Below are 44,896 nucleotides of genomic sequence, written 5' to 3' on the forward strand. Positions count from 1 at the left end.
TTTTTTGTCGTGTACAGAGGTTGGTTCAACATTCCAAGACTATGCGGATGCATGGATATTAAATTTGCAAATTATTCCCCAAGCTGAGAATTAAGTTATAAGCCTCTGCTTAGTCATCGTAGGAGCTTGGTAGTTAACGCCGCGAATCGATTCAAGAGAAGCTTGTGTGAGCAAGCTAACTACCAAGACCCGGCACCAATCAAGCAGCTGCAAACTCCGCCACAATCGGCCCCATATACGCATCAATATCGTTATCCGTCAGCTCTCGCTCACCCTCATGCCACCAAGCCGCAATTGCTGTGACTTCACCTAACGTCACCTTCATCGCAGCGCTAAATAGCTGCATAATATCCACCTGATCCGTCATGCCTAATTCTACGGTCATAAACTTCAATAACTCAGATGGCTGCTGTCCGCTTTTCGCCATGCTGCGTAAATGCTCGATAATCTCGTTGTGTTCCATAAGGTAAGTTCTCTATAAATCAGGGTGAAAAATAATTGGTGGATTCTATTATCTAAATGCAGTGCTTGTCAGCTACACTGGCTCAATCACATTCGAATAGCAGGTATTCTCATGACAACAAAACGACTCACCCTTCAGCAAATCCATGACCTAAGCTACGATGCTCTCAGGCGATGTGGTGCGAGTGAATTACAAGCTGGCGTGGTGGCGCAAGAGCTGATGGATGCTGAGGCTGAAGGGATTCGTAATGTGGGTCTGGGCTATATTCATCTGTATTTAAACCACCTGAAATGCGGCAAAGTCGTGGGCGATGCCATCCCTGAAATCGTCAAAGAGTCTGCTGCGGCAACTATTGTTAATGCGAAACATGGCTTTTGTCACACTGCTTATATGCATGCAGAAGAACGCCTCATTGAGACCACGATGGCGCAAGGCATTGGCATGATGGCGATTCATAATTCCTACTCTGCAGGTGTGTTGGGTTGGTTTGTGCGTCGTTTGGCACAGCGTGGTTTGGTGTCATTGATGTTTGCAAACTCATCCAAGGCCGTGGCAGCGCACGGTGGCAAAGTGCCATTTTTTGGTACTAACCCATTTGCATTTGGTTCACCACGCCAAAACGACGAGCCTTTGATAATTGATATGGCAACGGCGTCAACCGCTCGCGTCAATATCTTACGTGCCGCGAATGAAGGCCGTTCTATAGACCCGGGGCATGCGATCGATGCGGATGGCAACCCAACAACAGACCCCGCAGCAGCACTCAAAGGTGCCCAACTACCGGTGGGTGGCCCTAAGGGCTTTGGTCTCGGCTTGATTGTGGATTTAATGGGCGGTGCGTTAACGGGCAGTAATTGCTCTTATGAAGCATCGATGTTCAGTACCAATGATGGTGGTCCACCGAATGTAGGACAGAGCATTATCGCGTTTAATCCTGACTTTTATAGCGAAGGTTATCTGGCACATTTAGAAACCATGTTTACCGCGATGACAGATGATAATGAGGTGAGGATTCCGGGCGCACGACGTCATGAACTGCGTGCTAAACATGAGGCTGAAGGGGTTGACGTACCGCAGGCGTTATTGGATAAGATTGCTGAGTTAAGTCAGTAAAACTACATCTAAGATATTTACGACAGAGGAATCACATGCAATACAAAACACTTGGGAACGCACTGGAAGTGCCACTGCTTTGCCTCGGTTCAATGACCTGGGGCTCTCAAAACACAGAAGCAGAAGGTCATGAGCAAATCAGCATGTCGATGGCTAACGGTGTGAACTTTATCGATACCGCTGAGATGTATCCGGTTGCTCCAATAAGATCAGAAACTGTCGGTGATAGTGAGAAAACGATTGGTAGTTGGATTGCTAAAAATGGCCAACGAGATCGTATGCTAATCGCAACGAAGGTGAGCGGTGAAGGCTTGAAGTTCGTCCGTAATGGCGCTCGTATTACACCCGATACCATTGATGAGGCGCTTGAGAACTCACTCAGAAACTTAAATACAGATTACGTCGACCTTTATCAACTGCATTGGCCAAATCGTGGTTCGTATCACTTCCGCCAGTATTGGAACTACAAAGCGCCTAAGCATCAAGCGCAGGATACCGATGAGCATTTCGCGGCGATATCTTCACATTTGGATACTCTGGTAAAGGCCGGAAAAATTCGCCACTGGGGTTTATCAAATGAAAGCGCCTGGGGCATGGGCAAGTGGTTATCTCATAGCGAGGGGAAAACTCGTCCCATTTCAATTCAAAATGAATACTCCCTGCTATGTCGACTGTTTGATACTGACCTCGGTGAATTGTGTGTGAATGAGGATGTCGGGTTGTTGTCGTATTCTCCTTTAGCCACCGGCTTGCTGACGGGTAAATATCAGAATGGCGCAGTGCCGGAAAAATCACGTATGTCGATTGAGCGAAACCTGAGTGGTCGTGCCACGGAGAAGGTTTGGCCTGCGGTGGATGCGTATTTGGCTTTGGCTAAGGAGAATGGGCTTGATCCGGTACAGATGTCATTGGCGTGGGCAATGCAACGTCCCTTTATGGGCTCGGTGATCTTTGGTGCGACGAATTTACAGCAGCTCGAAGTGGCGCTTGGTGCGCAGGATTTGGTGTTGTCAGATGAAGTGATGGCAGAGATTGATCGGGTGAATATGGCGCATCCTATGCCGTTCTGATTAGTGGGTTGATGTATTAATTGGAAAACTACAGGTGAATACAATAGAATACCTTGTATTCACCTGCAGTTTCGGAGCCTAATATGCCATCTTCTATTACACCAGTTACTGTTCGTTTTAGCGAAGAGACACGCAATAATCTTTCACAGTTTGCGAAACTAACAAACCGTTCCCGCTCTTATGTTATCAATCAGGCTGTTGAAGCTTTTTTATCAACTCGCATGGCTTACTTGCAAGAGTTGAATGAAGCCGTAGAGTCTGTTGATTCTCAGCCTACGCATGCTGCTAAAGATGTTTTTGATTGGATGCAAACTTGGGGAACAGAGGAAGAAAAGCCACTGACTGAAACCAAGTTAAACGATGCTGGTGATATTTGATGGAAGTGCGCTTCACGACTCCAGCGCTTACTGACTTGGAGGAGTTAAGGTCATACCTCTCAACGCGGTCTCCATCAGGATTGGCGAATGTTATTCGTGATATTGAAGCAACGGTAAAAGAAATCCCGGGCAGTATTAATAAAGGTCTTCGCACACCTCGGGACGATGTGTGGGAGAAAATTAGTCCGAAATACCAATATCGTATTCCTTATTATGTGCGGGAAAACATAGTGTATGTGCTGCGGGTTTATCATCCGAGACGCGAACCATTGAACTATGAAGATATTGTAAATTTGACTTAGTACACATGAGATACCATGACACTCTTGTAAGTGGGCTGCGTAAATCAGCCCACCTCTTTAAGGTAATCCGATAAGTTTAGCTCTGAGCTAAGTAGCTTCTTTTGAATCGTTTTCAGCATTAAGGTTGTGCTCGCTGTCGTCTTGATCCGGAATAAACCGCTTCTCCAACGAAATACACCCCAGCGGAATCACGATCAGCGTAAACAACGTCGCAACCCCAGCCCCAAACAACAACGACACCGCCATCCCCTGAAATATCGGATCAGAGATAATTGCAAAAGCACCCGCCATTAGCGTTAACGACGTAATCAGAATAGGGCGCAAGCGCGTCTGTGCGGCATTAATCGCGGCTTCACGAATGTCTTTGCCAGCTTCGGTTTCGATTTTCACGAACTCCACCAGCAGGATCGACACCCGCACGACTATTCCCCCGAGCGCAATCATTCCGATCATTGAAGTTGCTGTGAACTCGGCCCCCATAATCCAGTGACCAGGAATAATACCGATCAGCGTTAACGGGATGGGTGACATAATCAAACCAGCGATAGCGTAGTCTTTAAACTCCAATACGATCAGGGTGTAGATCAGCAGTAGCGCGACCATAAATGCACCACCCATATCGCGGAAAGTTTCATAGGTAACCGTCCACTCACCAGCCCACTCAAAGCCTGAAACTTTGTCGGTATCTGGCGCGCCAAGCAGTCCCATTGGCATACCTTTCATGGTGACGCCATCCGGTGTGGTGTAGTTTTTCAATTCATCTTCCACGCCAAACATACCGTAGATAGGTGCACCCAAACGACCTTCCATTTCACCAGCCACATACTCCACGCGGCGCAGATCTTTGTGGTAAATAATCGGATCTTCGTCAGCTTTCACAAAGCGACCAAGCTCCGATAACGGAATGCTTTCACCTTGTGGATTGACAATTGGCAGTGTGCCCATACGCTCCAGTTGTGAACGAGCCGCAAGAGGCGCTTGTAGTACGATATAGGTTGGTTCCAGTGGCGCACCACGCTTTACATCGCCCAACTTAAAACCCCCCATCGCCATGGCCAGATTACGGTTAATGGTTTCAACCGTGATACCGGTACGTACCGCTTTTTCATTGTTGATTTCAAAGCGCCAGTACTGGTGTGGTTCGGTCATGTAGTTATCAACGTCTACAATACCTTCGACTTTCTCAAACATCTTGGTCATGTCTTTGGCAACCTGACGGCTGGTTTCAGCATTCGGGCCATAGATCTCAGCAACCACCGTTTGCAATACCGGCGGGCCGGGTGGCATTTCAACCACCTGAATCTTCGCACCCATTGAGCGAGCGATTGGCGTGAGTAACTTACGCGCTTCTACTGAGATTTCATGACTGCTGCGTTCGCGGTCATCTTTGTCCAACAGTATGACCTGAATATCCGCCTGATTCGATTCCTGACGCAGGTAATAGTGTCGCACCAATCCATTAAAGTTAAACGGTGAGGCAGTTGCCACATAAGGCTGCAGATTAATCACTTCAGGAATACTACGAATGGTTTCAGCCAGTGTATTGGCAACGTTTGCTGTTTCTGCCAGTGCAGTACCTTCCGGCATATTAATAACAACGTTAAACTCAGACTTATTGTCGAAAGGCAGCATTTTAACCGCGACGTGTTGGGTGTAAAACAGCCCGCAGACCATTGCCGTGAGTGCGATAACACCGACTAAAAATAAGATGCCTTTTTTACGACTTTCCACCAGTGGCGTAATAACCGGGCGGAAGATTTTACCCATAAAGGCTTGCGAGCGTTGTTCACGCGCCGCCGCTTTTTCAAAGGCTTTAATACTGCTGGGGCGAACCCGCATGGCGAACCACGGCGTGAATACAAAGGCGGCTAATAATGAAAAGAACATGGCCGCAGCACCAAGTACCGGAATCGGCAACATGTATGGCCCCATCATGCCACGCACCACACCCATTGGTAGCAGGGCAGCGATAATGGTGAGGGTTGCCAATATGGTTGGATTACCTACTTCCCGCACCGCATCCACGGCGATTGCGAGGGTGGTTTCACCGGCTTCCATCCAGCGCCGGAAGATGTTTTCCACAACGACCGTTGCATCATCTACCAGAATGCCGATGGAGAAAATCAGGGCAAATAAGCTGACCCGGTCGATGGTGTAATCCATTTGCCAGGTCGCAAACACAGTCACCAAGATAACGATAGGGATAACCGTAATGACCACGAAAGCAGCCCGGAAACCCAAACCAATCAAACACAGTACAGCAACAATCGCAGCAGCTTCAAACAGTGCCTGAAGTAATTCGTTAACCTTGTCATTTGCTGATTTACCGTAATCACGGGTAACGACAATATTCACATTATCCGGAACTAACGTGCCTTTCATTTCCTCGATTTTCTTGAGAATTTTCTTAGACACGGTAACGCCATTGGTGCCACTTTCTTTAGCGATAGCAATGGTGACGGCCGGTGAGCCGTTGGCGGTTTTGGTTGGATCAGTATTAGCAGGGCCGGTGTAATGGCTGACTAAATGCGTAGTCTCAGACGGCTGATGGGAGATCTTGGCGACGTCTCGTAAATAAACCGGTGCACCATCGCGCACTGCAATCACCAGCTTAGAAACATCCTGTGCATTCTCTAAGAATGACCCGCTATATACGGTGAATTGACGACCTGCAGATTCTACCGTGCCGGACTTAGTTTCCTGATTGGTGCTTTGTACGGCATTGGCGATTTCATCCAGTGAAATATTGTAACCACTGAGTCGCTCAGGTAGCACTTCCACCAGAATTTCTTCAGCGCGGCCACCGATCACAAAGCCTTGGCCGGTTTCCGGTATTTGCTGTAATTCCTGTAACACGTCCAGTGACAAAGTGCGCAGCGTGCCGTCATCTAAGCTGTCAGACCATAGCGTCAGTGCAACGACGGGCACATCATCAATGCCTTTTGGTTTTACCAGTGGCTGCGAGACCCCCGGTGGTACCAAGTCCATATTGGAGGAGAGTTTGTCGTGTACTTTTACCAGTGACGGACCGGGATCTTCACCGACTTTAAATTGTACGGTGATCATAGTTTCACCGCGACGCGTAGCAGAATACACGTGGCGAATGCCCGGTATCTCGCTCATGATGCGTTCCAGCGGACGACTCACAAGACTGGTAACCTGTGCCGAGCTTGCGCCAGGGTAGGCCACAAAAATGTCGATCATCGGCACGGAGATTTGTGGATCTTCCTGGCGTGGTGTGAAGATCAGTCCCATTACCCCAATAAACAGCATGGCTGCCATAAACATTGGGGTGATTGGTGAATCGATAAATACTTTGGTAATACGGCCAGCGATGCCCAAGGGTGGGGTATGTGGCGTTGTCGTGTTGTCATGCGACATGCGTTGTTTCCTCCATCCGTGGGGTTATGGGCGACTTAAAATGCGCTCGCCAATGCGTAGTCCGGAAATCACAGCGACCCGGTTATTTGCCATGCGCTCACCAAGGCGGATCATGCGCAATTGTAGTTGATTATCTTCACCGACCACTCGCACGGTTGGAAGGCTGCCGTTAAACATCACAGATGCAAGCGGCACTACTGGTACCGCTTCCTGCAAGGCACGGTTGCCGGGGAGGAATAACTCGACATACATACCGGGTATGGCACGGCTATTATTTGGTAAGTCAAACTTTACGGTGACCGTGCGACGACGCGCATCCGCAGTCGGGAAGATCTGCTCGACACGTGCGTTTGTTTCAAATTCGGCATCCCCCAGTCTGACAGGGATTATCATATTCTGTGATAAGCGCGATACGATACTAGCGGGCACTTGTGCTTCGATTTGCAGTTGGCTGAGGTCGGCATAACGCAATAACGGGGTACCAATTTGAATGATATCGCCGGTTTCTACCATTCTCTCTAAAATGATACCGGGGAAGGGAGTGTTAACGCGTGAGTCAGCGATCTGCGCATCAATTTCATCAATCTGCGACTTGGCCTGCATGTAGCGACCTTGTGCCTGATTCAGTCGGGTGCTGACGGCGTGTAAATCCGCATTACGATCTAAGGCGGTGTCACCGCCAATACCACCAGGCATGATGTCTGAAAACGGTCGGGTAAACATTTGATCGAACATGAGTGGCAAGCCCATGCCGCCGCTGCGACTAAGACTTTGTGATTTTGGTGATAATATTTCGCGCTGGTATTCGACTTGGGCGTTGTTTATTTCAGCTTGTGCATTTTGCAGCATTGCGACTGCCGCTTGGCGCTTTGCCTGAAGCTGGTCGGCGTTAATGCCTACCAGTAGTGTGTTCTGTGTGAATCCGTCACCTTCGCGTCCGGCGAGGAATCGAACCTGTCCCGAGAGTTGAGCAGTGAGAGTGACATCACGTGCCGGAATAACGGTACCGCCAACAATCGTTTGAGGGCTAACTTGGTTGCCTTCGACAGTGATGATATTACCCGGTGTAACTGCAGGCTCTGCAGCTTTGTCAGAGGCAGAAGCGGTAGCAATCAGTTGCTTATTGGTATCCCCACTGATACGCGCTTCATGCTTGCCTGCCTGAAATAGAATCCAACCTAGCAAACAGGCGAGTGCCAGTAGTATTAGTGCTAGTTTTACCGGTAATGTCTTGATCACTTCGAACATGTTTCCTCCGCCTGCGCTGGTTATCAGCGAATCTTATCTCATCAAATACATCTAATCGACAAGTAACAAAGCCCGCACCGAAGTGCAGGCCATGTTAGCTACTTCCTAACAAGCCGGAAGTTATTCTGCTTTTTTCTCAACGTCAGCAGCAACTTCGGCCGCTTTTTCAGCGGCTGCTTCCGCATTGGCTTTAGCGTCTGCAGCAGCTTTCGTATTGAATTCCTTACGCTTTTCCATCATACGCTGTTGGAATTCGGCAAACGCTTTTTGCTGTTGTTGGATAAAGGCACGGCGCTCTTTTTCCATGCTTTCCATTAGCTCACGCGCTTCAGGTGTCATGTTTGAGTTGTTGTAAGAGTAGGTGCTGCCGTAGCTGTTAGTGCTGCTTGAGCCATTGCCTTGTGCAGAACCGTTACCCTGCGCATTACCAGAGAAGCCCATATTGAATCCGCCATTGCCTGACATGTTGCCAGAGCCGTTCGCCGAACCGTTGCCGTTAGTTGAACCGTTGTTGTTGCTGTTTCCGTAAGTAGAGCCGTTGCCGCTACCCTGAGCATTACCATTGAAGCCCATGTTGAAACCGCCATTACCCTGCATATTGCCAGAGCCATTAGCATTGCCAGAACCGTTATTATTCCAGTTATTATTGCCATTCCAACCGTTGTTACCATTAGCAGAGCCATTGCCACGAGCATTGCCGTTGAAGCCCATATTGAATCCGCCGTTGCCCTGCATATTGCCGGAACCGTTAGCGTTTCCTGAGCCATTACCGTTGTTGTTCCAGTTATTATTGCTATTCCAACCGTTGTTGCTGTTAGCTGAGCCGTTACCCTGAGCATTGCCATTAAAGCCCATATTGAAACCGCCGTTACCGTTCATATTGCCTGAACCGTTCGCATTGCCGTTGTTGTTCCAGTTGTTATTGCCATTCCAACCGTTATTACCGTTCCAGCCATTGCTGCCGTTTCCGTTACCTTGCATGTTTCCGTTGAAGTTCATGCCGAAGTTGCCAGAGGCATTACCTGAACCGTTTCCAAAGCCCCAACCGTTGTTGTTCCAGCCATTGTTATAGCCGTTATTGTTGTTGCCCCAGTTCCAAGGCATCCAGTTGTTGTTATTGTTGTAGCCGTTGTTATTGTTCCAGGGCCAAGGACCGTCAGCGTGTACAGCAGCAGAACCTGCTAAAGTGGTTACTAATAAAGCGGCTTTTAATGTGGTTAAAGACTTCATAATGCTCTCCTGATCCTCTTCGAGGGTTACGTTCTCACAATGTCAAAATTAAAATGTAGCGGTATCATATCTGAATATCATAATATTAACTATTACTAATATTCTTAAATAGTAGAATTCTGACCGAGAAAGGGGAATACCCCCGTTTAGGTAGGTGTTTTTGTTTTGGTATGAAGAAATGAGGGACTAACGTAAGGCCGGGGTACTACAAAACACATCCTGCATCATACTAATTAACTTAAGGGTGCGTGAGTCACCGACACGATAAAAAACACGGTTCGCATCACGACGTGAAGTCAGTACATCCTTATCGCGCAGTAGTGTCAGGTGTTGAGAGATATTGCTTTGTGATGTGCCAACCATAGAAACAATATCCTGAACACTCGCTTCATCTTCACCTAGCATGCAGAGAATTTTCAGGCGCAGGGGATGAGATATCGCCTTTAGTGCACGTGAGGCACGTTCAATATCCTGATCTCTGGCCAGTAATTCATTGATTGGTTCAGCGCTAACGCTAGTATTTGATGATGACATGATAGGTTCCGCCAGTTGTTGGTTTTTATAAGTAGTTATAAAACCTAAATTATTAGTATTTGTTTATATAGTAATATAGTTCTAATCTAATGTCACACGGCATTAATCGGATGATTTGCCCCGTCCACTGTGACTCCGGGTGTTTGTGTTCTATCATAGCGCCCAACAATCACAGACACCGGATACACCAATTGCATACCATCGCTGACCTCAAAGACGGCCTACTAAACAATGCCACTCGCCTGCAGATTTCAGAAGACCTGACTGAATTCCCGGAGGAGGTCTATGACTTAGCCGGGACGCTTGAAGTATTGGACCTGTCGAATAATCAGATGAGTGATCTTCCAGCCGATTTTGCACGCTTGTCAGAGCTGAAAATACTCTTCCTATCCAATAACCAATTTAAAGCATTGCCCGCCGTATTAGCTAACTGTCCAAAGCTGGAGATGATTGGCTTCAAAGCAAATCAGATTGTGGATGTGCCGGAAAATGCGCTACCACAGAGTACGCGTTGGTTAATTCTGACGGATAACAAAATCCAGACATTACCAGAATCAATGGGCGACCTCAGCAATTTGCAAAAGCTAATGTTGGCGGGTAATGAACTGACGACACTGCCTGACTCAATGGCTAAATGTCGTGCCTTACAGTTGGTCCGTTTATCGGCTAACAAACTCAATGTGTTACCTGAATTTTTATTGGAATTACCAAAGTTGTCATGGTTGGCTTTCTCGGGTAATCCGTTTTGTGTGGCGTTTTCTGATGATTCATCCGCCGCAATCCCCGCGGTAGGTTTTGAGGATGTTGAACAACACGAGGTGTTAGGACAGGGTGCATCCGGCGTTATTTCGCGTGCTAACTGGATCAATCCTATCGTCCCGGTGACTGACGCAACACAGGCGATTGCAGTGAAGCAGTTCAAAGGGCAAGTGACTAGCGATGGTTATCCTGAAGATGAGTTACACGCCTGTCTGGCTGCAGGGAAACACGCCAACTTAGTGCCGGTTATTGCCAAAATAGAGCAGGGTGAACAGCTTGGTTTGGTGATGGGCTTGATAGACCCGGATTACACCAATCTTGGCGAGCCACCGACGTTCCAAAGTTGCACGCGAGATCACTTCGATGATGATTTTATGGTGACCGTTGCAGCGGTGTTAAAAATATCCCGCAGTATTATGGATACACTGCTGCACCTCCGGGAACGCAATATTAGTCATGGTGATCTTTACGCACACAATATTCTGACTAACTCCGATGCTGATGTGCTGTTTGGTGACTTTGGTGCAGCGTCTAATTACGCCTCATTGTCTGCCTCGCAAGCCGCTGGTTTAGAGAAAATAGAAGTCCGTGCTTTTGGTTGCTTACTGGAAGATTTGATCGGTAGTAGTTGCGATAGTGATGACTGCCCCGATATGTTTGAGTCATTAGTCTTACTAAAAAATCGCTGCATGCACCCTAAAGGTCATGCGCGCCCAACCCTTGCAGAAATTAAGTCTGATTTAGACGCAATTGAAGGATAAATACATGGAAAAGTTTGAATTAGACGAGCACGATTTTATTGAGTTGAATAACTTGCTGAAAGTTACTGGCTTAGTGGATAGCGGTGGTTTGGCGAAAAGCCTGATCGGCGATGGACAAGTAAAAGTCAATGGCGAAGTCGAGCTGCGCAAACGCTGCAAGATTTACCGTGGCATGGTGGTTGAGTTTGGTGGCCAGCAGGTTGAGGTGGTTTAGATTTTTTGGGCTTCGGGGCAAAGCGCACTTTTAGCGATTTCCCCAGCGTGAGTGAATGTGTTTACCTCACCGCTGTCATAAATAACCCAAACTTCCAGAGCACCTTTCGCCAGATATAACTCAACCTTTTGCGCTATTTCAGCCTTAGAGTTAGACGGTGAGACGATTTCAATGCAGATCTCAGGTGCTTTTGGATAGGGTGTTTTATAAGCATAAGTCTGAATGAATTCATTGGAAGCCCAAACAACGTCTGCCACTCTTACACCTTCTGAGGTTTGGATAGAACACTCCGCAATCACCTCACCCTCAGGGCTGTTATTAGCGAGCTGGTTTCCCACACGCATTTGAATGCGTCCATGCTGATTTGATGCAGGACTCATCAGTATCTGGCCGAATTTATTGAGCTCAATTTTGAAGGGAAGATCTTTAAGCAGTGGGTTTCCAATGACTTCTGCCCATTCCATGATTTGTCTCCTGTCTGGTCATCATGTTCTTTTGATACTACATTAAGGGGAAGGTTTAGAGAAGGTTAGGCTAACTTCTGGTTACACCACCTGCGAGTTCACTAAGTCCGGCAATTACCAAGTCAGGCTCAATACCCCAAGGATCAAATACCATATCTTTAGAACGCTGCACCCAAGCAGTTTTTAAACCTGCAGAAGCAGCCCCAATCACATCAAACGGATTACTGGACACCAGCCAAGTATCAGAAGCTGCTGCGCCGCCCGTTTTTACCATATGAGCATACACATCAGGGTTAGGCTTAAAAGTATGCAAGCCATCTACACTAACCACGCCATCGAATAAATCACGAATCCCTGCATTTGTCAGCAAGCCTTCCACTGCATCCGCTGTGCCGTTTGAGAAACCATACATCTTATGACCGGCAGCTTTGAGTGTTGTTAGGGAGTCTGTGACATCATCAAATGCCGGCAGAATACGATACTCAGCTAATAAATCTGCTTTTTGCTGATCACTCAGTTCTGTCTTTAGCAGCTGGTCAGTGTAGTCCAATGCTTGGCTGGTGCAGACACCAAAATGCTGATATTGCCTCATCAGGCCGCGGCGGAAGGAATATTCCAGTTGCTTATCTCGCCAGATATTGGAAAAGGTCGGTGCCTCGTCTCCGATAAATTCTTGTAAACGTGTGACAACACCGTGGGTATTGATGAGCGTTCCGTAGATATCAAAGGCGAGTGTCACTGACATAAATGTTCCTTTTGCAGAGGGCGGGAGCTGGAAATGACATCATGCACCAGATGTAACTTTGGTGACAACTTTCTGTGAATAACAGGATAAAAATAGTATTAGTAATAATATGCTTATTTAAAATACTTAATAGTGCTATTGTGGAGATGATTTTCAGCCCCCTTATTCTGAATAATTCACCAAGGAACCCCTATGCTGACCCAGCGCACCCACGAAGTAGACGTAATCCGTCTTGTTGCCTTACTCGGTATTTGTATAGTCAATATTCCGACCATGGGGGTGTCAGATGGCCTATCTGGTGAGGTCATAATTGGCTTGGAGGACGAACTGTTCACTGCTGAGGCTAATGACGTGGCGGGAGCAGTCTCAGCAGAACTTAATCAGTACGCAAAGTTTTTCACCGGACTATTTATCGATGGCAAGTTTCTTATGTTGTTTTCGTTTGTGTTTGGTTGGGGAATCGCTGTTCAGGAAAAACGCATAAGCAGTGTGGGTGGGGATTTTAAAGCCTATTACTTTCGCCGTTCCTTTGGCTTAATCCTGCTGGGTATGATTCATATGAGCTTTATTTTTGCGGGTGATATTTTAATAACCTATGGCATCACCTGTTTGATTTTCTGGTACCTGCGAGATTATGTATTACGAATACCGCTTAAGAAATTTCTGTGGCAAATGATTCGCTACCAATATCTGGCCGCTATTTTGGTTGGCCTGATAATGGCCAGTACTGTGATGATGGATATCGCTAGCCCCTCGTTTCTCGATTTAGGCAATGATGCATTGGGTGGCTCCTTTAGTGAGGCGACTCACTATCGCTTTGTGGATGGTGGCAGTTTTCAAATCCTGTCGGTGTTTTTATTTACCTTCCAAGGCTTGATGGCGTTTGGCTTGGGATATCTGGCAGAGCACCTTGGCTTTTTTCGTGAAGGTAGTGATAGCTTCCAGAAACTGCGATCCATGCTGCCGAGGTTATTCATCTTTGGATTCATTAGTAATGTGCTTTATGCGCTAGGTATGATCGAAGTAGGTGGTGGGTTAACCATGGGTGTAGGTGTTTTGCTTTGGCTGGTCGGCGCACCGGCACTTGCAGCGGTTTATCTTTATTACATCGTTATTGTTGCAAGGCGTATTCGCATACCGGAGCTGTTGCTTCTGGCGGGTCGCAACTCATTGTCGGTTTATGTGCTACAAGGCCTTATTGCCAGCTTGATGTTTGGCGGCTATGGCTTAGGGTGGTTTGATGAATTTGGTGAGCTGGCGCTGATTCCGGTGAGCATTGGGATTTATATCGTGACGGTGCTGATTGTCGGCTTGTATGCGAAACGCTTTGGGCGTGGCTTTTTGGAGCCGGTGTTGCGAGAGATTGGTGGGCGGTAACAGTCCTAAAACAGCCATATTGTAAACCCAAAAAGCATATTCCAACCGTTAATCGCTGGTTAAGCTTCGTTTATCGGCTTATACTTCGTTGGAAAATAGATCACTTTGGGCCATTATAATGATTCCACGCCGTATTTTTCTTTTTTTTCTGACGGGGCTGCTGCTCACGCTTTTCACTGTGTCACCAAGCTTTGCTGCACCAGACCCTATGCCTATTTTAACGCTGGAGCCAGGTAGGCATGTTGCTCAAATACAACGTATGGCGGTAGACCGTCCAGAACGTTATGCGGTGACAGCATCTGATGATAAAACGCTACGGGTGTGGGATATTCGTAATCAGGGGAAGTTACTGCGGACTATTCGACCGCCTATTGGTAAAGGAAATGAGGGTAAGCTATATGCTGTGGCGATATCACCGGATGGGGAGGTGATTGCAGCGGGTGGGTGGACAGCGGATGACAGTTTCTATCTTTTTAAGCGCAGCAATGGTCATATGATACGGCGGATTCGTGGTTTGCCCAATGTAATTAATGATTTGGTATTTTCATATGATGGACGCAAGTTGGCTGTGGCTTTGGGAGGCAGTAATGGTATTCGTGTGTTTGACTCTGCAACGGGGCGGGCGCTATCAAGCGATACTCAATACTCTGGAATAAGTTTGAGCGTTGACTTTGACAAGCAAGGTCGCTTGGTGAGTGCCAGTTATGATGGTGTTATTCGTTTATATGATCCCTCATTTCGCTTGCTTAAGCGCTATCGCGCACAGGGAGGAAATCGACCATATTCGGCGCGCTTTTCACCTGATGGTAGAAAAATAGCAGTTGGGTTTGAAAATAGCACCCAGGTAGAGGTGTTAGCAGCGCATGATTTATCACCTCTGCCATCACCAAATACCTCAGGAATCAGTAAGGGCTCCTTGGGTACTATTGCTTGGTCCAATAATGGCCGTTGGATATATGCGGGAGGCACTTATACAAATGGACGTGGTATTCCCGTGCTGATGTTACCACAGGCAGGTGGCCAGCGACGTGTGATTAAGGCTTCTGATAGTTCGATTAGAGCAATTCACCCGATGCGAGATGGCGGTGTGTTATACGCTAGTGGCGATCCAACCATAGGTCGCTTAAATGCAGCGGGTCAAACCCTTTGGCGTCGCACTTCAGGCAAGTTGGATTTAAGAGGCTATCAAGCGCGCCGAAATTTTAAACTGAGCGCCGATGGTAGTCGTGTTTGGTTTCATTATGAGCACGAACGTGAACCTAATGGTCAAATTATTAAAGGAACGGTTGGCAGGGACCTGAATACCCAAACACTCTTTAAATCGGCTTCTCCGGATATGCAAATCCCCCGTCTGCAGGCTAACGGGCTACAGATTCGTAATTGGGAGAATGAAACCAATCCCACACTCAATGGCCGAGCACTCAACTTGAAGCAATATGAAACATCCCGCTCACTGGCAATTGCACCGGGCAATCGAGGTTTTGCTCTAGGTGCCAGTTGGTACTTACGTTATTTCGAAGCCAATGGTCAGCAACGTTGGCAAGAGCCAGTTTCGCTAGCTTGGGCTGTCAACGTCAGCCAAAGCGGTCGCTGGGTCGTTGCGGCGCTTGGTGATGGTGCGATTCGTTGGTATGAAGCAAATACGGGTAATGAGCGGTTAGCGTTTTATTTGCATCCTGATCAAAAGCGCTGGATCGCTTGGACGCCTGATGGCTTCTATTCAGCCTCCTCTGAGAATGCAGAGCGCCTGATGGGATATCACTTAAATAATGGCGCGGACAAAGAAGCGCAGTTTGTGCGGGTGGATCAACTTAAGAAGGTGTATGCGCGGAAGGATTTGGTGGCGCGAGCCTTACAGCCTGATTATCCTCGGGTTGCTCAGCAGACTTTACAACACGCAGGCGACGTTAGACGGCTGTTACGTGCGGATCGATTACCGCCCACAATCACCATTACTGGATCACGTAATAATCAGTTTAATCAGCAAGGTGAACACTTCGCGCTACCGTTTGAAATAAAAAACCGCGGGGGTGGTATTGGTCGTGTTGAATATCGAATAGCCGGTAAAGTGTATGATGATCCTGCTTCTCGTGGAACGGGGGCGCACTCAGCAGGTGGGCGCGGTATCGTGCGTAAAAAACGCTCTTTCACGTTACCGCATGGACGAACTGTTATGGAAGTAGTCGCTTATGACGCGCGCAATAAAGTCGCTTCCGAGCCGGTGAAGGTTGTTATCAATATGAACAACCCGGTTCGTAAGCGCCCATCTCTGTACGTGCTTAGTATTGGTGTGACGGATTATGATGATGACAGTCTAGATCTTCGATACGCAGCCAGTGATGCCAAAGCCTTTGCAGAAACACTGGAGCAACATACAGGGCCAGCGATATACCAGCAAATTCATACTACATTACTTCAGGATAGGGATGTAAATCTGCATCGTATTCGCCAAGAGTTAACCCGCTTAGCAACAGTAGTACAACCTCAAGATGTATTCGTGCTTTACCTAGCAGGTCATGGGAAGTCTTTGGATGGTCGTTATCACTTCCTCCCTCAAAACTTGCGTTTCACTGGTAATCAGGCAATACGTCAGCATGGCTTGAGTGATGAAAAGCTTAGAGATTGGTTAACGCCGATTAAAGCGCGTAAGAACTTGATGGTGCTGGATACTTGTAATGCTGGAAAGTCGATACAGCAGTTGGCGATGGCGCGAGGGATTCTTGAGGATAAAGTGGCTATTGCTAATTTAATGGATTCTACAGGCTTTGCAGTATTGGCAGCTAGTACGGCCAAACAGCAAGCTTTTGCAGGTATTGTCGATCACAATACGAATCGAGGTAATGGCTTGTTTACTTATGTCTTGCTTGATGGATTACGAGGCTCCGCTGATAAGCAAAGGGTTGATCGTAGAGTCTCTATCCGTGAGCTTCGGGCACACATTGACAGTGAATTACCACGTTTATCACAGTTGAAGTGGGGCTTTAAGCAAGTACCTATGTCGCAAGTGACCGGCGATGATTTTATCGTTTCACGACGCCTTCAATAGTTTGCTATGACAATGACAAATCAAACTGGTAAGGCGACAGCCCCACTGAAGGTCTTTTGTTCTTACTCTCATAGGGACGAAGAGGCGCTAGACACATTACGTAAGCATCTTAGTTCGTTGCGCTTGTCAGGCTTAATAGAAGACTGGCACGACCGGAACATTCCTGCGGGCGGTGACTGGGACGCTGAAATTCGTAGTAGTTTAGATGCTGCGGACCTAATTTTATTACTGATTTCAGCCGACTTCCTACACTCCGAATACTGTATGCAGAAGGAAACAGCCCGTGCACTTCAATGGCATCATGCGGGTAAGGCAACAGTGATTCCGGTTTTTCTGAGGGAGTGTGTAATCGCTGGGTTACCTTTTGAAGGGATTCAGGGGACGCCTCGTGACGTGAGGTGGATTAACCAGCAACCGTTTACCGATAAGGCTTGGACTGAGGTAACCCAAGCAGTTGAGGCGGCAGGCTTGCGGCGTTTGGGCGTCAGTCGTTGGCCTGTTAAAGCACCTCAAGAGGATGCTTGGTCAATACCTATCACAGATACTCAAACGCCACCCATACAGCCGGCATTTGGTGGTGCTACCTCAATGGGGCAAACCTTACCACATGCGCAATCCGGTCATGCTTATGTGGCGGTTGATGAAAGTGGAAACACTCGTTTTATTCGTTCTGGTTTAATAGCCCTCATCGGTTTGATTAGTGTTCTTGCCTTAGCGTGGTTTATTTGGAATGAGTGGCTTAATGAGGAGTCGGCACCTGACACAGTTGAAGTAGAAACTATTGCGACGCCAGAAAATAATACGAAATTAAAAGTTGCGAAAAGCTATTTAGAACAGGGCGAGTATAAAAAAGCTCAGTCTGTCTGCCAGTCAGCACCAGAATCACCATTCAGGAAAGAATGCCTTGGAATAACGGGATTGGCATTTCAAGACGTTAGTGATAAGCAAGTGTATTTAGCGGAAGTTGAAGCAGTTAACTCCGCATTCTCTGAAGCGCTGTTGGGTGAGTTCAATTTGGCAGAGTTTGATGGGGAAAATAATCACGGCACTTTAGCGCAGGCTGAGCAGCACTTTGCTAAGGCGCTGCAACAGAATGCGGCTTTGGCTTCTGTCTATTTTGGTAGAGGCCAAATTCAGCACTTTACTGGCAATGCGGAAGCTGCTCTGCCGCTTTACCAACAAGCACTTGATATAGCCCCAAGTAATGGGCGCTATGCGCTAAACCGCGCCACGGCGACCGCAGATGCAGGACAACTTAAGTCAGCAGAGAAGTTACTGCGAGAGGTTCTATCGGTTAATGGTGAGGTGCTACTTGCACATGCTGAGCTGGTTGAGGTTCTGGCTAATCAATCAAAGCCAATCGAGGCTCAGAAAGAAGCAAGTGCTCTGCAAGTATTGCTTATGCAACGCGGTCAGCAAGTGATTTGTCAGCCAGTGAATATGGCGGAGTGGGTGGTTTTTCAGGGTGGTTTACCGACGTTTCTCTCAAGTTGGGCTGACGCTGGAACACACAGCTGGAGCGAAAAAGGCATGTATCTGAATTATATTATTGGATTAGCGGGTGTGCCTCTGATTGAGCTACCCACTGTTGATTGTGGTGCATAGAGTTATCAATTGGTAGTGTTTGTTTTTTGGTGTGGCACTATGCCGAAGGCGGCACCAAAACAAATTTTCCAACATGTGCTTTTTTCTCGAATTCCTGCTGAGCCAGCGCGATGTCTTTCAGCTCGAACGTCTGCGCCACCAGTGGTTTGATTTCACCACGCTCGATATAGCCTATCAGGTTGGGAAACACCGGCTCATCCCACGAAGTACAGCCGATTAATCGCAAATCTTTGAGGTAAAAGTCACGCGCATCCAGTGTCACCATTGGCCCGGCAATTGCACCGGATGAAGCATAGCGACCGCCTCTGGAAAGTAGCTTCATCATTGCGCCAAAGTTGTCTCCCGCGACATTATCAATCACCACATCCACAGAGGATTCACCCAGTGCTTCGATCAAATCAGCATTACGGGAAATCACCTGATCTGCCCCCAGTGCTTTGACCGCGTCGAGCTTGCTGTCACCAGCCACGGCAATCACCGTTGCACCTCGACGCTTGACCAGTTGTACAAGTGCCGAACCAACCCCACCAGATGCGCCGGTAACTAACACTCGATCATTTGCCGTGACTTCACAACGGTGAACCATGTTTTCTGCCGTGCCATAAGCACAGGGGATGGTCGCTAGCTCCACGTCACTCCAGTCGCTATCAACAACAAATACTTCGCTGGCAGGTACCCTCACGTATTGGGCAAATGCACCGTCAAAGTCAGACGCCATCCAGATATTTTCCAGAGAATCATAACCGATGAGGCGCATGCAGGAACGCACCAGCACGCGCTTGCCAATGCTCAGGTGGTTCACATCATCGGTGTACTCCACCACTTCACCGCAGCAGTCGGTGCCTTGGATAAACGGGAAAGGTGTTTTTTCATTCCAGCCACCATCGGCTAGGGTTTCCTTTTCATCGCTGCCGGAAAGTGCTTCGGTACTGTCAGTGACTGAGGAGGAATACCAGCCCAGTCGCGTATTGATTTCCGTGTTATTAACACCCGCACCCAGTACCTTGAGCAAGACTTCGCCAGACCTAAGGGTAGGCACTGGCACGTCGCGATACTCCAGTTTGTCGTAACCGCCATTGCCGGTCGTGATAATCGCTTTCATGGTGGCACGACTGGGGTCGGCCTCGAAGCGATTGGGGGCAGTATCCAGCAGATAACTCAGATCGGTCATGATTTTGATTCCTTTTACAGATGCATTGTTAGCGACTTAAGCCTGTCGGGATGACTTCATAACCCGGCTCTTCCGGCTCATCATCAGTCATTTCAGCGGGGAAGCCCGGTGCACGAATATCCAGTCCGGTAGCTTCTTCTAAACGTTTGATAATATTCGGAGAAAGTTCGCGTTCACCAAAACGTGCGATGCCATCTTTAAAGATATCGATCATTAGCGGGGAGATTTCCAGTGGGACATTATGACGATCGGCGATTTCCTGAAACAGGCCAATATCTTTAAGCACTAAGTCCATCGTGAAGCTGATATCACGTGAGCCGTTGAGAATCACCTGCGACTCGGTTTCATGAACAAAAGAGGTGCCTGAGGAAATTTTCATGGCTTCATAAGCCGTATTCATATCCATGCCTGCTGCTTTTGCAGTGACCAGTGCTTCACAGCAGGTGAGCAAATTAGCCGTCGCCAGATAGTTGGTAAGTACTTTTAGCGTAGAAGCGGTGCCCAACTCGCCAGTGTGTAATACGCGACGGCCTAAGGTGGTCAGCAGCGGTAAAATGCGTTCGAATGTCGGGCGGTCACAACCGGCAAAAATCGAGATATTACCCGTGTCAGCACGATGACAGCCACCAGAGACCGGGCATTCCACCGCAGAGCCACCGGCTGCATTCACCATAGCGCCTAAGCGTTTGATTTCTTCGGCATCGGTGGTGGACATTTCCATCCAGATTTTGCCTTCGCTGACCCCATTAATAAGGCCGTTTTCACCTTCGACCACGGCAGCGCAGGCAGCCGGAGAGGGCAGACAAGTGACCACCGCTTCACAATCTCGCATCAATTGTTCGGGCGTTTCACCGGCCGTTGCGCCGCGCTCGACAAAGCTCTGCATCAAGTCTTCATTTAAATCCAGCACAGTGACATCGTGCCCGTTACGTACCAAACTTCCCGCCAGCTTGCCGCCGACATTGCCCAGACCAATAAATCCTACTTTCATTGCCGCACCTCAGTGATTGATATCCGTTTCTGCGATAGTAATTGAAGCGTGCAAAACAACACAGTGTTTTTCGTTTAAGTCTTGGCGATTATTTCATGCTGCTTTGGGGCGGTGGAATTTGCAGCATGAGCAGGCTGCCGATTAAGCCCACTGTTAAGAAATAAGCACTTGCCCAGCGCCAATCTCCCGCGACCCAATCGATTAAATGACCGAACAGGATTGGGCCAAAGAATTGCCCTGTTGCTGCCCCCTGAAATACAAATCCCACCATTAAACTGACCTGTGCCGGCGTGCTGACATAGCGGGGAATGGTCGCGAATACAGTGCCGGGAACTAAACCTGCGATCAGCATAAAACCAAGGGTACAAGCAATTTGTCCCCACAATGGCATACCCTCAATAAAGACACAGGCCATCAACACCGTGGCGGGAGCAAAAGAGTAGAACATTAGCTTTTTAGCGGGAATACCCGCTGCGACTAACCAGCCACTAGCGACATTTCCGATGATATGGCTGAGGATAATTCCCACCATCCAGTAGGATGTGATGGTGGTTGGGACCTGTGCTGTTTCCAGCCAGAAAATGGGCGTAAAGCTAACCACCACAATAAACAGGCAGGCAAAAGTGAAAAAGCTGGTGGCGATGAAAAATGTGGCACGGTTGAATAGCGGTCGAATTAACTTGCTGACCGGTGTTTCATTGGGCGGCAGTCGATTTCGGTGAGGCCAGAAACTGACTGCCATAACTAGCAACCAAAGGATCACAAAGCCTGCCGCAAAGTGCCAGACACTGTGCCAGCTTTTGAGTTGAATTAGGGTGGGGGAAATCAATAGCATCAGACTAATGCCAGCCGGTAACCAAGTCGACCATAGCGCCATGGCTACCGGTCGGTGGCGTGGTTCGGTGACTGATGTGATCAGGGCAGGCGCTGACACCGCAATCCCAACAAAACCAATGGCTTCGAGCAAACGAAAGCCCAATAAACTTGCATAGCTGTCGGCTAAACTACTGCCAATTGCGCCTAGTCCCAGCAATGTTAAGGCAGTCACAGTAACGCGATATGCGCCGTATTTCATGCACACTACTGCCATGAGTAATCCAAAGAACATCGCGAGGATGCTTAGGCTGGAGACAATCCATCCGCTTTGACCCAGCGTGAGGCTCAGCTCACTTTGAATCAGTGGCAGAGTAGGGGCGACTTTGCCAACATTGAAGGCGGTTGCATATCCGGCAATCACGACAATCATGACCAGTAGCCAGGCAGTTTGACGGGTGGGGCTGGATTGTGTCATCTCAGAGTTACTCGGTTGGCTAAGTCGGCTATCAGAACGGTCGGATTATCTTGGTGTATAAGAACACAATGGGCCGCTTAATTCACTGTTTATAAGGTGCTAAATTATTGAACAAAGAGGTGCGCCTGAGATTCATGTTGCGCTCATGAAGGGTGTTATATCATCGCGAGAGCATGTGGTTGAAAGTCAGCGTAACGAGAGAAAAAATGAATAATTATAATAAAAAAACAATCCTTTGTGGGCTTGCTAGCGGGTCTGTTTATTTTCCTTTGTTCCTTGTCCGTTATGGCTGAAGATATTGAGATCTTTGCTGACGAAGTTCCACCGGCAAAACCGAATATCCTGATGGTGTTAGATCATTCAGGTAGTATGAACATGACAATATCGGGCAGCTCACAAACTCGCTTGGATGGTTTGCGATCTGCCTTTAATACGATTATGGCTGATGAGGATTTTAAAGGCGTCAAAGTGGGGCTTATGGGGTTCAGTAATGGGAACACAGTCCCATTTCCTCACGGCGTATCGTTTCCGGTGTCTGATATAGACGACCCGGCAAGTCCAATTATGCTGTCGAACCTTATCCCCTACTCCCCGGTAAGTACAAATTCTGTAGGGTATTTCACACTAGCCGATGATGTATTGCCCGACCCAGTTGCAGGAGAACGCGTGCGTGAATTCTTGCCACGTATATTATAAGTGGTTGGAATGCCTGGGGATCAACACCTATGGTAGATGCCTATTATGAAGCTGCGCTTTATTTTCGGGGTGATAAACCTAAGTGGGGGCTGGCTACACCTGAACAAAACCATGCAGCCCACCCATCAACATATAAAGGATCTTCAGAGGGTACTATCACTGAAGTGCTGACCGGTGGAACGCGGACTTGTGATGCGCCTGATTGTGGTATCAATTGCACACCCATCACACAAACTGGTCTGTGTAATGTCGGAGAAACCAGCTGTGGCTTGGGCACTAACTGCGTCTCGTCAACAGAAACATGGACTTCCCAATGTTCTCTAGGGAGTGAAGTTGACTGTCTGGCTTCTGATCCGCGCTTCACAAGTTGTGTAGTATCAGGGGGCGAGTAGCTGTTCAACCAGCTGTATTAGCGGTGTTTACCACCCTGAAACCGGGGCGTGTATTTCAGATGCTTCAAACAGTTTTACGATTAAAACACACGCTCCGAACATGTGTCTTGAGGTTAATGGGAATTTTCTTACACAAGAGTTATGTGATGGCTCACCGGAACAGCTGTTTTACACTAGTCTTATTGGTACACAAACCAGAATACACGCTAGCAATGATACCTGCCTTGATATAATGGGTAACTTGAGTGATATGGGCCAAATAGCCTCACATGTGTGTACCAGTGGCAATGAACACAATCAGGGATTTATTCTGAATGGCGAAACGATTGTGTCAGGTGCAAGTGGCAAATGTCTTGATGTGCCCATGTATTCAACCGATGCGGGAGAGATTATTGTTCAGTACACTTGTGAAAATCGAGATAATCAAAAATTTACGACTAGCAACGAGGCGACATCGTGTACTGTTAATAATAACTATCTGTGTCAGTACCCTCAGGATGTGACGTATTGCGATCATCAAAAATACACCTGTGATGAAACGCGTGAAGAAGTTTCTTTGAATAGCTTCGACATTGTTTATAACTCACCTATTTCAGATCAGTGTGAAAACAATGCCATTGTGTTGCTATCTGACGGCCAACCATATGTGCCAGACCGTATTCAGTTTGATGAAACCATGGTGAGTGTAAAAGCCTTAACAGGTGCAACCACTGATTGTGTCGATTCAAGTGATGGGCGTTGTGGTGTTGAGCTTGCAAGTTTTCTTGCTGGGCAGGATCAAAGTGATGATGTTGAGGGTGACAATGTCATTAACACCTATACCATTGGTTTTGATGTGGGTGCTGGTTCTATGGCCGAGGTGTTCTTGAAAAGTGTGGCAGAGGCTGGTGAAGGTGAATACTTCCCCGCGTCAGATGCGGCGGCGCTCGCCGCGGTATTTAAGAACATCGTTGCAGATGTCTCAAAAACTGCTCGTAGTTACTCTGCACCGACCTATACGGTAGATCAGTCTTCTTTACTGTCGCACAGTCGCGATGTTTATATTCCGTTATTTGAAAATGCTGCGACGCCTCGCTGGTCGGGCAATCTCAAGAAGTTTAAGCTGAATGATACCGGACAGATAATCGATAAGACCGGTAAAGTAGCGGTTTCAGATTATGGTGTGTTGGATGCAGAAGCCGTTGATTTTTGGAGTGCCACACCCCCCACGGATGACCCTGACCCCATTACAACCGGAGGGGCCGCGAGTCAGTTAGTACCTGCCAGCAGAAAGTTGCTCACTGACAATGGTAGCGCACTGGTGACCCTTGATGCGACGTCAGTCACTAAGGCGGCTATGTCTGGTGGCGTTACCACGATTACGGATGCAGAGCATGCGGCGATGTTGCGTTTCATACAAGGCTATGAAGAGGACGGAACCGCCCGAAATCATATCGGTGATATTCTACATAATAAGCCAATGGTGGTTTCATACAGCGATAAAGAAGTAGTTTTCTTTGGAACGAATGAAGGCTATATCCATGCGATTAACACTGCAGACGCAGACACTACCGGTGGTGGAAAAGAGCTGTTTGCCTATATGCCATCAGCGCTGCTATCTAACATTCCCGGTCAGTATGAGAACTCACCACTAACGGGTGACATCAAGCGTATCTATGGTGTGGATGGTGAAGTCACAGTTTGGCTGAATGATAAGAACAATAATGGTCGGGTGGATGCCGGTGACGGTGAGTCCGCATACTTATTCTTTGGTCTACGCAGAGGCGGTAACGGCTACTATGCATTGAATGTGACTAATCCTTCTAACCCCTCACTAATGTGGAGCATCACAAACAATACGACAGGCTTCTCTCAGCTTGCACAGTCATGGTCAAAACCCGTAGCAGCAAGGCTTCGCTACAAAGAAGGCACCGCTGTAAAGTATGAGGAAGTGCTGGTGTTTGGTGGTGGTTATGATGCCTCGGTTTATGATGAGGAAGATGCCGCCTTAAGAGATTTGACCAATGTAAAAGGCAACGCGGTTTATATCGTGAATGCTAAAACAGGTAGTCTGATTTGGTCAAAGTCTGGCGGTGATTTGAATCACTCCATTGCCGGTAGCATTCGCGTGCTCGACTTGGATCGCAACGGCTCAATCGACCGCATGTATTTTGGTGATCTGGGCGGCAATGTTTGGCGTGCTGATTTGAATATGGATGATATCGACGATGATGCTAGTCTGAACGACGTTAAGAAGGATGCACGTGTTTATCGTTTGGCGAGCTTAGGGGTGAGTGCCGGAGCCAGTCATCGCATGTTTTTCTATGAGCCTGACGTGTCTTTATTTAAGCACAAAGGCGAGTTGGTGACCCTGATCGCGATTGGTAGTGGCTATCGCTCACACCCTAAAAATACCGATGTGCAGGACCTTTTCTACGTGTTGCGTGATGTGAATGCGACAAACGTACCGAAAACAGTCCCATCAACATTGACGGAGAGTGACTTGGTCTCCAATAGTGTGTTGGCAGGCGCGGACTTTATGCCAACCTATAAAGGCTGGTATACCGATCTTAGTCAAAACACCGGTGAAAAGTCGCTGTCATCGCCACTTATCTTCATGAATAAAGTGATGTTCACAACCTTTGGTTTATCATCCTCAGTTGAAAATACTGGTGGCGCGGATAGCTGTACCATTAAGAGTAATAACCTGAGCCGGGCGTATGTGATGGATCTGGTAAAGGGTGCAGCCACGGTTGATTTGGATGGTGATGGCGTGATTACTGATAATGACGAGTCTGTATTAGTAGGTATTGGCGACATTCCTGACTCACCAAAACTGGTCTTTGATGAGCCGTCAAACTGCGACAAGGATGGTTGTGATCAGTTTGTGGATGTACGCATTGGTAAGCTGCAAACACCTCTGATTGACCAGAATACTACGAATGGAAATACCAACTTACCCGTGGTGCATTTGCTAAATCATAATTTTCAGATGATTGATTTCTCGACCAGCCTGATGATTAATCCATTGAATCAATGTCAGTGCCGCTACTTTTGAAATAATTCTCGCTGAAAATCCTTCAAATGATTTGGCGTAATTACGCCGAATCATGAACTGATCGCATAGTTGTGAAAACAGTGTTTCAATCCGCTTTCTTACCTTGCTAAAGGCTTGAGGAAACGGTTTGTAGTCCTGCTGATTTTTACGCATCGGAGTGTTCAGCTTCAGCCCATGATTGTCAAACAGATCAAGCTGTAACGTTTGACTTAAATAGCCTTTATCGCCGATCAATACACAGGCATTAAGGTCGTCCCTAATATCATTAATATAGTGAATGTCATGACAGGAAGCCTTTGTTATGCCTACATTTCTTAAAACACCCTGTACGGTGCAAACTGCGTGAAGCTTATAACCAAAATAGTGCATTTTATGAGCCGCACAGTAGCCATAATCTGGCGCTGTTTCAACCTCTCTTTGACAGATACGACTTCGTGCAGCACGGCTAAAGCGACAAATTTCCAGAGGCATGCTATCTACCACATGATAGGTTTCGACAGGCACAATTGCGTGACTCATTGCTTGCCTGAAATCCTCTATTTTGGGGCTTAGAGCTCGCCGTCGTCGGTTATATACCGAGCGCTCTATGATCACCAGAAGCTCTGAGGGTAACTGCCGAAATAAATAACGCTCTGAATCGATTCCCTGACTCTCCGCAGCCAAGCATAATGCGATCAGTTGTTTATCGGTCATTTTGGGTGGGCGAACTTGCTGGCGATAGTTGTCTTTCCCGTCCAGAGTATGCAAAAGAGCCAGAATTTTGTTATAACTTTCAAGTAGGTTGCTCATATCAAAAGGATTTTGTGGTGAAAACCTAATGATACTCAATGAGTTAGCGTGAGCAATCTACTTTTCTACTAAATGCACCACGGGTCAACTTAGGTGATGTATTGCCAAAGGTGTATTGGTTGGACTCAGAGTAGGCCAAAGCGCAGTACTTATGTGTTGATTAAATATTGAGCATATTTAAGTGGGCTAGTTATGGCCTGCTTCAGGACGGTTATCAGAATCGTATTAACAGACTTATCCACAAGTTGTGTGAGTAACTTTTTAGAGTAGTATTGATTCTTGTATTTTCATCAGCTATAGCCGACGAGACATTGAAGTGGCTCAACAGCTCGCTAAGAACTTGCAAGAGCTAGGTTATACCGTGTGATGTGACCGACGCTGGGGTGGTCAGAAAACAGCACCTGTGGCCAGTTACACTGCGAATGCATGGGGCTTGCACTAATGTCTGGGAGTGGTCGCTACTTTACAGGCCATTCAACCTGGCTCCATCATTCCTCCACATTTTTCTGCTTTAATTAGCCTACCCCTCCAACCCAAACTAGGTTGGGTCAACAGAAAAACACACTAAGTTAACGGGATCGAATCGCTTTTGAAAAAAATGCAGTTAACCATTGCCAGCAAGTTGATGTTGGCATTCCTTGGACTAACCTTAGTCGTATTGATCGCGACATTAGGCTTGGCGCGTTGGAGTTTTGAACGAGGCTTTCTCGACTACGTGAATGCTTTGGAACAGACGCGTCTGGAAAAAGTAAGTGCTAATCTCGCCACGCTGTATCTTGCTAATAACAGCCAGTGGGATGGTATTTCGCGGGAAGCATTAAATCAAACGCTGGTTCCGTTGGTTAATCCACGGAAACGCCCGCCGCCGCCATTTGGTCGCCCCGACAAGGGTGACAGGCCACCACCGCCACGACCGGATTCGTTCAAGCCAATGGAATCAACCACCCCATCAGAATCGCTGGGTGGTTTTGCTGACATGCCTCCGCTAAAAGATAAGCCGCCAAAAGGTGGACGCCCGTCTTTAGTCGATAGCTTACCTGCGCATTTGACACCGCCGACAGCTTTGTTTAATAGACAAGGTGAACGCATGGCAGGGCGCGTATTTAAAAATGCAGATGCAGATGCAGATGCGGATATTATTGAGGTGCCTGTTATCGTTGATGGCGAAACAGTGGCAATAGTAAAAAGCGAACCAAGACGTAATTTTGACTCGCCAATTGAGACCGAGTTTTCGCGTCAACAATGGATCACCAGTCTGGTGATAGGTGCAGCATTTTTATTACTCGCTGCATTGGTGTCATGGTGGCTGACTCGGTTATTGCTAGTGCCGGTACGCCGTATTATCAGAGGGATCAGACACTTATCTGCTGGGGATTATTCGCAGGAACTCAGCGGTGGAAAAGATGAGTTTGGGCATCTGATGAAGGATATCAATCATCAGATGCCCTGAGTAAAAACTAAAGCTTACGGCGTCGTTGGCTAGCGGATATCTCTCATGAACTGCGTACTCCACTGGCGATATTAACGGGTGAAATAGAAGCTTTGAAAGATGGTATTCGTCCGTTTGATAAGGAGCAGTTGGCCTCGTTGGATCAGGAAGTAGGGCGTCTTCGACATCTAACGGATGATCTGTATCAGTTATCGATTTCAGACATTGGCGGCTTACGTTATGAATATGCCTCTCTGGATTTAGAGGCTTGTGTGCAAGAGGTAGTGACGGCTAATCTGACAGCTGCTGAAAAAAGCGATATCAATCTGTCATTCGAGCAGAGCCAACCGCTGATGATCGATGCAGATCAACAGCGTATTTGCCAACTTATCTCGAATTTACTGCGTAACTCCCTAGCCTATACAAACGACGGTGGCGTGATTACTGTCAAGCTCAAGCGGCAAGGGGATGAGGCTGTGTTAACCATCCATGACACGCCACCGGGTGTCACTCAGGAGGAATGCGATCAGTTATTTGAGCCATTGTTCCGCCAGGATAGTTCACGTAACCGACGCAGTGCAGGCGCTGTCTTAGGCTTAGCAATTTGCCGTAATATTGTTGAAGCGCATCGTGGAAATATCGCTCCATTACCTTATTGCCGGATCAGTACACCTGCATTATTGATGAGGAGCGCGTGGAATCAACACCTGTGGAATTCCGTTTGCTGCACACCATGGTGTCGAGTCCGGGCAGGGTGTTTTCACGTGATAGTCTGATGGAATCCAGCTATGTTGATGGTCGTATTGTCAGCGATCGCACGGTGGACAGCCATGTGAAAAACTTGCGTAAAAAGGTGAGTCAGGCCAGTGGAAATGAGTATTTAATTCACTCGATTTATGGCGTAGGCTATAAGGTTGAATAAGCCAAACGACCACTGAAAGGAATCGATGGACACACTGACTGGATTTGTAAACGACGTTAACAGCGCCTGGGCAACAGGCAATACGGTTATAAAAACACTATTAGCTATCGTACTCACGATGCTGATTTTCTATATTCTGCGATACGTTGTCGTTCGAAAACTCGAAAAACTCACCGCACTGACCGACAACGATTTTGATGATCGTTTCGTACACTTTTTGCGTCAATTTCTCTGGTTAGTCGCGCTATTTCTGGGCTTGGTATGGGTGCTGAAAGTCAATGGCATTCAGGTCGGACCGGTATTGGCCGGTGCAGGAATATTCGGTATCGCTATCGGTTTGGCGGCCAAAGAAACCTTGGCTGATATCTTGGCGGGGATTTTCTTGATTGCGGATCGTCCGATACGCATTGGCGACCGCATTATGATCGAGAAAATTGGTAAACACTGGGGTGGTTGGGGCGATGTGGTTGATATCGGCCTGCGACGTACCACCATTCGCAATACTGATGGCGTCATTGTGAATTACCCTAATGCAGTGCTGGCCTCTTCCACCATCAAAAACTTCTCGATGGACCCCAGACCGATGCGGGTGCGGATTCGTTTCCAAACGGACTACAGTGCGGACACGGCAAAGGTAAAAGCTGTGACGCTGGATACGATTGATCAGGTGGATGGCATTATTAAAGGCACGACAACGGTAGTGATTCGCTCCATCTGGGATGATGATCAGGGGCACATGTTATCCGGCGTTTTGTACGAAGCACGTTACCAGCTGGAGAATGTAAAAAGCCGCACCACAACCCGTTCAGAGGTTTTGGAGCGGCTGATTGGTGCATTCCAGCGCGAAAACATTCCCATGGCAGCGATGCCCATCAGACGGGTTTGATTCCTTGGGTGTTAATACCGATTGCTTTTAATTCGAGAGGCGGCCTCAAGGTATAAAAAAGCTTTGAAGCCGCACCAGATTAAATCGATCCGGCATCCACCATAAAATTATTTGCTGTACACATCGCTGAGTCATCCGAGGCTAAAAACAGCACCATACGCGCTACATAAACCGGCTCAATTAAGTCCGGCAGGCATTGTCTGTCTAAATGCTTTGCGATGGCGTCCGGTTGCGCCCAAAGCTCTTTCTGGCGCTGGGTCATTATCCAGCCGGGTACGACGGTATTAACCCGAATGTGATGATCACCTAAGTCCCGTGCCATGGTGCGCGTCAGTCCGTGAACCGATGACTTGGCTGTTGCATAGGCCGGAAATCCGCCAGCGGCTTCCCACCATGAGTTCGATCCAATATTGATAATCGACCCACCACCGGATTCAATCATGTCAGGGGCTGTTGCCTGAATAGCAAAGAACATGTGCCGCATATTGGTAGCTATGCGCTCGTCCCAGTATTCCGGTGTGACGTCTTTCCAGTCGTGGCGGTCATCGCGCGCGGCATTATTAACTAGTACCTGAAAAGGGCCGAGGCGCTCGCGAAGTTTGCTGATAGCCGCTTGCATGGCCGCGATATCACGCAGGTCACAGCGCTCATAATCTACCTTGCCATAGCTGTCATCTGTGCCACTCTTGCTGTTACAGTCTGTGGCTAACGTGGCACTGGCAGCTTCATCCATATCTAAAAAACCGACGTTGGCGCCCTGAGCGGCAAATGCCTCAACGGTTTCAGCGCCAATGCCTGATGCGCCACCGGTAATCAGTATCGTTTTACCGGCAAGGCTTTGGTAAGTTGCAAAAGTCATGTGAAGTCCTCCTTTGTTTACGATACTAGCAGATCAGAGACTTGATCACTCCTTAGGCCCGCTCTCGGTCAGCAAGTTTTCTCCCTCATTGCTGTCTAGCTGCTCTTCGATAACCAGATTCTCAACGGTGCGATCTGGCGTCACGTCCTGCACATCCTGAGTATCGACATCATCCGCCATGATCTTTGCACGGCTGATTGTCTCAGTGCGTCTGGTTTGTGTTTCAGATGGAGCAGTCTGTTCTACGGTGTTACGCTGAGGTAGGCTTGGCATCGTCGTACCACCAGTCTGCATCATGCGCAGTTTGTAAATCGGTTCTGGCATGACGATACCCGCTTCATCAAACGCCTGTTTCACCATGCGGATGGTTTCACTGCGGACTTTGGCATAACTGTATTGCTCCTGGTTTAGCCAGCCGTATATGCGTAACAGCACGTTAGAATCACCAAGCGCTTCGATCACTACTAACGGTTTTGGATCATCCAGCACACCTTCAGTTGCCTTGACGGTTTTCATGGCAAGCGCCTGAGCTTCCAGCAGATCCTGATCGGTGTCTATACCTACATCAAACTGAAAACGGCGTTCACTATGGCGGGTGAAATTGGTAATGACTGCCTTAAACACCATCGCATTAGGAATACGAATATGATTTCCATCGGGTGTAATCAGAATCGTAGCTCGCGAAGTCAGACGCAAGACATTGCCTTGGTGTCCATCAATGCTGACAAAGTCATTCACCTGAAATGGATTACGCAGGCTCAGCAAAATACTGGCGATATAATTTTCAACCGTATCCCGCACCGCAAAACCGACGGCCAAACCGATGATACCCGCAGCGCCCAGAATAGTGCCGATCAATGCGGTGGCATCTAGCAGAATCAACGCTAAAACCAGTCCGAGAATGATAAAGATCAGATGTGAGATCTGCCCTAGCAAATTGGCAATGAACTGGTTTGGGGTAATTTTCCGATAGAAACGACGTTTGGATAGCCAGCCACCTAGTATCCAAAACAGAACGATGACCAGTATTGCGATTAAGAATAATGGTAATCCTTCGGTAGTTTGCTTGGTTAGCGACCACAGTTTATCGCCCGTAGTAACCAGTCGTTTCTTGAGGCTACGACTCACTGTCAGCTCGTTTTCAACCTCGACCACGCCTTCAACCTGACCGGCAAACTGAAGTGCTTTGCTTTCATCGGCACTAGAGCTAACTTCGCCGGTTAAAGTGACGACGCCTTTATTGACCGCGATTGATACACCTTGCAGGTCATCCAACTCAGCGTAGATCTCACGTAAGCGTTGCGCGATTTTGTCATCTTCTTTTTTAGAGCTGTCGGTGGTAATGACTTTATCGGCGACAACCGCTTCTTCCTTAGCACCACCAGTGAGCAGATCAGTGAGGTCGTCGGCATGCGATAATGGCATCCAAAGCATCAATAACAGACAAAATATTCTTTTCATGCGTTAAGTCCTTTATTTGCGTGAAATGTGCCTTGTGTGGGAAGCCGCCTGAAAATCATTTTTCTCCAAGATGATATTCATGATCACCAGTAGCGGAACCGCTAAAAAGATCCCTGCCATGCCCCATAACCAACCCCAAATGAGGACGGATATAAAGATCAGCACCGGGTTAATCGTAAACATTCGACCAATAAACATCGGTTGAAGGAACTGTCCTTCCAGTAAGTTAAGACCCAGTAATAGAGCAGGGGGCAAGATCACTTGAGCCAGGCTATCGAAGGTTTGCAGCGATACCAGTGTAATGACTCCCAAATTAATCGCCGGACCCACATAAGGAATATAGTTCAAGAATGCGGCAGATGCTCCCCAAACTATCGGCGTTGGCATATCTAGTAGCCACATCACGAGTGTGACGGCAGCTCCTAGCACCAGATTAAGCGCGGTAATCAACAATAAATAGCGACTGAGTTTGTACTGCACATCTCTGGCTATTTTGAGAATTTGTGACTGATAACCTTTGTCTTCGAATAATAAACTGGTTCTCAAGATCAACGTGTGACCAAAGGCCAACATGAAGTAGAGCAAGACCACAAACGACAATACGCCGATCAAAAACGCCTGAGTACCGTCCACTAAGATATAGAAAATATTGGGGCCTTTAACGACCACATCAGGTTGTGTTGCTTGACCGTCATCACTGATTGAAGTCATCTCTTCAACTTTTTGTGTCGTCTCCTGCACGGATTCGATGGAGTCTTTAAACGGGGACAGTTTGCGTTCGATTTGCTGTATTTCATTGGGCAAACGCTCCACCCACTCGCCCACTGGTTCCGCCATATAAGAAGACAGCGTGCCAATCAGCAGAGATGACAGCACAATAACAATGGCGCTGCCGATCGATCTGGGTATGTGGTATTTGGCCAGCAAGCTAACTGGAGGCGTCAGTAAAAAGGCGATGAGTGTCGCCATAAAAATGGGAATAAATACTGATTGGGCAATATAAAGCACTGCGATAACGGCAATGATGAATAAGCCCCATATCGGTACGCTCAGGCTACGGGTCTGTTGGCTGTCCATGGGTTAGCACTTCCTAAGATGTATTGGTGGGGGCATACCGCTTTGTTTGTTGGAATGATAATAGCGGTTAAAGCCCTATCTGTTCCATAATTCCTTTAATCTGCTCAGCCTCTGGAATCTGTAAACTAACCGCTTCTTGGTAAGCTTGATTTAATAGCGTTTGAATTTCTTCAATATTTGCTTTTGAATCTATTTGCCAAAGTAGTATTGCAACCTTGGTTCTTCCCATCAACAGTGACTGTACATCCCCAAGCTTTTCATAAACGGGAAGCTCCTCGTTTTTGCGAATATTGAGCGCATCATCGAGTTGTCCGCGAGCTTGAAGAATGTCAGCGATCTGACCCATGGTGACGGCTTTAGATCGCACATCACCGAGCTTCTCATAGACGGGAAGCAGTTCAGTCTGGCGAATATTGAGCGCGTCATCGAGTTGTCCACGAACTTGAAAAATTTCAGCAACTTTGCCCTGAAATGCCGCTAACTCAGCAATTGCTCCTATCTCCCGCATGGGAGGAATACACTTGGTTTGCAATGTATGTAGGGCGGTATCTAGTTCACCTCTGGCGATTTGAATGTCGGCAATTTTTTTTTCGGTTACCGCGATAGCTCGCACATCGCCAAGTTTCTCATAGACGGGAAGTTGTTCCGTCTGGCGAATATTTAGCGCGTCATCGAGTTGTCCGCGAGCTTGAAGAATGTCAGCGATCCTTCCCATGCTGATGGCTTTTTCTCGCACATCACCGAGCTTCTCATAGACGGGAAGTGTCTCTTCAACTGTATTTAGCGCGTCATCGAGTTGTCCGCGAGCTTGAAGAATATCAGCGATCTTACCCATGGTGACAGCTTTATTCTTAATGTGGTTTGTTTTGTCAAGGATAGGTAAGATTTTTTCCCTTCGGGTACGTAGCGATTCTTCGTAATTACCTTGCTGTGCAAATATATCCGCAATTCTATCTAAAGTTTCAGCTTGTTCATCCAAGTCATCCAGAGCAATAAAGCAGGGTAATATTTTTTGATTTAATAAATTCAATGAGTCGTCGGTATTTCCTTGCCTAAAGTGTATATCTGAGATGTCTCTCAATACTCTTGCCCAAGCATGTTTTTCTTCTAAGTCTTTGAATAGTAATAGTGCTTTATTAAGTGACTCTAATGCTTTCCTAGGCTTACCAATTTTTTCATAAAGGTTGCCGAGTTCATGAAGCATGTCTGCGGTTGCTAAGCTAGTGTAAGGAGTTTGTTTTTTGAGATAAGATTCTAATGCCTCTATGCGTTCTTTCTTTTTTTCTGACTCAAGACCAGTCAAACTCTTGAAATCCGCTTCCCAGCGCGGTATGGCCTCAACGGGTAACCCAAACTCAAATACCTGTTCACGCCACGCCCAAAAATCAGCAGCTTCCAAGGTCATTTGCTTGACTAATGGCTCGGGTAACCACAGAGCCAAAATACAAAGACAACGTCGGGCAATCTGTTCCCGATGATAATTCAAACTTTTGAACGCCAGGCCTCGTTCTTTTTCAGGAAGGCTTTCTATGTTGATAATGTGAATGAGCTTGATTGAACTGTCAGTACTTAGTAAGGCTTGTTCCAATAGAGCAAAACTCTCGAAGCTTGCGGCATCAAGAGTCAGGTAAGAATCAACCTCGGTGTTCATAACAGTTATCAAGCCATCACGATAAAGCGGCTGATTATGTTGAAGCACTATAAGATTAAAGCCTTTCAACCTAGGCAGCATTTTCTTAAGGCGTAACAAAGAGCCTGAGTGAGAAGGGTTAAGTTGCCAGTTTGAGGTATTCATTATGGGTTTCGAGCAGTATCGAGCGCTTTTTGATAGCCGGGAAGTGTTTGAATAACCGGGTGACTTTTCCAGAAGTAATCGTTGTATTCCAGTAATACCAAGTTGTAGAGCATCTTAGTGCTATCTTCATTAGTGAAGGCTTCAGGAGTTTCTGGATTTAAGTCAATTTTAACTAAATGTTCATATTCATCCGCTTCGATAGTCCGGCGATAGTCATTCGCTATTTGCTTAATAGCACTATCAGCAGCATCCAATGTAATCACATCTTCTTCAGAGAAAGTGATGGATAAATTTAACAAACGTAATAAGTCACGTGCATGGCCACCGCTGTATTTGATTATGTGATCGACAGTAGCGTTTGTGTCAAATAGATAGCTCGGAACTCGGCGCTCAACCATTTCTCGAACGATGTTAATATTTTCGGGTATTGGGTTGTCGTCTCGGTCACGAATTTTTAACATCGGAACGCGGAAAATAGTGGCGAAGTTTGCGTTGAGTTGATTGTCTTCATGTAGCAAATGAATCGGTGCACAGTAAATAAAAATACCGCTAATTTGAGTTAATTGGTGCACGTCATCAATAAAAAACTCATGAGCATCTTCGCTATTCAGCCGGTCTGTGCCATCAACCGTAAACAAAATGCGTTTCCCTAAATTCTGGTTTTGGATCTGTTCTTCTGCGGCAATAATGAGACTGTTAAAAGCACTAGCAAACTCACTAAAGTTGTTCTTTAATACTTGGCGTAATTCGTTACGATAACTCGCACCAATATTAATTTTGTTGGTGAGTTCCGCGAAGATCTTAGCAACCCAAGGTAGTCCGACTTCCGCTTTTACGCCAGCTTTAATCTCCGCTGAAAAGTTCCTGATGTCAGCATGTGTTTCAACACGCTCAGCAAACCACTGTTCCAAGTGGTAAAGGTGTATGTCATCAATATGGATTCCATGAACTTCCTGAAGTGTTTCTAGCAAACGTGTAGCTAATGCTAAGAGTACATCGGAGTACTTCAGATTGTTTATATCCAAACGTTCGAGGCAGTCTAAGTGAATGACAAAATAACGACTCGGGTTGTGTAAATAATCAGAGACTCTTAACAGTTCTGTACTTTTTCCGCAGCCACGATGCCCCGTAAATAGGGTGTAATCTTTACGTGGAGGCTGGCGCAGTTCATCGTTATTATCGATATGTAGTTGGCGATACAAACGTTTCAGCTTGAACTCACCACGTGCAGGTGCAATATCAACGAAGAGATCACTATTAGAGCTTAGTGGCTCATTGTAAGAAAGATTGTGTTTAGCATCCCAGATATCGAGTCTATCGTTACTCATAGTTATGTTGTTCCATTTAGATAGGCTAAGTATACATGGTTTAGGCGTTTTTCATTTAAGAGTCCTTTGTGTATCTGCTTCACGAAGACCTTCTGAGCCTGCGAGGGGCGCAGTGAAGTAAATACACAAAGGGCGACCACACATATATAATGCCGCGATGAAAACACTACTCTGCATTCCCCCCATGACTCAGCTAAATACGCCATACCCTGCAACGGCGTATTTAACCGGCTTCCTACGCGAACAAGGTCAAGACGTTGTTCAGCGCGACCTAGCCATAGAGTTACTCTTAACCTTGCTAACCCCGGAAGGTTTAGAGCAAATCCTGGATGTAGTGGAAGAGCATTATGCAGACTTTGAAGACGACGAACTTCCCGATGTCATCTATCAATTCTTAGCGGAATTTGAGCAATATCAGCAGTGTGTGTTACCCGCGATTCGTTTTCTACAAGGCAAAGACCCGAGTCTTGCTTTGCGCATCGTTTCACGCAGGTTTTTACCCGAAGGTCCAAGCTTTGAAGGGATCGACGGATTAGACGAAGCCACGGGTGATATTCTGAAATGGGCATTCGGTGATTTAGGCACGCAAGACAAAGCCAAGCACCTCGCGACCTTATTTATCGATGACCTTGTACAAGTCATTCACCAAGGTGTAGATGTTAATTTCGAGATCTCCCGTTACGGTGAAAGCCTCGCTGCATCCAATCCATCCTTCGACAATCTTTATGAGATTTTGCATGGTGAGCTTGGTTTAGTTGAGGCGACATTGCAGCATTTGCTTCGCCAGCATTTAGAAGATGAGCAGCCAGATGTGTTGGGTATTACCGTGCCATTCCCCGGTAATATGCTGGGTGCATTGCAAATTGCCAAGGCTTGTCGTGAGCACTCACCAAATACCCGTATTGTCTTGGGTGGCGGTTATATTAATACTGAGTTGCGTAGTCTGACTGACCCACGCATTTTTGAGTTTGCTGACTACCTTATGTTGGATGACGGTGAGCAGCCGTTGCTAAAACTGTTTGAACATCTGCAAGGCAAGGCCGATCGGAGTGACTTGCACCGTACGTATTATCTGCAAGATGGCGCAGTGCAATATCAAACACAAACGCAATTACCCGATATCCCTCATCGTGAAATCGGCACGCCTGTTTATGATGGTTTGCCGCTGGATTCCTATTTATCGCTGTGTGAAATGCTCAATCCAATGCATCGCATCTGGAGTGATGGGCGTTGGAATAAGCTGACCATGGCGCATGGTTGCTATTGGACGCAGTGCAGCTTCTGCGATATCGGTTTGGATTATATCGGTCGCTATGATGAGGCGGGCGCGGATATTATTGTGGATCGCATTGAGAAGCTGATTGAAGAAACCGGGCAAACTGGTTTTCATTTTGTGGATGAAGCGGCTCCTCCTAAAGTCATGTTCGCGATGGCGCGTAAGTTGATTGAAAAGGGTATCGTGATTACGTGGTGGGGCAATATTCGATTTGAAAAGACTTTCACACCGGAACGCTGCCAATTACTCGCTGACTCGGGTTGTGTGGCGGTGTCCGGTGGCTTGGAAGTGGCGTCTGATCGTTTGCTAAAGCTCATGAAAAAAGGTGTTACTGTCGAACAAGTGGCGCGCGTGACCAAAGCATTTTCCGATGCCGGTATCTTGGTGCATGCCTATCTGATGTATGGTTTTCCCTCGCAAACCGAGGAGGAGACGGTTGAGTCACTGGAATATGTGCGGCAGCTGATGATGCATCGCTGTATTCACTCCGCGTACTGGCATCGTTTTTCGGCGACGATTCATAGTCCGGTTGGGCAGCGACCGGATGACTATGGTGTAACACTTCACCCACCAATGTTCGAAGGGTTTGCCAGCAATGATATTGAGTTTAGTGATCCGGTGACAGCAGATCATGAGCTGTTAGGGCGTGGACTGAAAAAGGCGTTATACAACTATATGCACGGCCTTGGCTTCGAACAGCCAGTGGCAATTTGGTTTGAAAAGCGGATTAAAGAGCCTAAGGTTGCCAGTGACTTTATACAAAACGCCTTGTGTGATCAGGAAAAAAGCAGAGCTATTATTCCAATTAGTGTGTCTCAGTAGTACTTAAGATATTGGTAAAACGTTGAATTCAGAGACTTTTGTTACAACAGGCTGATGTAGTGTGGCTGACTGAGTGAAAGAAACTCTAAAAAATTCATATCCTTAAAGAAAGGTTCAGGCTTTGGGTATGTTTTTATTCAAATAAAAATGGCTAAACCACCGGATTAGTGGTCTCCCTGTGTTATTATTGAACGCGGCATTAAAAAAAGCTGATTACGCTTGAGGCAAGTTTGGCGTAGTCATGGAGGAGTGCCACTTGACTAAAAGTAATTAAAATTCGGAGAGATCATGATAAAGAAACTCCTGGCATCAACATTGGTTCTAGCAGGTTTGGGTTTTGCAGGTTCATCAAGCGCACATGAGTGTGGGGATGTCACAATCGCTGCTATGAACTGGCAGTCTGCAGAAGTACTGGGTGAAATTGATAAGTTAATCCTCGAAAAAGGATACGACTGTGATGTAGAAATGGTTGCGGGTGATACCATGCCTACTTTCACGTCTATGAATGAGAAAGGAAAGCCGGATGTCGCGCCTGAGCTTTGGACTAACTCATTAGATGCACCATTAAGAGAAGCGATTGCTGAAGGTCGTTTGTTCCGCACGGTTGATTCGCTGGCTGACGGTGGTGAAGAAGGTATCTGGATTCCTAAGTATTTAGCGGATGCTAACCCTGACATCGTTACTGTTGAAGACGCACTGAAAAAGCCTGAGCTTTTCCCGCATCCTGAGAAGGATGACAAAGGTGCAATCGTTGGTTGTCCTGCAGGCTGGAACTGCCAGTTGATTATGCAGAATCTGTTTAAAGCGTATGACATGGAAAGCAAAGGTTTCGATCTTGTTGATCCGGGTTCATCAGCAGGTCTTGATGGCGCAATCGCTAAAGCTTACGAGCGTAAACAAGGTTTCATGGGTTATTACTGGGCACCAACGTCGTTACTGGGTAAGTACGAAATGGTTAAGCTGAAAGGTAATGCACCACACGACCAAGAGCATTGGGAGAAGTGTACGGGTGTTGCAGACTGTGAAAATCCAAAGATTAACGACTGGAGACCATCACGCGTTTCTACTGTTGTGACTAAAGACTTCATGGATAACTCAGCAGTTGCATTGAGCTATTTCAACCGTCGTTCTATCGGTAACAATGACATGGGTAAACTATTGTCTTGGATGACTGAGAATCAGGCTACGGGTGAAGAAGCAGCTGAAGAGTTCGTTAAGACTCGTGAAGATCTATGGTCTAAGTGGGTGTCTGAAGAGACTGCAGAAAAAATTAAGAAGTAAAGTGATCTGATCACGGAAGGCGGCATTCATTGTCGCCTTTTCTTTTTATGGCACACTCATTTGTAGTTGCCAAAATAGCCATTTCTTTGAAGAAGCTAATAATAATTAATAAGCAGATTCTTCTTTTACCTTGATATGAGGAATATACATTGAGTTGGTATAACGAATTTCCGCACATGCCCATCGATGACCTACGGGCACTGAAAAAGGGAATAGACGCGGGTTTTAAAGGGTTTACCCGAGAGTACGGTGAGACGATCGAATTGATCTTCGAACCCGTCAAACAATTTATGATTCTGGCTGAAGATTTCATGCTGGACACACCTTGGCCTATTATCCTGTTACTAATTTCTGGTCTGGTTTGGCTGGGTAGTCGCAACTGGAAAATCGTTCTCGGAACTGTCATTACCTTGCTACTGATCGGCTTCTTCGATATGTGGGAGGACACGATGAAAACCGTCGCCATGACCTTTGTGGCCACGCTGTTGGCGATCGTCATTGGTATACCGATAGGAATTCTGATGTCCCGCTCCACGCTAGTTGAGCGATTAGTGACGCCGATACTCGATGTCATGCAAACCATGCCGGCATTCGTATACCTGATTCCTGTGGTTATGCTGCTGGGTATTGGTAAAGTGCCGGGTCTTATCTCTGTAATTATCTATGCTATCCCGCCGATTATTCGTTTGACGAATCTTGGTATCCGCTTGGTGGATAAAGATGTATTGGAAGCAGGTGATGCCTTCGGTGCGTCATACTGGCAGCGTTTACGTCAGATTCAAATGCCATTGGCACTACCGACTATTATGGCCGGTATTAACCAGACCATTATGATGGCGTTGTCGATGGTTGTGGTTGCTTCCATGATCGGTGTACAGGGACTGGGTCAGCCAGTACTTAAAGCGATTGCTAACCAGTATTTCACACTGGGAATCTTTAACGGATTGGCGATCGTTGGTATTGCGATTATTTTTGACCGTGCCTCACAGGCTTACGGTAAACGTCTGCAGAAGCATTCTGAGGTAGTTCATGGCTAGTCAAAGTATTGAAATAAAAAATCTGTACAAGATCTTCGGTCCCCATGGCGAGCGTTATGTCGACATGGTTGCTAATGGTATGACTAAAACCGAGTTAAATGAAAAGCACAGCCATGTACTTGGTTTACAGGATATTAATATCCACATGCCAGCGGGACAGATTCAGGTGGTAATGGGCTTGTCAGGGTCAGGAAAATCAACACTGATTCGTCATATCAATCGCTTGATCGACCCTACAGCGGGTGAAGTGCTGTATGACGGTGTGGATGTCTGCAAGATGAAGAAAGGCGCTTTGCGTCAGTTCCGTCGTCATAAGACTGCGATGGTTTTCCAAAAGTTTGCCTTGTTACCGCATCGTACAGTAATGGAAAACACGGTGTTTGGTCTTGAGATTCAGGGCGTGCCTGCGGGTGAGTGCGAGCGTCGTGCAACTCGTTGGTTGGACCGTGTCGGGCTCACTGGTTTTGAGGATAATTATCCGAATCAGCTGTCTGGTGGTATGCAGCAACGGGTGGGTTTGGCTCGTGCTTTGACAAACGATGCTGATATCCTGTTAATGGATGAGGCATTCTCAGCACTTGATCCATTGATTCGTATGGATATGCAAACGGTACTGCTGGATATACAAAAAGAGCTGCAAAAGACGATTGTGTTTATTACGCATGACTTGGATGAAGCGCTTCGTTTGGGTGATCGTATCGCGATCTTACGTGATGGTGCGGTGGTTCAGCAGGGCACAGGACAGGAGATTGTTCTGAACCCGGCTGATGAGTATATTTCCAGCTTTGTTAAGGAAGTAAACCGTGGTCGCGTGGTGAAGGTGAAAACCATTATGACGCCGGTCGCCAGTGATGCGGGGTCTGAGCTGATTTCGGTTAACGAGAATGTCTTGTTAGAAAAAGCCGCTAAGACTATGACGGACAGTAACCAGCAAAATGCACTAGTGGTGGATGCCAGCGGTAATACTGTTGGGCAACTGGATATTCATGATGTGATTGCAGCCATGGTGACACCGGTTGAGCATGAAGGGGCAGAGGAAGAGGCATCAGCTGAAGCTGCTTAGCCTTAGATTCTTTCCTTGCTAAACCTAATACGCCTCTGATTTTTCAGGGGCGTTTTTGTTGGTGGGTCTAGTTAATTGAGGTACATTGATTACAAAGCAGAGAATAGTGATACCCTGGAGGGTTTATGAAAGTTAGCGTCGATACTGAAATAAACAGTCCTAAAGATAAGGTGTGGGACGTGATTACGGACTTTGAAAACTCACCCAATGTTATCTCAGGCATTATTGGTTTGCAGGTGTTGGAGAAGCCAGCGTCAGGGCTGGTTGGCTTTAAGTGGAAAGAAACCCGCAAGATGTTTGGTAAAGAAGCGGAGGAAACGATGTGGATTACGGACTGTGAAGAGGGCCAATACTATGCCACACGGGCAGAAAACCACGGTGCGATTTATCGCTCAATGCTGTTTGTTGAAGCAATGGATGCGCACAACACTAAGTTGACGATGTCATTTGAAGGTGATTCTGATTCGATGTTTGTGAAGATTATCTCAGCAGTCATGGGTTTGTTTATGAAGAAGTCGATGACGAAAATGTTGCAGGATGATCTGGACGACATTAAGTTGTATGTTGAAGCTGGCAGTTGAGCAGTTGAGCAGTTGAGCAGTTGAGCAGTTGAGCAGTTGAGCAGTTGAGTAGTTAGTCTCTGCTATTTGAGGGCAACTTACTCACAGCGAGCCACTTGAGTACATCAATAAACTAGCCGAATGGTTCGGCAAAGGACTGTTATGAATATCGAAGCATGGTTGGGGTTTGTGATTGCATCCTCCGTATTACTAATTATTCCCGGCCCGACGATTCTGACGGTGATTAGCTATTCCATTTCTCATGGTTATAAAGCCAAAATTCCTCTGATTATTGCGGTAGCTTTGGGAGATTCCACAGCTTTAGCACTGTCGCTGATTGGCTTGGGTGCGCTGCTTGCTGAGTCTGCTTTTTGGTTTCAGGTAGTGAAATGGGTTGGTGGATTGTATTTGTTGTACTTAGGTATTCAGCTATTTCGGGCAGGCTTTGAACCCTCTGACCCGCAGTCGGAATCCTCAACTGCATCGGGTATGAAGTTGTTTTTAAATACATATTTGGTTACAGCGCTTAACCCTAAGGGGATTGTTTTCTTTATTGCGTTTCTGCCGCAATTTATCAATCATGGCGCGGATATCACGCTACAGTTATGGGTATTGGCGGTGACTTTTGTGGCCTTAGCTACATTGAATGCAAGCTTGTACGCCATGTTTGCTGCAAAAGCACAGGCATTATTGTCATCACCCAAAGCGCAAAAGAAGTTCTATTTTTCTGGTGGAACCATGTTATCAATCGCGGGGATTTGGGCGTTGTCAGCTAAGAATGCTTAGTTGTGATCAGGTCAGTTGGTGATGTAGCTTGGTCGGCAATATCGAAGGTTTGAAATACAGCTTGTGTAAATAAGTCGATAAGCGGATTATCTCGTGCGCCTTTGCGATACAACACACAATTATCCATCGTGTAATCAAAGCCCGCGACATCCAGACGTTTTAGCTCGCCGCTGTTGTGCCATTGCTCTGCGTAATAGTCCGGTAAAAAACCAAGATAGCAGCCTGATAAAATCATAATAATACGCCCTGACATGTGGTTAGCGACAGCGCGTTTGGGGAATTGATTGTAAAGATGATGAATCACTTCACTGACGGTATGACTGGCGCCAACTAATTCACAGCTGCGTAAGTCATCTGCATCGATATTTTGTTTTGAGTATAAGGGGTGCTTTTCAGAGCAATATAAGCTGGTGTGATGACGATACAGAAAGTGTGACTCCAGTCCGGCATGGGGGCGGTTAATGACGTTAATTGCCACATCAGCGCGATTGTTAAGTAGATCAAAATCAATTTCATTGGCCGCATGTGCCATTACTTCCAGTTCCACCTGCGGTGCTTTTTGACGAAAGCTGGCAATCACAGGAGCGAGATCAAAACGTTTAAACTGTAACCAGTCATCTGGCAAGGCGATACGCAATGTGCCTGTGAGTTCAGAACGAATTGAGGTAACACGGTTGCGAAAACTATTGATGTCATCGAAAAGCAGCAACAGAGCAGCATAAACTTCGCTCCCTTGCTCGGTCAGAGCGAATGCCGTTCTCCCCCGGCCACGTGTGCACAATGTCATTCCCAGACGTGTTTCTAAGTCTGACATATGAGTGCTTATGGTGGAGCGTCCGATATTGAGCTCAAGTTCGGCACCGGCGTAACCACCACACTCTGCGACGGCTTTAAAAACGCGAAGCAATCTGAAATCAATATCACTGAGGTATGTTTTCCCGCTCATAATATCATTTGGGTTATTGGGTTATTGGGTTATTGGGTTATTGGGTTATTGGGTTATTGGGTTATTGGGTTATTGGGTTATTGGGTTATTGGGTTATTGGGTTATTGGGTTATTGGGTTATTGGGTTATTGGGTTATTTGATGTGGTGTTTATGGTCTCTGTACACGACAATTTAGAAATCCACGATTGAAAAACCATAGCCATTCGTTGATTTAGTAGGTTCCAACCAGTCAGGTGGGCACAGAAACAACAATAACAAGCGACTAGCCTCCAGTGTATCCATCACACCTGCCATCAACTGATCAGTCCGGT

Annotated in this window: 38 protein-coding genes and 1 pseudogene; 22 read left to right on the forward strand and 17 right to left on the reverse strand. The window is 46.9% G+C overall.

Annotation, left to right across the window (positions count from 1 at the left end; translation table 11 throughout):
* Window positions 1–199: 199 nt before the first annotated feature.
* Window positions 200–463: a hypothetical protein gene (locus DKW60_RS05140; RefSeq protein WP_109836600.1), complete on the reverse strand. Its 264-nt coding sequence runs from the start codon at window positions 461–463 to the stop codon at window positions 200–202.
* Window positions 464–574: 111 nt separating this feature from the next.
* On the opposite strand from DKW60_RS05140, the gene DKW60_RS05145 reads away from it, so the two are divergent.
* From DKW60_RS05145 to DKW60_RS05160, 4 genes are all read left to right on the forward strand, one after another.
* Entirely contained in the window at window positions 575–1,576 is a 1,002-nt protein-coding gene (locus tag DKW60_RS05145; RefSeq protein WP_109836601.1) for an Ldh family oxidoreductase, read from the forward strand.
* Between the two features lie 35 nt (window positions 1,577–1,611).
* Complete coding sequence (locus tag DKW60_RS05150; protein WP_109836602.1) at window positions 1,612–2,646, forward strand: aldo/keto reductase; 1,035 nt, start codon at window positions 1,612–1,614, stop codon at window positions 2,644–2,646.
* 83 nt (window positions 2,647–2,729) lie between these two features.
* Window positions 2,730–3,023, forward strand: a complete 294-nt coding sequence (locus DKW60_RS05155) for a CopG family ribbon-helix-helix protein (protein WP_109836603.1) — start codon at window positions 2,730–2,732, stop codon at window positions 3,021–3,023.
* Window positions 3,023–3,325 (forward strand): type II toxin-antitoxin system RelE/ParE family toxin, encoded by a 303-nt coding sequence (locus DKW60_RS05160; protein ID WP_109836604.1) that lies wholly within the window; start codon window positions 3,023–3,025, stop codon window positions 3,323–3,325. Before DKW60_RS05155 ends, DKW60_RS05160 begins: the two co-directional genes overlap by 1 nt.
* 87 nt (window positions 3,326–3,412) lie before the next feature.
* Here the strand turns inward: DKW60_RS05160 and DKW60_RS05165 are convergent, their stop codons facing one another.
* The 4 genes from DKW60_RS05165 to DKW60_RS05180 form a co-directional block, all read right to left on the reverse strand.
* On the reverse strand, window positions 3,413–6,706 hold the full coding sequence (locus DKW60_RS05165; RefSeq protein WP_109836605.1) for an efflux RND transporter permease subunit: 3,294 nt from the start codon (window positions 6,704–6,706) through the stop codon (window positions 3,413–3,415).
* A gap of 24 nt (window positions 6,707–6,730) precedes the next feature.
* Entirely contained in the window at window positions 6,731–7,954 is a 1,224-nt protein-coding gene (locus DKW60_RS05170; protein WP_109836606.1) for an efflux RND transporter periplasmic adaptor subunit, read from the reverse strand.
* Window positions 7,955–8,074: 120 nt separating this feature from the next.
* The gene (locus tag DKW60_RS05175; RefSeq protein ID WP_109836607.1) at window positions 8,075–9,184 is read right to left on the reverse strand and encodes a hypothetical protein; all 1,110 of its coding nucleotides are present in this window, start codon (window positions 9,182–9,184) and stop codon (window positions 8,075–8,077) included.
* Window positions 9,185–9,370: 186 nt separating this feature from the next.
* Window positions 9,371–9,718, reverse strand: a complete 348-nt coding sequence (locus tag DKW60_RS05180) for an ArsR/SmtB family transcription factor (RefSeq protein WP_109836608.1) — start codon at window positions 9,716–9,718, stop codon at window positions 9,371–9,373.
* A 191-nt stretch (window positions 9,719–9,909) separates the two neighbouring features.
* Between DKW60_RS05180 and DKW60_RS05185 the strand changes: the two genes are divergently transcribed.
* Window positions 9,910–11,238 carry a leucine-rich repeat-containing protein kinase family protein gene (locus DKW60_RS05185; RefSeq protein ID WP_219988641.1) on the forward strand — a complete coding sequence of 443 codons (1,329 nt, stop codon included), beginning with the start codon at window positions 9,910–9,912 and terminating at the stop codon, window positions 11,236–11,238.
* A 4-nt stretch (window positions 11,239–11,242) separates the two neighbouring features.
* Window positions 11,243–11,452, forward strand: coding sequence for an RNA-binding S4 domain-containing protein (locus DKW60_RS05190; RefSeq protein WP_109836610.1), 210 nt, complete (start codon window positions 11,243–11,245; stop codon window positions 11,450–11,452).
* Here the strand turns inward: DKW60_RS05190 and DKW60_RS05195 are convergent.
* Complete coding sequence (locus DKW60_RS05195; RefSeq protein WP_109836611.1) at window positions 11,449–11,916, reverse strand: Uma2 family endonuclease; 468 nt, start codon at window positions 11,914–11,916, stop codon at window positions 11,449–11,451. The genes DKW60_RS05190 and DKW60_RS05195 overlap by 4 nt on opposite strands.
* A gap of 70 nt (window positions 11,917–11,986) precedes the next feature.
* Window positions 11,987–12,661, reverse strand: a complete 675-nt coding sequence (locus DKW60_RS05200) for a haloacid dehalogenase type II (RefSeq protein ID WP_109836612.1) — start codon at window positions 12,659–12,661, stop codon at window positions 11,987–11,989.
* Window positions 12,662–12,853: 192 nt separating this feature from the next.
* Between DKW60_RS05200 and DKW60_RS05205 the strand changes: the two genes are divergently transcribed.
* From DKW60_RS05205 to DKW60_RS05215, 3 genes are all read left to right on the forward strand, one after another.
* Complete coding sequence (locus DKW60_RS05205; protein ID WP_109836613.1) at window positions 12,854–14,038, forward strand: DUF418 domain-containing protein; 1,185 nt, start codon at window positions 12,854–12,856, stop codon at window positions 14,036–14,038.
* A 118-nt stretch (window positions 14,039–14,156) separates the two neighbouring features.
* Window positions 14,157–17,084 (forward strand): caspase family protein, encoded by a 2,928-nt coding sequence (locus DKW60_RS05210; RefSeq protein ID WP_109836614.1) that lies wholly within the window; start codon window positions 14,157–14,159, stop codon window positions 17,082–17,084.
* 6 nt (window positions 17,085–17,090) lie between these two features.
* Complete coding sequence (locus tag DKW60_RS05215) at window positions 17,091–18,689, forward strand: toll/interleukin-1 receptor domain-containing protein (RefSeq protein WP_109836615.1); 1,599 nt, start codon at window positions 17,091–17,093, stop codon at window positions 18,687–18,689.
* Window positions 18,690–18,726: 37 nt separating this feature from the next.
* Here DKW60_RS05215 and DKW60_RS05220 read toward each other — a convergent pair whose 3' ends face one another.
* The 3 genes from DKW60_RS05220 to DKW60_RS05230 all read right to left on the reverse strand — a co-directional run bounded on the left by DKW60_RS05220 (window position 18,727) and on the right by DKW60_RS05230 (window position 22,142).
* Window positions 18,727–19,860, reverse strand: a complete 1,134-nt coding sequence (locus DKW60_RS05220) for an alcohol dehydrogenase family protein (protein WP_219988642.1) — start codon at window positions 19,858–19,860, stop codon at window positions 18,727–18,729.
* 28 nt (window positions 19,861–19,888) lie between these two features.
* Window positions 19,889–20,851 carry an NAD(P)-dependent oxidoreductase gene (locus tag DKW60_RS05225; RefSeq protein ID WP_109836616.1) on the reverse strand — a complete coding sequence of 321 codons (963 nt, stop codon included), beginning with the start codon at window positions 20,849–20,851 and terminating at the stop codon, window positions 19,889–19,891.
* A gap of 88 nt (window positions 20,852–20,939) precedes the next feature.
* Window positions 20,940–22,142 (reverse strand): MFS transporter, encoded by a 1,203-nt coding sequence (locus tag DKW60_RS05230; protein ID WP_109836617.1) that lies wholly within the window; start codon window positions 22,140–22,142, stop codon window positions 20,940–20,942.
* A 237-nt stretch (window positions 22,143–22,379) separates the two neighbouring features.
* On the opposite strand from DKW60_RS05230, the gene DKW60_RS05235 reads away from it, so the two are divergent.
* The gene (locus DKW60_RS05235; RefSeq protein WP_146203433.1) at window positions 22,380–22,838 is read left to right on the forward strand and encodes a vWA domain-containing protein; all 459 of its coding nucleotides are present in this window, start codon (window positions 22,380–22,382) and stop codon (window positions 22,836–22,838) included.
* Between the two features lie 471 nt (window positions 22,839–23,309).
* The gene (locus DKW60_RS05245) at window positions 23,310–26,267 is read left to right on the forward strand and encodes a PilC/PilY family type IV pilus protein (protein ID WP_281271816.1); all 2,958 of its coding nucleotides are present in this window, start codon (window positions 23,310–23,312) and stop codon (window positions 26,265–26,267) included.
* Here DKW60_RS05245 and DKW60_RS05250 read toward each other — a convergent pair.
* Window positions 26,184–27,056, reverse strand: coding sequence for an IS982 family transposase (locus tag DKW60_RS05250; RefSeq protein WP_109836621.1), 873 nt, complete (start codon window positions 27,054–27,056; stop codon window positions 26,184–26,186). The genes DKW60_RS05245 and DKW60_RS05250 overlap by 84 nt on opposite strands.
* A 598-nt stretch (window positions 27,057–27,654) precedes the next feature.
* On the opposite strand from DKW60_RS05250, the gene DKW60_RS05255 reads away from it, so the two are divergent.
* The 5 genes and pseudogenes from DKW60_RS05255 to DKW60_RS05270 all read left to right on the forward strand — a co-directional run bounded on the left by DKW60_RS05255 (window position 27,655) and on the right by DKW60_RS05270 (window position 30,293).
* Window positions 27,655–28,506 carry a HAMP domain-containing protein gene (locus DKW60_RS05255; protein WP_109836622.1) on the forward strand — a complete coding sequence of 284 codons (852 nt, stop codon included), beginning with the start codon at window positions 27,655–27,657 and terminating at the stop codon, window positions 28,504–28,506.
* Between the two features lie 29 nt (window positions 28,507–28,535).
* Window positions 28,536–28,691, forward strand: a pseudogene (locus tag DKW60_RS24455) (histidine kinase dimerization/phospho-acceptor domain-containing protein); the annotation flags it as partial.
* Window positions 28,692–28,709: 18 nt separating this feature from the next.
* The gene (locus tag DKW60_RS24460; protein WP_342767108.1) at window positions 28,710–29,261 is read left to right on the forward strand and encodes a sensor histidine kinase; all 552 of its coding nucleotides are present in this window, start codon (window positions 28,710–28,712) and stop codon (window positions 29,259–29,261) included.
* On the forward strand, window positions 29,219–29,407 hold the full coding sequence (locus tag DKW60_RS05265) for a winged helix-turn-helix domain-containing protein (RefSeq protein ID WP_219988645.1): 189 nt from the start codon (window positions 29,219–29,221) through the stop codon (window positions 29,405–29,407). The genes DKW60_RS24460 and DKW60_RS05265 overlap by 43 nt, the downstream gene beginning before the upstream one ends.
* 25 nt (window positions 29,408–29,432) lie before the next feature.
* Entirely contained in the window at window positions 29,433–30,293 is an 861-nt protein-coding gene (locus DKW60_RS05270; protein WP_109836625.1) for a mechanosensitive ion channel family protein, read from the forward strand.
* 79 nt (window positions 30,294–30,372) lie between these two features.
* Here the strand turns inward: DKW60_RS05270 and DKW60_RS05275 are convergent, their stop codons facing one another.
* The 5 genes from DKW60_RS05275 to DKW60_RS05295 form a co-directional block, all read right to left on the reverse strand.
* Window positions 30,373–31,152, reverse strand: a complete 780-nt coding sequence (locus DKW60_RS05275; protein ID WP_109836626.1) for an SDR family NAD(P)-dependent oxidoreductase — start codon at window positions 31,150–31,152, stop codon at window positions 30,373–30,375.
* Between the two features lie 45 nt (window positions 31,153–31,197).
* Complete coding sequence (locus DKW60_RS05280; RefSeq protein ID WP_109836627.1) at window positions 31,198–32,613, reverse strand: mechanosensitive ion channel family protein; 1,416 nt, start codon at window positions 32,611–32,613, stop codon at window positions 31,198–31,200.
* Window positions 32,614–32,625: 12 nt separating this feature from the next.
* A complete protein-coding gene (locus tag DKW60_RS05285; RefSeq protein WP_109836628.1) occupies window positions 32,626–33,690 on the reverse strand; it encodes an AI-2E family transporter in 1,065 nt (354 codons plus the stop codon).
* A 67-nt stretch (window positions 33,691–33,757) separates the two neighbouring features.
* Entirely contained in the window at window positions 33,758–35,485 is a 1,728-nt protein-coding gene (locus DKW60_RS05290) for a tetratricopeptide repeat protein (protein ID WP_109836629.1), read from the reverse strand.
* Window positions 35,485–36,813: a hypothetical protein gene (locus DKW60_RS05295; protein WP_109836630.1), complete on the reverse strand. Its 1,329-nt coding sequence runs from the start codon at window positions 36,811–36,813 to the stop codon at window positions 35,485–35,487. Before DKW60_RS05295 ends, DKW60_RS05290 begins: the two co-directional genes overlap by 1 nt.
* A gap of 184 nt (window positions 36,814–36,997) precedes the next feature.
* Here DKW60_RS05295 and DKW60_RS05300 point away from each other — a divergent pair, with 184 nt between their 5' ends.
* The 6 genes from DKW60_RS05300 (at window position 36,998) to DKW60_RS05325 (ending at window position 43,638) form a co-directional block, all read left to right on the forward strand.
* Window positions 36,998–38,911, forward strand: coding sequence for a B12-binding domain-containing radical SAM protein (locus DKW60_RS05300; protein ID WP_219988643.1), 1,914 nt, complete (start codon window positions 36,998–37,000; stop codon window positions 38,909–38,911).
* Between the two features lie 288 nt (window positions 38,912–39,199).
* Complete coding sequence (locus DKW60_RS05305) at window positions 39,200–40,192, forward strand: ABC transporter substrate-binding protein (RefSeq protein WP_219988644.1); 993 nt, start codon at window positions 39,200–39,202, stop codon at window positions 40,190–40,192.
* Window positions 40,193–40,341: 149 nt separating this feature from the next.
* Complete coding sequence (locus DKW60_RS05310; RefSeq protein WP_109836632.1) at window positions 40,342–41,229, forward strand: ABC transporter permease; 888 nt, start codon at window positions 40,342–40,344, stop codon at window positions 41,227–41,229.
* Window positions 41,222–42,292 (forward strand): quaternary amine ABC transporter ATP-binding protein, encoded by a 1,071-nt coding sequence (locus tag DKW60_RS05315; RefSeq protein WP_109836633.1) that lies wholly within the window; start codon window positions 41,222–41,224, stop codon window positions 42,290–42,292. Before DKW60_RS05310 ends, DKW60_RS05315 begins: the two co-directional genes overlap by 8 nt.
* A gap of 125 nt (window positions 42,293–42,417) precedes the next feature.
* A complete protein-coding gene (locus DKW60_RS05320) occupies window positions 42,418–42,873 on the forward strand; it encodes an SRPBCC family protein (protein ID WP_109836634.1) in 456 nt (151 codons plus the stop codon).
* Between the two features lie 141 nt (window positions 42,874–43,014).
* Entirely contained in the window at window positions 43,015–43,638 is a 624-nt protein-coding gene (locus DKW60_RS05325; protein WP_109836635.1) for a LysE family translocator, read from the forward strand.
* Here the strand turns inward: DKW60_RS05325 and DKW60_RS05330 are convergent.
* Window positions 43,625–44,584 (reverse strand): LysR family transcriptional regulator, encoded by a 960-nt coding sequence (locus DKW60_RS05330; RefSeq protein WP_109836636.1) that lies wholly within the window; start codon window positions 44,582–44,584, stop codon window positions 43,625–43,627. The two genes, DKW60_RS05325 and DKW60_RS05330, sit on opposite strands and share 14 nt — an antisense overlap.
* Window positions 44,585–44,896 lie beyond the last annotated feature (312 nt).

The sequence above is a fragment of the Leucothrix pacifica genome (assembly GCF_003172875.1).
In the GTDB taxonomy this organism is placed as follows: domain Bacteria; phylum Pseudomonadota; class Gammaproteobacteria; order Thiotrichales; family Thiotrichaceae; genus Leucothrix; species Leucothrix pacifica.

What these genes read in the sequence shown, in the direction of transcription:
- DKW60_RS05140 (WP_109836600.1), bottom strand. Translation starts at nt 463, where the DNA reads ATGGAACACAACGAGATTATCGAGCATTTACGCAGCATGGCGAAAAGC.
- DKW60_RS05145 (WP_109836601.1), top strand. Translation starts at nt 575, where the DNA reads ATGACAACAAAACGACTCACCCTTCAGCAAATCCATGACCTAAGCTAC.
- DKW60_RS05150 (WP_109836602.1), top strand. Translation starts at nt 1,612, where the DNA reads ATGCAATACAAAACACTTGGGAACGCACTGGAAGTGCCACTGCTTTGC.
- DKW60_RS05155 (WP_109836603.1), top strand. Translation starts at nt 2,730, where the DNA reads ATGCCATCTTCTATTACACCAGTTACTGTTCGTTTTAGCGAAGAGACA.
- DKW60_RS05160 (WP_109836604.1), top strand. Translation starts at nt 3,023, where the DNA reads ATGGAAGTGCGCTTCACGACTCCAGCGCTTACTGACTTGGAGGAGTTA.
- DKW60_RS05165 (WP_109836605.1), bottom strand. Translation starts at nt 6,706, where the DNA reads ATGTCGCATGACAACACGACAACGCCACATACCCCACCCTTGGGCATC.
- DKW60_RS05170 (WP_109836606.1), bottom strand. Translation starts at nt 7,954, where the DNA reads ATGTTCGAAGTGATCAAGACATTACCGGTAAAACTAGCACTAATACTA.
- DKW60_RS05175 (WP_109836607.1), bottom strand. Translation starts at nt 9,184, where the DNA reads ATGAAGTCTTTAACCACATTAAAAGCCGCTTTATTAGTAACCACTTTA.
- DKW60_RS05180 (WP_109836608.1), bottom strand. Translation starts at nt 9,718, where the DNA reads ATGTCATCATCAAATACTAGCGTTAGCGCTGAACCAATCAATGAATTA.
- DKW60_RS05190 (WP_109836610.1), top strand. Translation starts at nt 11,243, where the DNA reads ATGGAAAAGTTTGAATTAGACGAGCACGATTTTATTGAGTTGAATAAC.
- DKW60_RS05195 (WP_109836611.1), bottom strand. Translation starts at nt 11,916, where the DNA reads ATGGAATGGGCAGAAGTCATTGGAAACCCACTGCTTAAAGATCTTCCC.
- DKW60_RS05200 (WP_109836612.1), bottom strand. Translation starts at nt 12,661, where the DNA reads ATGTCAGTGACACTCGCCTTTGATATCTACGGAACGCTCATCAATACC.
- DKW60_RS05205 (WP_109836613.1), top strand. Translation starts at nt 12,854, where the DNA reads ATGCTGACCCAGCGCACCCACGAAGTAGACGTAATCCGTCTTGTTGCC.
- DKW60_RS05210 (WP_109836614.1), top strand. Translation starts at nt 14,157, where the DNA reads ATGATTCCACGCCGTATTTTTCTTTTTTTTCTGACGGGGCTGCTGCTC.
- DKW60_RS05215 (WP_109836615.1), top strand. Translation starts at nt 17,091, where the DNA reads ATGACAATGACAAATCAAACTGGTAAGGCGACAGCCCCACTGAAGGTC.
- DKW60_RS05220 (WP_219988642.1), bottom strand. Translation starts at nt 19,860, where the DNA reads ATGACCGATCTGAGTTATCTGCTGGATACTGCCCCCAATCGCTTCGAG.
- DKW60_RS05225 (WP_109836616.1), bottom strand. Translation starts at nt 20,851, where the DNA reads ATGAAAGTAGGATTTATTGGTCTGGGCAATGTCGGCGGCAAGCTGGCG.
- DKW60_RS05230 (WP_109836617.1), bottom strand. Translation starts at nt 22,142, where the DNA reads ATGACACAATCCAGCCCCACCCGTCAAACTGCCTGGCTACTGGTCATG.
- DKW60_RS05250 (WP_109836621.1), bottom strand. Translation starts at nt 27,056, where the DNA reads ATGAGCAACCTACTTGAAAGTTATAACAAAATTCTGGCTCTTTTGCAT.
- DKW60_RS05255 (WP_109836622.1), top strand. Translation starts at nt 27,655, where the DNA reads ATGCAGTTAACCATTGCCAGCAAGTTGATGTTGGCATTCCTTGGACTA.
- DKW60_RS05265 (WP_219988645.1), top strand. Translation starts at nt 29,219, where the DNA reads ATGGTGTCGAGTCCGGGCAGGGTGTTTTCACGTGATAGTCTGATGGAA.
- DKW60_RS05270 (WP_109836625.1), top strand. Translation starts at nt 29,433, where the DNA reads ATGGACACACTGACTGGATTTGTAAACGACGTTAACAGCGCCTGGGCA.
- DKW60_RS05275 (WP_109836626.1), bottom strand. Translation starts at nt 31,152, where the DNA reads ATGACTTTTGCAACTTACCAAAGCCTTGCCGGTAAAACGATACTGATT.
- DKW60_RS05280 (WP_109836627.1), bottom strand. Translation starts at nt 32,613, where the DNA reads ATGAAAAGAATATTTTGTCTGTTATTGATGCTTTGGATGCCATTATCG.
- DKW60_RS05285 (WP_109836628.1), bottom strand. Translation starts at nt 33,690, where the DNA reads ATGGACAGCCAACAGACCCGTAGCCTGAGCGTACCGATATGGGGCTTA.
- DKW60_RS05290 (WP_109836629.1), bottom strand. Translation starts at nt 35,485, where the DNA reads ATGAATACCTCAAACTGGCAACTTAACCCTTCTCACTCAGGCTCTTTG.
- DKW60_RS05295 (WP_109836630.1), bottom strand. Translation starts at nt 36,813, where the DNA reads ATGAGTAACGATAGACTCGATATCTGGGATGCTAAACACAATCTTTCT.
- DKW60_RS05300 (WP_219988643.1), top strand. Translation starts at nt 36,998, where the DNA reads ATGACTCAGCTAAATACGCCATACCCTGCAACGGCGTATTTAACCGGC.
- DKW60_RS05305 (WP_219988644.1), top strand. Translation starts at nt 39,200, where the DNA reads ATGATAAAGAAACTCCTGGCATCAACATTGGTTCTAGCAGGTTTGGGT.
- DKW60_RS05315 (WP_109836633.1), top strand. Translation starts at nt 41,222, where the DNA reads ATGGCTAGTCAAAGTATTGAAATAAAAAATCTGTACAAGATCTTCGGT.
- DKW60_RS05320 (WP_109836634.1), top strand. Translation starts at nt 42,418, where the DNA reads ATGAAAGTTAGCGTCGATACTGAAATAAACAGTCCTAAAGATAAGGTG.
- DKW60_RS05325 (WP_109836635.1), top strand. Translation starts at nt 43,015, where the DNA reads ATGAATATCGAAGCATGGTTGGGGTTTGTGATTGCATCCTCCGTATTA.
- DKW60_RS05330 (WP_109836636.1), bottom strand. Translation starts at nt 44,584, where the DNA reads ATGAGCGGGAAAACATACCTCAGTGATATTGATTTCAGATTGCTTCGC.